Here is a 57,671-nt window from a genome sequence, read left to right as displayed (position 1 = left end):
AATCCGATCCTTCAGCTGTGTGACTGCATTTTCGTGCAATATTTCCTTCATAAAGAAAAATTAATTGCGGGATCGGCAAAATAACTGCTTAGACTTTAATCGTAGATCTTACTTTACAGTCCTTTGGCAATCTCAACTAAACAAGATAAAAAACTACACATTAAAAACCAAACAGTGTTTAACACTAAAAACCAATCATTTTCACTGAGACCAATATCACAAAATGACACAAAACCGAGTTACAGCTAACAGTTGCGTTATTCACCCCATTATGTTCTGATCCGCACGCATTAACACGGCAAGCTTAATTTAGCCTTGATAATGCCACTCAATAGCTCGCCTTTGGCTTGCCACGACATTAAAACAGCAGTTGGAATTGCAGTTATGTTATATACCTTTCTGATCATACTGGCGGTGCTTGCATTGCTCAGTATTATTTTCGAAGAAGTCACCCACCTTAATAAAGCAAAAACCACCTTATTCTTTGGCTGTATTTCCTGGGTAGCACTGTTTATGGCTGCCGGAGACGCCAACCATGAGAAATTGGTTGCCCATCAACTCAATGAAAACTTGCTCGAAATTGCCACATTGTGGCTGTTTTTGATGTCGACAATGACCTTTGTGGCCTATCTTAACGCCAAAGGTATGATCCAAATCATGGTGCAGAAGTTGTTCCCGCAGAAGGTATCTGTACGCTTGTTAATGATCCAAGTGGCCTTATTCGCGCTTATCCTGTCGGCTTTCTGTGATAACGTCACCGCGACCTTAGTGTCTTTAGGCTTGTTAACAACCTTTAAGCTCGAGAAGCAAATGCGCCGCAGAATGGCGGTGTTGATTATTTTCGCCGTGAACTCCGGCGGTGTGGCTCTGATCACCGGTGACGTTACCACCCTGATGATCTTCTTAGGCGGCCACGTACACATCTCCGAACTGTTGATGCTGTTTATCCCATCTGCCGTGAGTGTGATTTTACTGGCGACGCTGTTCTCATTGAAGGCTGAAGGCGTGGTGTCCACCACCCCGATTAAGCACAGCTATCAAACCGTGGATCTGCTAATTGCCTTAGTGTTCTTCTGCACGATCCTGATGACCATGCTGCTGAACATTCTCTTCGGTATTCCACCGGTACTGACCTTCTTAACCGGTCTGTCGATTATGTTCCTTATCGGCCACACCACCCGCAGTGATAAAGAAGAAATCAAGATCCTCGAATATATTCGCCAAGTCGAATACGACACTCTGTTGTTCTTCTTAGGAATTTTACTGCTGGTGGGTATGCTTAAAGAAATCGGCACCTTAGATATGCTGACCGAAGCTTACAGCCTGTTTAATCCAAACATCTCTAACTTCGTTACAGGTATGGGTTCAGCCCTTATCGATAACGTGCCATTGACGGCTGCGCTTCTTAAAGCAGAGCCTGTGCTCAACACCCCAGAATGGTTAGGCTTAACCTACAGTGTGGGCGTGGGTGGTTCACTATTAGTGATTGGTTCGGCTGCGGGTATCGTCGCCATGAGCAAAGTAAAAGAGCTGACTTTCGTAAGCTACCTGAAATATGTGCCAGCCCTGTTCCTATGCTACAGCGTGGGTTACGCCCTGACCTTATTCTTGGCTTACAACTTCTTCGCTTAAGTTTTGATTTTAAGCGATAAAAAAGGCGCCCATCGGCGCCTTTTTTGTTTGTAATATAACAAGTTAAATCGCAGGCACCCTAAACTGCGTGCCTTGGATTTCGAGCACTACATCCCGTGGGCGAATCGCAATAATCTTTAACTTGCCCCCAATCTGGTCGCCTTCCTGTAACTCGGCGCCATCGACATTCAACCAACGCTGACTCGCATCCGTCGAATAAACGTGGGCAACAATATTAAATTCAGGCACTTGAAGCTGTAACCCCGCGGGCAGTTGCCCATATTTAGGAATATCGTCGTTTTCGACCTTAGGAATAGGATCAAGCTTGGGCTCTGTTACCGGCGTTTTAGCCGCTTTCACATATTCCACATCCTTGAGCGCATCCTGAAAATTCGCGACTAACTCATCCTCTTTGCGGCTCTGCGCCGTTTCTAAGCCCACATCGGCCGCCGCCGCATTAACTTGCTCACGTAGTGCCTCGAGTGTCGCTAAGCCCTGACGATTCGCATTAGCGCCCAACATAATAGGCTCTGACTCGCTCGTATCCTGTGGCGCAACGTTTTCGATTGAGGGTTGCTGCGTTCGGGTCGTTTCATCTAAGGCGGCAGAAGTTGCCAGATAGTCGTCATAGCTCGGGTCCGCACTGGCTGAAGCGGATGCCGTGGTAGCCTGTGTCGAACTCATGTTGAGGTTCTGATAAGGCTGCACGTTTGCAGGCACCTCATTTAATACCTGCTCCCTTGGCAGTGCCACTTTGCCCGCTAATCGAAACCCTGATGATTCTGCTGAGGTTTGCCCTGCTCCACCAGTTTGCAACGCAGCGCGAGTAACTACACCTGCAGAGGCGCGAACACCTTCGGCAGATGGCTGCACAGTAGAGGCTGTCTGTGGCGTGTATTCAGCCTTTGTATCAGCCATGCTTGGATTGATAGTGCTAGGCGCCACATTCACTATCGACATCGCATTTTGCTGTTGCCAATTCGCCACGCCCCACGCCACACCCACACCAAGCGCCACCGCGACGGCGAGTAGGGATAATTTTGCCACGGGGAATGCAGATTTACGCGCCGTAGGATAACTTGCCCTCGGCGTTAATACCGCATCGGGTAAGGGTGAAGTTTGTTGCTGCTTATTACGGGTTACCGCATCGAGTAAAATGGACATTAACTCTGCGCTCCCTTATCCGTGAGGCGCGGTCCCTGATCACTTAAATACAAATTCAGTCTCACTAAGGTTTGATTACCTGCAATCCCGTCGGCCTTTAAACCATGTTGGCTTTGGAAAGCTTTCAGATCGTTCTCTAATTTCAGATCAAATTGAGACACCCGGCGCGAAGGTCGGTTAGCCACATGGGCAAGGGCGTTTTCAAGCCATTGTAATTGTCCAGGACTCGACTTCTGACTGATTTCCAGCATAGGCAAGTTAGGCGCCTGCCAGAGAATTTCAAAGGTGCCACTAAAATGTTGATTGAACCAGGCTCTATCGACCCAAAGCTGCTGCTCGCCCAACTGCATCAATAGCTGATCAGCATCGACGGCTATCACAGCGCCATAAAAATCTTGTTGGTTATCATCCACTAAATACACAACCGCGGGATAATTGAGCCGTGTGAGCGACATCCAATTGCCCTGCTGTTGATAGCAGGAAAGCCCCTGCTCCAGCGCCGACTGGCACGCGGTTAAGCCTTTAAAGGGGACTTTACCCCACACATTAAAGAGGCCTGCAAAGGCGGTATCGATACTGCGGCTTTGTTTGATGGCCTCCTGCAACACCCGCACACTCGGATCTGGCGCCGCAAGTGTTTGCGGCTCGCTAGCCACTGGTGCACTCTGGGTTGCTGCTTGTGTTTGCTCCGGCTGAATACTATTAGCTTGAGTTGATACTTGAGTTGCAGCAGGTGTCGTTTGGCTCACTTGTGTCACAGGCGAGTTAGCCACATTGGCAACTGCAGGGCTTTCGGTAAATAACCAATAAGACACGCCGAAAGCCACAACCAATGCCGCCGCAATAGCGCTCGGCCACAAGAGTTTATTTTGCTGTGGTTCTTCTTCGCCTAATACCTCAGCCGCAGCTTGTCTCACCATATGGTGATCGATAGGCACCTTAGATTGTGCATAACCCGCCATCAAGGCACGTTCGCACAGCAAGTTAATTAACCGCGGAATGCCGCCACTGTATTTGTGCAGCACTTTAATGGCTTTGCGAGTAAAAAGCGGTTCGAAACGACCTGCCACCTGTAAACGGTGCAACACATAGAGTGCGATTTCATCTTCATTCAGAGGCAATAGATGATAACGGGCAGTAATACGCTGGGCTAACTGTCTAAGCTCTTGCCGTTTAAGCAGCAATTGCAGCTCTGGCTGACCAATTAAGATCACCTGCAGCAGTTTTTTGGTGTCGGTCTCAAGATTGGTGAGCAGCCTTAATTGCTCTAATACTTCGGCACGCAGATGCTGCGCCTCATCGATGATGAGTACGGTATTGCGGCCTTTCTCATGATTAGCCAGTAAAAAACGACTCAAATGGTCAGTGAGTTGTTTCAGGGTTGGTTTTTCACCATAGCTAATCTTCAATTCATCACAGAGCGTGGCGAGTAACTCCAGCTCCGTCAGCGAAGGATTTAAAATAAATGCAGTGTCGGTATTATCAGGCAATTGCCCAAGTAAACAACGAGATACTGTCGTTTTCCCCGTGCCGACCTCCCCCGTCAACAACACAAAGCCCCCAGTTTCACCCAGTCCATAGGTCAAATGGGCTAAGGCCTCTCTGTGCCTGTCACTCAAAAATAAATAATGGGGATTGGGTGCAATCGAAAAAGGGTTATCACTGAGTCCATAAAAGGCCTTGTACATACCACCAATCATCCTAAGCTAAAAATAACGCCCCACGTTAAAACGTCCCAATGATATTGTCAAAACATCCGCAACATGGATGTGACATCCCAATAAATATCTGCACCCAAATTCGACTCGCCATCACCTCATCATGTTAAGCTAGCTTTATGACACACTAGCTAAAGTATTCCTGTGAAAATTTATTTAGTGGGCGGAGCTGTACGAGACAGCCTGCTCAATCTCCCTATAAAAGATAAAGATTTTATGGTTGTCGGCGCGACTCCGGAGCAAATGCAGCAGTTAGGTTATCGCCAGGTAGGTAAAGACTTCCCAGTCTTTTTGCACCCTAAAACCCAACAAGAATATGCATTAGCACGCACAGAGCGCAAAGTCGGCCTCGGCTATGGCGGTTTCAGCTGTTACGCCAGTCCGGATGTCACCCTAGAGCAAGACCTGCTGAGACGCGATTTAACCATTAATGCCATCGCCCAAGATGAGGCGGGTAACTTGTACGATCCTTACCATGGCATCGCCGATATCAACGCGCGTAAGCTGAGACATGTGTCGGACGCCTTTGCTGAAGATCCGCTGCGAGTATTAAGGGTTGCCCGTTTTGCCGCACGTTTTCATGACTTAGGCTTCGAGATTGCCGATGAAACCATGGCGTTAATGCAGCACATGAGCCAAACCGAGGAGTTAACCGCCCTTACCCCAGAGCGCGTCTGGCAAGAAGTCGATAAGAGTCTTAGCGGCCCTCACCCAGAAGTCTTTTTCGAGGTGCTACGCCAATGTGGCGCCTTGAATATTCTTTTCCCTGAGATTGAGGCGCTTTTTGGTGTGCCACAACCAGAAAAATGGCACCCAGAGATAGACACAGGTTTGCACACTATGTTGGTGTTAGCTCAAGCGTCCGCTCTGACAGAGGAAAGTGCCGTGCGTTTTGCCGCCCTAGTGCATGACTTGGGTAAAGCATTAAGCCCTAAAGAGCATTGGCCTAAACACCATGGTCATGGACAAAAGGGCTTACCCGTCATTAAAAGTCTGTGTGAACGCTTGCGGATCCCCAACGAGTATCGCGATCTAGCGCTCTTGGTGAGCGACCAACATCAGAATGTACACCAAGCTTTTGAGTTAAGAAGCGAAACCATCATCAAACTCTTCGATAAAGCCGATTTTTGGCGTAAACCGGAACGGCTGGAGCAACTTCTATTAGCCTGTCTCGCCGATATGCGTGGCCGAACCGGATTCGAGCATCACGCCTATCCACAAGGCGATTATCTTTCTGCTTGTTTTTTAGCCGCCAATACGGTCGATGTGAAGGCTATTATTGCGGCAGGTTTTCAAGGTGCACAGATAAAACAGGCGCTCAATTCGAAGCGGATAGAGGTTGTTGAGCAAGTGAAACTCAACTGGCAGCAATCCCAAGCCAAACAAACGCCATAAAATTGTAATATTTTTGTAAATGCGACCACACTTTCTGGTAAATACAGTGCCATTTTTCGATGAAAAAGGCCGATATAACCGCGAAAAAACGCTTTTAAAAAAAATTTATATGTCTATAGTGGTTAAACGCATTAATATTCGTAGCAAATTAAAATAGCTATGTCATAATTAGGCAGTTTCGATTCCAAAGTGACGAAACATTCAAATCCAACCTATTTTAAGGGATTTTTTACAATGAACAAAAAAGTACTGATGATTGCTGGTTTAGCAATGACTGCCCTACTAGGTGGTTGTGCAAACACTACTGCTCTGGAAGAAAGCGTTGCAACTCTGGGCAACAAAGTTGATCAATTGTCAGCTGATGTTAGCTCTCTGAAATCAGAGCAAAGCAAACTGTCTGCAGACGTTAAAGATGCTAAAGCAGCAGCTATGGACGCACAAGCAGAAGCTAAGCGCGCTAACGACCGTCTAGACAACGTTGCTTCTCGTTACAAGAAGTAATGGTAAGTAATTAACCTGTAATTCAGCAGGTTAGCATAAAAGGCTTGAGAGAGATGAAAGCGAATAGCACATCCATCCAAGCCTTTTTTTATGGCCTAAGTTAATCCAAGCACCCATCTTATCTCTAAAAATCATCTCCAATTTAAACCTACACTTTCTCAGCTCCCTAGCCCTTTACACTCACCATCTCTTTAAAACTCATTCGGCTTAACGGCAATACCAGTTCAAAACCGAAGTTCATCGCTCATTTGTTTTAAGTGGATTTGATTTTTAATCTCATCCATAAACTGAGATTTTAAGTTTTCTTAATCTCCACGAATCTTTTTGCTTAAAACTTTATTTTTGCCCCAGTGTTATCGTCGGCATTTTAAAGAAACTGCAACGCGACAAACTGAGGCTATTAGGGAAACAAAGGCAATAAACTGGTAATAATTGTGAGAGACAAAAGTGTAATAAAGATAAAGTTTAAGGGACGCCGTTTCGCATTTACATTAAAACAACATAAAAAGCTCGATTAGTATCATAGACTTGCATAATTCGCCCTATTCAAGCACCCAGAAACGCATTCTCTAAGCTAATGAATAGATTAAAAAACATCCTGTTTAATTAGGTATTTTGGCCTATTAGGACTCAATTAAAGACTTTTGCGCTAAGACCAAAACAAAATCAATTTCCAGCGTATCGAAGGCTTTCGTCCGAATAAGGTGTTTAACTTGTTCAGAAGCTCGCCACGCATAGGGTGTCATATCCAGCAAGACCAGCGCTTGTTCACCCGTAACGGACAAACTAAATTGCAATTGCTGCTGTTCTTTGACAATTAAACCCGAAGGTAAGTTAATTTGGGGCGTTTTTTCAGTCAGTTCCGGATAAATACACTCTCTGATTTGCCACAAATGCCGCGCCCCCGGGATCACCTGTAATATCAAGCCCTGATCTTTAAGGACTCGAACGCATTCCTTCCCCTTCAACGGCTTATCGACCACAGTGATAAGGTCAATGCAATTGTCGGCAAAAGGCAGCACTTTTGAGGTGCTTAAGCACAGTGTTGCAGGGGTTTGCGCTTTGGCCGCAGCAAAAATAGTATTTTCTGCGTCCGCTACGCCGCTGTACTGGACGTTTAGCTCGTTTGTGAGATTAGGTAGCGCAGAAGCTAAAGCACGCAAATAGAAGCCGTCAGCGCACTCGTAGTCCAATAGGCAATCATCGGCTTTCAGATGTGGGGCGATCATCGCCGCCATCTTTTCAACTAAAGGTGAAAAAATCCCCGACTCAAGCAAGAAACGCTTTGCCCGCACTTGCTGACGGGAGTCGCCAGTTGGCTTTTGCCGTGCCGGTTTAGTAAAAATCCAATAACCCGCTTCGTTTTTATCAAAATGGTGCTTATTCGCACAGTAAAAACCTTGGGATGCCTGATGCTGCATCAGTGCCGAACCACAGGTAGGACATTGAAATTGAAGGCCCATAACTTACTCCGTTAACGAAAATCCGCGCCTAAAAACACAAAAATCGGGTACTAGACCCGATTTTTTAGCCATGACGCCCCTGTATTATAGGAAGATAAATCCACATAACACAGCACCGAGGATGAGGCGATAAATCACAAATGGCGTCATACCCATACGGCTGATGATTTTTAAGAAATAGTGAATACACAGATAGGCGGCCACAAATGAAATCACAGTGCCGAGTGTCAGTGCTTGATAATCAATGGGAAGCGGGCTTTCAGCCAAATCTTTACCCACTAAAATCGCCGCGCCTAAGCTGACAGGCACAGACATCAAGAACGAGAAACGCGCAGCGGCATCACGGCTAAGACCTAACATCAGCGCGGCCGTCATCGTCGCGCCCGAGCGTGAAGTACCTGGGATTAACGCCAGCGCCTGAGCAAAACCAATTAATAACGCCTTGCGCCAACCCGTTTGATAAACCGTCAAGTCACGGCGCGACATCTTATCTGCCCACCAGAGCAGCAAACCAAAGACCACAGTCGTCACGGCGATCACACCAGCGCTGCGCAAATGGGTTTCGATAAAGTCTTTGGCCATAAAGCCAAAAAACACTGCGGGTAAAGTGGCAAGAATGATCCACCAGGCTAACTTACTGTCATCGGAATGCTGACCTTTTACCATACTGGCAATCCAAGCCTTGAACATGGCCCAGAGTTCATTGCGAAAATAAATCACCACGGCGAATAATGAGCCCGTGTTCACGGCAACGTCGAAGGATAAGCCTTGGTCTTCCCAGCCTAAAAGCTGTGCGGGTAGGATAAGGTGCGCCGAACTAGAAATGGGGAGGAACTCTGTTAATCCTTGAATTAACGCTAAAATAATTACCTGAAACGTATCCATGACAATCCTATCAATCAATTAAAAAGTGAGCCCATGAGGCCATTCAAAGGCTACTGGCCACAGCTTTTGCGACGCTTTATCATATTCATCCCACATTACGGCATAGGTTTTCTGCTGCAATGGGTGAACCAAATCGGGGGCGATTTCCGCTAAAGGCCAAAGCACAAAAGCATTAGTGACAATTTCGGCGCGGGGCAGAACCACTGGGGTCTGACAAACGACATCATCATATAGCAATAGGTCAATATCTAAGGTTCTTGGACTAAACTTTTTGGCCCCCACCAACCGGCCGTGATTCTGCTCGATTTGCTTAAACTGCGCAACTACCTCAGCAATATTCAGGCTCGTTTGTGCACAGGCCACCATGTTTAAAAAGTTAGTGCCATCGAACCCTACGGCTTCACTCTCATACATAGAGGAAAGCTGCAGTGGACCAAAGTGCTCTCGTAATGACTGTAAGCCCGCCTTCAGATAGCGAGAAGGTTCTATATTACTGCCTAAACTAATGTATATACGTGCCATACCCATGTCCGAACCGTCTGCCTAACTAAGCTAAAACCCGAATCTACAGTAACGATTAGCGTGAGCGTTCAATCTCAACCCCAACGGCAGCAGCCGAAGGTACTGCACCGGGTTTCATCACCACGACTTTCACCCAATTGACCTTAAACTCGTTGAGCACACATTCGGCCACTCGCTCGGCAACGGTTTCGATTAACTCGATGGGCTTTTCGGTGACGAGCTGAGTCAGGCGGTTCGACACCGTCTCGTAGCAGAGCGCGTATTGATAGTCGTCGCTTGCCGCGGCGGCCTTATTATCCCAAGCCATGTCGAGATCCAAAAACAGGCTCTGCTGGATTTTCTTTTCCCATTCATAGACGCCAATCACAGTATCAATACGTAATTGTCGAATAAGCACTTTATCCATACTAATTCCTACTAACTCATGCCAATGAGGTCTGATAAGCTAAACGCGATAGTGTCTGTATAATCCGCCGTTCGATGGAACGACTAATTTACTTTCTACTCGGACCAATCCGAAGTAGGATAACGCCCAAATGGATTTGTTCGTTCAGAAACTATCGCAACTTGATAAGTCGCGTTATCGCTATCGCTTATGACTGAATGCTTGCCAAGAGGCTGTTTAATTGTGGCGCGATAATACCTTAAGACGTGTAAGGAAACCAATGTGAGTCAATTAACACTGACACTTTTGATGATTGTGGCCGCCTATTTAGCCGGTTCTGTCTCAAGTGCTGTGCTAGTGTGTAGGATGAGAGGCCTACCCGACCCCAGATTGCAAGGCTCAGGCAACCCCGGAGCCACCAACGTGCTGCGCATTGGCGGCGCAAGCTCGGCTGCCATGGTGTTATTTTTCGATATGCTTAAGGGCGCCTTACCCACTTATCTTGCCTATTTGATGGGAATCGACGCCATTTCCCTTGGTTTGATCGCCATCGCCGCCTGTCTTGGTCATATCTATCCGATATTTTTTGGTTTTAAAGGTGGCAAAGGCGTGGCGACCGCTTTTGGTGCTATGGCGCCGATTGGCGATGACTTGGCCATCTGCTTGATGGCATCTTGGGTCGTCTTAGTCCTGATCAGCCGCTACTCTTCCCTCGCTGCTATTATCACCGCCCTACTGGCACCACTTTATACTTGGTGGCTGGATGACAGATTTACGATCCCCGTCGCTATGCTCTCAACCCTGATTATCATCCGCCATAAAGAAAATATTCAGCGGTTACTGAAAGGTGAAGAGTCTAAGGTGTCACGTAAAAAGCGTCCTAAAGCACCTTAGTTATGTAACACTCTAGTTACTCAACACCATAGCTACACTAAAAATACTCACGCCGAGAAATGGCTTGGTAGTTCATTCTAGAAACAATATGCAAGTGACTAATCCAAGAGAACAATCCAAGAGAACCATAAAAAACAGCGCATCATGCGCTGTTTTTTATTTTGCTGACTTAGCCTGCAATAACTTATGCAACAGGCGGTAAGGTATCGAGTGGCCATCTCGGCTGACCTTTAACCGCTAAGTCTTCCTGTTGGCCTGCCTTTAAACGCTGCAGGCCAGCGAAGGCGATCATGGCGCCATTGTCAGTACAAAACTCACCACGAGGATAATAAACTCGGCCACCGATAGAGGTCATCATCTCGGCCAAGGTTTCTCGTAAACGCGTATTGGCACTCACGCCACCTGCTATAACTAAACGGTTATAGCCTGTTTGTTTTAACGCGCGGCGACATTTTATCGCGAGCGTATCGACGACCGCTTCTTCAAAGGCGCGGGCGATGTTCGCGCGGGTTTGCTCATCATCGGGCTCGGCGGCAATGGTATTGGCGGTAAAGGTTTTAAGCCCTGAGAAGCTAAAATCGAGTCCGGGTTTGTCGGTCATTGGGCGCGGAAATTGATAACCTGCGGGCTCACCTTTGGCAGCCAGTTTCGCAAGCCGTGGACCGCCAGGATAATCCAACCCCATTAACTTAGCGGTTTTATCGAAGGCTTCACCGGCGGCGTCATCCACCGACTCACCTAAGACTTCATAAAGGCCGATACCATCAACCTTTACTAACATTGAGTGACCGCCAGACACTAACAGTGCCACAAAGGGAAACTCAGGCGCATCGTCTTCCAGCATTGGCGCCAGCAAATGCCCTTCCATATGGTGCACGCCGATGGCGGGTTTGTTCCAAGCAAAGGCAAGTGAGCGGCCAACACAGGCGCCCACTAATAAAGCACCGATAAGGCCTGGGCCTTTGGTGTAGGCAATACCATCTAAATCGGCAATCTCGGTATTGGCATTTTTCAACGCTTGGCGGATCAGCGGGACAATTTTGCGCACATGGTCGCGGGAAGCCAGTTCAGGCACAACCCCACCATAATCCGCATGCAACTTAACCTGACTATATAAAGCATGGGAAAGTAAACCCAGCTTATCGTCATAGACGGCAATACCTGTCTCGTCACAAGATGTCTCAATACCTAGAACCCGCATGGTGCCTCATATCCAAATTACCAAAGGGCGCTAATTCTACCTGTATGATGACAATTACTCCAGTCGCCGATCATCATATTCCCGTAGCCAAACCCGCCACACAGGATTAGGGCTTTACAAGCCTAGTTGTCTCGGTATAAAATTCCGCACCATTTTAAATACACTTGGTTCAAGCAATTGAACCACACAACCTACACCTAAGGGGTGATGGCGTATGCCAATTATTAAAGTACGTGAAAACGAACCATTCGACGTAGCTCTGCGTCGTTTCAAGCGCTCTTGTGAAAAAGCTGGTATTTTAGCTGACGTGCGTGCTCGTGAATTCTACGAGAAGCCAACTACTGCACGTAAGCGCGCTAAAGCAGCTGCAGTTAAACGTTTAGCTAAAAAGCTTTCTCGCGAAAACGCACGTCGCGTACGTTTATACTAATCTCTTATGAGCCTAATTGATCAGCTAAAAGACCATATGAAACAGGCCATGATCGCCAAAGAGAAGGCGAGATTGAGTACTATTCGTATGGCACTTGCAGCCATCAAACAGATTGAAGTGGATACCCGCGAAACCCTGAATGATGAGCAGGTTATAGCTGTCTTAACCAAAATGGTGAAACAACGTCGCGATTCGATTGCTCAATATGAAGCAGCGGGTCGTAGCGAGTTGGCCGCAGCAGAAGCAGAAGAGATTCAAGTTATTGAAACTTTCCTGCCGACTCCCCTCTCTGAGGCGGAAATTGCTGCGTTCATCGATGCCGCTATTGCTGAAATAGGCGCATCCTCCATGGCGGATATGGGCAAAGTAATGGGAGCATTAAAACCTAAAGTTCAAGGACGTGCAGACATGGGCGCTATCGGCGCTATGATCCGTGCAAAATTGCAATAATTAGCGTTTCAATGTATGAACAAGCCGTGCCTATGCGCGGCTTGTTTGTTTAAATTCGCGCAAGGCGAGATTTTAAGCACTCAATGGCAATACCTCGTGATTTTATCAATGAGCTAATCGCTCGCACCGACATTGTCGAACTTATCGACCGCAAGGTGCCCTTGAAAAAGGCGGGTAAAAACTACTCGGCCTGTTGTCCTTTTCATAGCGAAAAATCACCTTCGTTTACCGTTAGCCGCGATAAACAGTTTTATCATTGTTTTGGCTGCGGTGCCCACGGCAACGCCATCGATTTTGTGATGGAGTACGACAGACTCGACTTTGTCGATGCCATAGAAGATCTTGCCGGACAACTGGGCTTAGAAGTCCCAAGGGAACAAGGCACGGGTAAACGCCAAGACGATGGCCTAAGCCGTGATCTATACCAATTAATGGAAGAAGCGAGCCGCTTTTTTCAAACTCAGTTAAGACAACACCAAGACAAGCAAAAAGTCATCGACTACCTCGCCTATCGCGGATTATCCGATGATATTGTTGAGCATTTTGGGATTGGTTTTGCGCCCGACGGTTGGGATGGCTTATTAAGCCGCTACCGACATAGTCAAGATGCACAGGATAAACTCCTGACCGCAGGCATGCTGATCAGCAATGACAGCGGTAAAAGATACGACAGATTCCGTGACCGCCTGATGTTTCCTATTCGCGACCGCCGTGGTCGTGTGATTGGATTTGGTGGCAGAGTATTGGGAGATGGCACCCCCAAGTACTTGAATTCGCCAGAAACGCCCATATTTCATAAGGGCAATGAACTCTACGGACTATACGAGCTAAAACAACGTCATCGCGATCCCGATAAGGTACTGATTGTCGAAGGCTATATGGATGTGGTCGCCCTCGCCCAATATGGCGTGGATTACGCGGTCGCCTCCCTTGGCACATCGACGACGGCTGAACAATTCCAATTGTTGCTGCGTAGTGCTAAGGAAGTGATTTGTTGTTATGACGGCGATAGAGCCGGTAATGAGGCCGCCTGGCGCGCCTTAGAAACTGCTTTACCCCTACTCAAACCTGGGGACAAAGTGCGTTTTATGTTTTTACCTCAATCTGAAGATCCGGATTCAATGGTTCGTAAGATTGGTAAAGACGCCTTCGAGCAAATGATGGAAAGTGCCATCACGCTGCCCGAATTTTTGTTTGATACATTAGCGACAAAATTTGGTACCGATAAAGGTAACTTAGCCAAACAAGCCTTTGGCCTAATTGAAAAAATTCAAGATACTGTGCTGCAAAACCTACTGCTTGAGAACTTAGCTCACAAGTTAGGCATGAACAGCTCAGACGATATGAAGAAAAAACTGGGTTTTAGTGTCAAACAAACTAAGCCCACAGCATCAACGGGACTCAAAGGACGCGGTACACCATTGCGACTTGCCATCGCCTTGTTAGTACAGCATCCCGAGCTGGGCGTGGGATTATCCCCACAACCGGCATTAAACCATCTGCAAATGCCAGGCATCGACTTGCTGCCATTGCTGTTGGAATTAACACGAGAGCATAGGTTAAACAGCGCACAACTACTTGAGCAATTCAGAGACAGCCCCCACAGCGGGACGCTGCATAAATTAGCCCAATGGGACCATCAAGTGGCGGATGAAAACCTGCTCGAAAAGTTTAAACAGACCCTGGTTTGGTTGAACAATCAATATATTGAACAACGATATCAGGAATTGAGTCTAAAACAGACCCATACTAAGGAAGAGAAGATCCAGCTGCAGAAGCTGATCTCAGTCATGAAAGGACTAAACTGAGGCAAAAATGTCCTCAATCAGTATCCCAGTGACTAGCACAGGTAAGTGCACATGGCTATAATTGACGATTTGCGCGGCACTTAGCACAAGCTAACTGTCCGTCGTTGTAACAGTTTCCCAACTTGGATGATATCTATGGATCATACTCCGCAGTCGCAACTCAAGCTGTTGCTTGCCAAAGGTAAAGAGCAAGGTTACTTAACCTATGCAGAAGTGAACGATCACTTACCTGCAGACATGGTCGATTCTGACCAGATCGAAGATATTATCCAGATGATAAATGACATGGGTATTCGGGTGTTCGAAGAAGCACCAGATGCCGATGACATGATGATGTCGGAAGACAACACAGACGAAGATGCAGCGGAAGAAGCCGCAGCCGCCCTTGCCACAGTAGAAAGTGAGCTAGGCCGCACCACAGACCCAGTGCGTATGTACATGCGCGAAATGGGTACCGTTGAACTGCTGACCCGTGAAGGCGAAATCGTTATCGCCAAACGCATCGAAGAAGGCATTAACACAGTTCAAAGCTCTGTCGCCGAATACCCACAAGCGATCGCCATGATCCTTGAGCAGTACGACCAGTACGAAGCCGACGAACTGCGCCTGTCTGATATTATCTCTGGATTTGTTAACCCGGACGAAGAAGACCTAGGTCCAACAGCGACTCATATCGGTTCTGAATTATCGGAAGAAGATCTCGATGATGAAGATGACGATGAAGACGACGAAGACGAAGACGGTGATGGCGAAGGCGATGACGATGGCAACAAGGGTCCCGACCCTGAAGAAGCGCGTGAACGCTTTAGCCAATTAAGAACCGCCTACGAAAACGCGCTTAAAATCATCGATGCCAAAGGTCGTGAACACCCAGAATCGATTCAAGCACTGTTTGAAATCGGCGAGATTTTCAAAGAGTTCCGCCTCGTACCTAAGCAATTCGACCGCTTAGTGAAAAGCATGCGCTCTATGATGGACCGAGTGCGCGTTCAAGAGCGTTTACTGATGAAGCTCTGTGTCGAACAGGCCAAAATGCCTAAGAAGAACTTTGTAAAATTCTTCACCGGTAACGAAACCAATCTTGATTGGTTCGATGCAGAAAAGAACTCAAACAAGCCTTATGCCGAAGGCTTAAGAATGGTTGAAGAAGACGTACAGCGTTGCCGTAGCAAGCTGGCCGCCATCGAAGAAGAAACTGGCTTAGTGATTGCCGCCATTAAAGATATCAACCGTCGTATGTCAATCGGTGAAGCCAAGGCTCGCCGTGCGAAGAAAGAAATGGTTGAGGCAAACTTACGTTTGGTAATTTCTATCGCGAAGAAATACACCAACCGTGGTCTACAATTCTTGGATCTTATCCAAGAAGGTAACATCGGTCTGATGAAGGCCGTTGATAAGTTCGAATACCGTCGTGGTTACAAGTTCTCGACCTATGCAACTTGGTGGATCCGTCAGGCAATCACCCGCTCAATCGCGGACCAAGCCCGTACGATCCGTATTCCAGTACATATGATCGAAACCATCAACAAGCTGAACCGTATCTCTCGCCAAATGCTGCAGGAAATGGGCCGTGAGCCCTCACCTGAAGAACTGGCAGAGCGTATGATGATGCCGGAAGATAAGATCCGTAAGGTACTGAAAATCGCTAAAGAACCTATCTCCATGGAAACCCCAATCGGTGACGATGAAGATTCGCATTTAGGTGATTTTATCGAGGATACTACCCTCGAATTACCACTGGACAGCGCCACCAGCGAAAGCCTGAAGAGCGCTACTCATGAGGTATTAGCAGGCTTAACGGCCCGTGAAGCGAAAGTACTGCGTATGCGTTTTGGTATCGACATGAATACCGACCACACGCTGGAAGAAGTGGGTAAACAATTTGACGTAACCCGTGAGCGTATCCGTCAAATCGAGGCGAAAGCCCTGCGTAAACTGCGCCACCCTTCACGTTCGGAAATCTTAAAGTCGTTCTTAGACGAATAGTCAACCGAAGCATCGATTCTAAGCCCCGCCTAGCGGGGCTTTTTATTGCCCCTATTAACATCCCCGAAAATCCCCGCTGAATTTCAATCGTTAAGCTCTCTTTCAAAATCAAATGGTTAAAAATTTCTTTCCCATTCAGACGATATAAAATCCCTAAGCAAAAACCACAGTTGATTAACAGATAACCACTTGAATCAATTCGGTGAATTTCATCAAAAAACACGGGTGACAAGCGCAAACAAGCTTAGTATACTGCCACTCGCTTTAGGTAATGACGATTGCCTTTAGTCGGCCCCTTAGCTCAGTTGGTTAGAGCACACGACTCATAATCGTTAGGTCCACGGTTCAAGTCCGTGAGGGGCCACCACCCAATTCAACAAAAAAGCCCATTTGATAATGGGCTTTTTTGTGTCTGTCATCAGTCGATACTCACTCGTCCCCACGCGCGTCATTTCCGATAACCAACTCAAACGCGATTTCGATTTGTCTCTTTAGGCTATTGCTAGAATAAGATTAAAAATAAAGGCGCTGAGTGAAATCCACTTAAGCGCCTTGATACATTTCCCTTGCGCACATTGTGCAAGGCTCCTCGATTTAGGTCTTTAACTTACCTAATTGTTGATGCTGCTGTTTCACCAGTTCGGCGAGGACCACACTGCTTTGCTGCGCTTCACCCGCAAGGCGCGCCAGCTCCGAGGCCGAATCGGAAATGCCGGTGATATTACGGTTAACTTCTTCAGTGACCGCGCTTTGTTCTTCCGCTGCGGCGGCAATATGCGTCACCTGAGAAGAGATTTCTTCTATCTGACTGACCATAGAGTTAAGCAAGGTGAGTGCTTGCTCGGTTTGCGACACGGCCATTTGCGCACGCTCAGCACCTTTATCAATAATGCCAGAGGCACTATTCACTTCTTGCTGCAGGGCATCAATTAGCACACTGATATCATCGGTCGAACTTTGGGTTTTAGAGGCAAGCGCCCTCACCTCATCGGCCACCACGGCAAATCCCCGCCCTTGTTCGCCGGCCCGCGCCGCCTCAATCGCGGCGTTCAACGCCAGCAAGTTGGTTTGCGCGGCAATAGAGCTAATCACCTCGAGAATACGGCTGATATTGGTGCTGCTTTCAGCCACTTTGCTCACGGCTACTTTTGCCTGCATCGACTCCTGCGACATTGTGGTTACGTATTCCATGGCCTTAGTCAGGCTCTCTTCACTGAGACGTACATTGCGGGACATGGCTTCGGTTTCCGCAGCCGTTTGCTCAGAGGCTTTAGCCACTTCAAGCGCCGTAGCACTCATCTCATTGACCGCGGTTACCACGCTCTCGATTTCGCCATACTGACGATGGACACTATCGCGAGTCAACTCGGCAATTTGCGCCGAGGAGAGACTTTCCTCCTGGGTGCGTCCCGCGAGCGTTTTTAACTCGCTGATCAAGTCTTTTAACTTATGGATAAAGGAGTTAAAGCCTTTACCCAGTGCAATCAATTCTGCATGGGCATCGACCACAATGGATTGGGTTAAATCACCATCGGCACTGGCCAAGTGTTCCACACGGCCTTGGATCATCCTCAGCGGTGCAATAATGCTGCGGATCACTATGCTGATGGTAACCACGGCCAGAATAGACACGGCTAAACCGACCATCAACAAGATGCTGCCAAGGGATGTGGCCATTTCATCCATTTTGTCATTCAACTCAATGGAGCTCTTAAAGGCTTGAGCTTTAGGGACTTGGATGGCCAGTGACCATTCCGCTTTCGCCAATGGGATTTTTATCGGATAGGCCACGATAATCTCATCATCGCTCGCCATGTAACCGCCATTTTTATGTAACGCGACTATCTGTGACGCAAGCTTAGGATCGATAGATTCACTCAGAGGACGCGCTTTTTTGCTGTAATGGCTCGCGGCGACCACTAAACCACGGGTACTCAGTAGGGTCACTTTAGCTTGACCGCCATAGAGGCTCTTGGAGAGCTTATCAATCAGCGCTTGAAACACGGGCAAGTTCACATCAACGCCCACCACCCCGATGAACTGTTTATGTTTCACCACTGGGACGGTTAAGGATGTCATCAAAGCCGTATTACCAGGGCTGATTTCATAGAGATAAGGTTCCATTAAACAAGGTTTTAGAGTTTCCTTGGCACAGAGATACCATTCGGCTTCACGGATCCCAAACTCGTTTAAGGTCGAGACATATTTTTCAGCAGAGTCATCCACTTGATGATGTTCGACTGTACCATCATCGTTGCGAGTGTAATACACCTCCAATGCCCCCGATGATGCGACGCTGTGGCTAACCTCAACATTTAAAAATTCACTGTCGAGCCCGTCGTAACCATTGGGCTCAAACTGCGCATACATGGAGGATATCTGGTTGTTTTTCTTTAATACCGCCGCCACGGCCAGCTCTAAACGGTCACGCTTTAATGGCAGATCTTCCGCCGTGCTCTCCAACATGCCGGAAAAGGAAAACGGGATCCGATAGGCTTCATTGATAAAGCCCGCCACCATCTCGCCATATTCGCCCGCACGGGCTTCGAGTTTGTCACGGGTTTCCGTTTGTAGTGTCTCTTGTACCTGATTAGACAGCTCTGTGTTTTGGTCCGAAAGGGTCCACCAGAGGCTGATGGAGAGAATGGCGACAATTGAGAGGAATAAGGCGGAAGTGATCCACAACAACTTAGTACTGATGGACAAATGCTTCATCGAGTAAACTCCAAAAGATAGAAGGTCAAGAGCCTAATTATTTTGATCTAGTTCATTTTTATTTTTGCTTCTCAGTTTAAAAAATAGCACTCAGTCACGAGATTACCAGCCTTTAAGATAGTGAATTGTTAAGCGTAAGTAAAACTTTTAACTGACTCCTTTTCGGCAAATCGTGGAATTATTTCGGTTAGCTGAGAGTTTGATATTTATCGTGAAACGACATGCTCTGACATGACTCAACTCACAATAAGCGCCGCGAGTTGAGCACTATTTTTTTACAAAAATTAATTCCAGATTAAAAATGACCATTTCATTTGTAACAAAGTCTATTCTGTAGCGTTGTGGCATTGGTTTGCACAGACTATCGCCTTATACTCTTGGCCTCTAACACAAAACAACAATAACGGAAGCAAGCTTTATGACTCTTGGTACCAATCAGGTAAGCAAGACACATTCGTTTATGACTGTGTCACTTATCGAATTATGGGAACGTTTTGGTTATTACGGCATGCAGGCGCTGATCGTGTACTTTATGGTGCAGCGTCTTGGCTTTGATGACTCCCGTGCAAACTTAGTTTGGAGTGCCTGTGCGGCGCTAATTTACGTGTCACCTGCCATCGGTGGTTGGGTTGGGGATAAAATTCTCGGCACCAAACGCACTATGCTACTCGGTGCGGGGATTTTGTCTGTAGGTTATGCATTGATGACAGTGCCGACCGAAAACACTTGGTTTATGTTCTCCGCACTTGGGGTGATTGTGGTCGGTAACGGCCTATTTAAACCCAATGCGGGTAACTTAGTCCGTAAGATCTACGAAGGTGATGATTCTAAAATCGATAGCGCCTTTACCATCTACTATATGGCGGTAAACGTAGGTTCGACCTTCTCTATGCTGTTAACGCCTTGGATTAAGGATTATGTTAACGCGCAATACGGTAATGAATTTGGCTGGCATGCTGCCTTTGCCGTGTGCTGTGTGGGCTTAATCGTCGGCTTAGGTAACTATGCCCTGATGCACAAGAGCCTCGCCAACTATGGTTCAGAGCCTGATACTCGCCCAGTCAATAAGAAGAACTTGGCTATCGTTTTAGTATTAGCGGCGCTTTCCGTTGTGGCTTCTGCCATTATTCTTGAATATGAAGATGTTGCTCGAGTGTTCGTGTATGCCGCGGGTGTGGCGGTATTAGGGATTTTCTTCCACTTAATTCGTACCAGTGAGCCAAGCGAGCGGGCCGGCCTTATCGCGGCGCTAATCCTCACAGTGCAGACGGTATTCTTCTTTATCTTCTATCAACAAATGTCGACCTCACTGGCCCTATTTGCGCTGCGTAACGTCGATTGGGATTTCCAAGTCTTTGGTACCCATTTGTGGACTTGGTCTCCGGCACAGTTCCAAGCATTGAATCCAATCTGGATCATGGTGTTAAGCCCAGTGTTGGCTTGGAGTTATTCATGGGCAGGTCGCAACAATAAAGACTTTTCGATTGCCGCTAAGTTCGCCTTAGGGTTTGCGGTTGTCGCAATTGGCTTCTTTATCTACGGTTTTGCTGGCCAATTTGCCGTTGAGGGTAAAACCTCTTCTTGGGTGATGATTTGGGGTTACGCCTCTTACTCACTCGGTGAACTGCTGGTGAGTGGTCTTGGTTTAGCCATGATCGCCCGCTATGTACCGGCTCGCATGGGCGGCTTTATGATGGGCGCCTATTTCGTGGCATCGGGTATTTCCCAGTACTTGGGCGGCGTTGTGGCTAACTTTGCCAGCGTGCCACAGGACTTAGTCGACCCACTGCAAACTCTGCCAGTTTATACTAATCTATTCAATAAATTAGGTATTGCGGCCGTGGTATGTACTTTTATCGCCTTAGCCGTATTACCGCTGATGCGCCGCTTGACCGAAAGTCATCACGCTCATAACAGTATTGAAGATAACGCGGCGGCCTCACTACGTGATGTGAAAGCCGAGCAATAATCCTTCACTCACATAAGCCATATGTGAGCGATAAAAACTGCCGACAAGAATCGCTTGCGGCAGTTTTTTTATACCTTTAGGTTACTGCTCATCACCAAACAATCTGAACTTTCAGTGCCGACTTTTCATATATCGGCTTGGGATAAGGCTTTCACCCCTGTTTGCAAAACTAAGATGTTCGGTTCCAATTTTAACTCAGTGTTAAGCTCAAGCCTTGAGCTTGTTTATCATTGATACGTCACCATATCCTAGGGTAAGACTCCATCAGCACTGACAGAACAATCGCTTTAGCACCCACCACATTCATCCGTGGGAGGCCAAATAAAGCCGCTGCCAAAGAGCTGACTCACGCAAAGAGGCGCTTAATTTATGGCTACATCATCCACATCAACCTCATCCGCCGCCCCATCGCAGGCCGTTCCAGCGGCTAAATCTCCCCTGGCGGATATACCCTTTTCACTGTTAGAACTCGCCCCCGTACGTCAAGGCGCCAGCATCGGAGACACGCTACGCGCCAGCCTGCAATACGCTAAGGTTGCCGATGACTTAGGTTTTAATCGATTCTGGTTTGCCGAGCACCACAATATGCCCGGTATCGCCAGCGCCGCAACATCGGTATTAATTGGCTATATTGCCGAGAATACTAAACGCATTCGCGTCGGTGCGGGCGGGATTATGCTGCCCAACCATGCGCCCCTAGTGGTTGCCGAGCAGTTTGGTACGCTCGAAAGTCTTTATCCTGGACGTATCGATTTAGGGCTTGGCCGCGCCCCTGGGAGCGATCAAATCACCAGCCGCGCCCTTAACCGCGATATGAGCCGCGCGGAGCAATTTCCCGCCGAGGTGAGCGAGTTACAAACTTTGCTCGGCGACTACAGTGGCCATCATCCCGTAAGAGCGATTCCCGGCGAAGGCACCCATGTACCGATTTGGCTACTTGGTTCGAGCCTGTTTAGCGCCCAGCTTGCGGCACAGCGCGGCTTACCCTATGTCTTTGCAGGGCATTTTGCGCCAAGATTCCTCTACGATGCGATTGAGATTTACCGCCGCGACTTTAAGCCATCCAAGGTGTTGGATAAGCCCTATGTCATGCTTGGCCTGCCGCTTATCGCCGCCGAGACGGACGCCGAAGCCGAATACTTGAGTACCACCTCCAAGCAACGGGTACTTGCGCTGATCCGTGGTGAAGCGCTGTGGTTAAAACCGCCCGTGAACAGTATGAATGGCTTGTGGAGCGAGCAGGAAAAAACCTATGTCGATAACTTCTTAGGCTTATCCGTCACCGGTGGCCCCACCAGCATCAAGCACCGCTTAGAGATGATAGTGAAGGAGTTAGGTGTCGATGAGTTTATCTTTACTAACGATTTGTATGATCAGGACAAACGTGAGCGCGCGCTACAAATCCTGATGGAAATTAAAAGAACTTAAGCGTTAACCCACGCCATAAAAAATCCCGCCTAAGCGGGATTTTTTTATCTCTATTAACCTTTTAACACGGCATCGAAGCAGGCTTTAAGAATGCCCAGCCCCGCAGCGAGCTGCTCGTCTGGCACTGTCAATGGCACCAAAATACGCAGCACGTTTCCGTAAGTGCCACAGGAAAGGAGAATCAATCCTCGGTTTCTGGCCTCGGCTAAGATTTGGGCACAGTACTGAGGCGCGGGTTTACCATCCTCCATCAACTCAATGGCTATCATCGCCCCTAGACCACGTACATCGGCGATTTGAGGATGTTCAACCTGCATAGTGTTTAGCGCCGACTTAATCCGTTCGCCAATTGCATTGGCACGTTCAAGCAGCTTTTCCTCTTCAAACACCTCAAGTACGGCGAGCGCCGCCGCACAGGCCAGCGGATTACCGCCGTAGGTACCGCCAAGGCCACCGGGGCCGATGGCATCCATGACTTCAGCTTTACCCGTAATACCAGAAAGAGGGAAACCACCGGCAATGGATTTAGCAAAGGTGGTGATATCGGCGCTCACACCCATTTGCTCCATGGCGAAGAAGGTCCCGGTACGACCCGCACCCGTTTGCACTTCATCGGCGATCAACATAATACCTTCACGGTCGCAAAGCGCGCGTAAACGCTGCATAAAGGCTGGCGATGCCGCATAGAATCCACCTTCACCCTGCACAGGCTCGAGGATGATGGCCGCAATATCGCTCGGCTCGGCATCATTTTTAAAGATACGTTCGATAGAGGCCATCGCATCATCATCTGACACGCCGTGCAGCGCACAGGGGAACTCGGCGCGGAACACATTAGCCGACATTAATCCCATACCTTTACTGTAAGGCGCGACCTTTCCCGTTAATGCCAGCGCCGCCATAGTGCGACCATGGTAACCCGAGGTAAAGGCAATCACGCCCGCCCGCTTAGTGTATGCCCGAGCCACTTTAACCGCGTTTTCAACCGCCTCTGAGCCGCTGGTGAATAAGGCCGTCTTCTTGGCAAAATCCCCCGGCACTAACTGATTCAGTTTTTCACAGACTTGAATATAACTTTCGTAGCCAAGCACCATAAAACAGGTGTGGGAGAAGTCCTCAAGCTGCGCCGCAACGGCCGCCTTCACCTTAGGATGTAAATGCCCAGTGTTAAGCACCGCAATACCACCCGCAAAATCGATAAACTCTCGACCTTCAACATCCCACACGGTCGCGTTTTCGGCGCGAGCAGTAAAAACAGGATGAATTTGACCAACACCGCCTGCGACTGCGGCTTGGCGACGTGCCATCAATGAATCATTGGTTGTGCTCATTTAGTATTCCTTGCTCGCGTGCCTAACTTGGCTATACACAAATGTCGATAACAATGCCTATGCCCAAAGGGCTACCACTGGCGGTCTATCCCAAACTGATGCTTAAACAGACATACAGATATATTTGATTTCTAAATATTCTTCGATGCCGAACTTAGAACCTTCTCGACCGAGCCCTGAGGATTTCATTCCGCCAAACGGCGCGACTTCGGTGGAAATCAACCCTGTGTTGACGCCCACCATGCCGTATTCCAATGCCTCGGCCACTTTCCACACGAGTGAGATATCACGACCATAAAAATAAGCCGCTAACCCAAACTCGGTATCATTGGCTTGCTTAATCACATCGTCCACATCGGTAAACTTAAACAGCGGCGCCAGTGGGCCAAAGGTTTCTTCACGGGCGACACGCATACTGCTATCAACATGCGTCAGTACCGTTGGCTCGAAGAAGTTGCCACCTAAGCTATGGGGCTTACCGCCCGCAACCACAGTCGCCCCTTTGCTGAGGGCATCCTCAAGATGGCTCTGGACTTTTTCGACCGCCGCGCGATTGATAAGCGGTCCCGTAGTTACGCCCTCGCCAATGCCCTCACCCACCTTTAATTTACCCACGGCAATGCTGAGCTTACGGGCAAATTCGTCATACACGCCCGCCTGAACATAAATGCGGTTAGCGCAGACACAGGTTTGCCCCGCATTGCGATACTTAGCGATCATGGCGCCTTCAACCGCCGCATCGATATTGGCATCGTCGAATACGATAAATGGCGCGTTGCCACCTAATTCTAAAGATAATTTCTTCAGCGTCGGCGCGCATTGCTCCATTAACTTAATGCCCACCTGGGTCGAGCCGGTGAAAGACAACTTACGCACGACTGGGTTGCTGCACATCTCATTACCAATACCGATAGCATCGCCAGTGATCACGCTGAACACCCCAGCGGGGATCCCGGCGCGCTCGGCAAGCACGGCCAAGGCTAATGCGGTAAATGGCGTTTGCGGTGCTGGTTTCACCACCATAGTACAACCAGCAGCCAGTGCTGGCGCGGCTTTACGGGTGATCATCGCCGCAGGGAAGTTCCAGGGAGTAATGGCCGCAGTCACGCCCACGGGCTGCTTAATCACCATGATGCGTTTATCACCCTGATGCCCAGGAATCGTATCGCCATAGACGCGTTTCGCCTCTTCGGCGAACCATTCGATAAAGGAGGCGGCGTAGGTGACTTCACCCTTAGCTTCGGCGAGGGGCTTGCCCTGCTCAGTGGTCATCATTAGCGCTAAGTCATCGCTGTTTTCATTGAGTAATTCAAACCAACGACGCAGCTTGGCACCACGCTCTTTTGCGGTAAGTGCTCGCCATGCAGGCAAGGCCGCCTCGGCTGCCGCAATCGCCGCTTGAGTTTCGGCTTGCCCCATCACAGGGACACTTGCGATAACCGCGCCCGTTGCGGGATTGGCGATAGCGACTGTTTCTTTTGACTGCGCATCGCACCACTGACCATTGATATAACATTGCTGACGCAGCAGACTCGGGTCTTTTAACAACACAGGAAATTCCTCTCGCTGCGAGGTAATGCCTTACCTCGTATAAAAAATTAAATAAATTAGATACCTAATTTATCTCTTAGACTGTAATACCATGCCCCCAGCGCACTAAAAGGCACACGTAAGGCGTGACCGCCTGGGAAGGGATAATGGGGCAGCGCCGCAAAAGCATCGAAACGCGTGGCTTGACCATTGAGCATTTCGGCAATTAACTTACCTGCCAAGTGGGTATACGTGACGCCATGGCCACTACAACCCTGTGAATAATAGATATTTTTACCAATACGGCCGACCTGTGGTAAACGCGATAAGGTCAATAAAAAGTTACCCGTCCACGCATAATCAACCTTAACTCCTTTTAACTGTGGGAAGGTTTTGAGCATATTCGGAATAATCAGAGATTCGATATCCGCGGGATCGCGGGCACCATACACAACACCACCGCCGTAGATCAGGCGCTTGTCGCCAGACAGCCTAAAATAATCGAGCAGATAGTTACAATCTTCGACGCAGTAGTCTTGAGGTAACAGACTTGCGGCCAACTCTTCGTCCAAGGGCTCTGTGGTGATCACTTGGGTGCCGCAGGGCATGGATTTAGCTTGCAATTCAGGCATAAGTTTACCGAGGTAAGCGTTACCCGCCACCACCACAAACTTGGCTTTTACGCTGCCCTTTGCGGTGTGCACTACAGGACTTTCGCCTTCGTCGACCCGCAGCACTGCTGAGTCTTCAAAAATTTTTCCGCCGAGGGATTCTACCGCACGGGCTTCACCCAAGGCTAAATTCAGCGGATGAATATGGCCGCCGCTCTTATCTAACATACCGCCGACATAGCGCTCAGTATTTACCACAGAACGAATGCTGTTTGCATCGAGCAGCTCTAGCTTGCCCACGTGGCCATGGCTTTCCCATAACTGCTTTTGATGGCGTAAATGGCCCATTTGCTTTTCGTTCATCGCCGCAAATACGCCGCCATCCTTTAGATCGCAGTCTATGTTGTACTTAGCGATACGTTCACGGATGATGCGTCCGCCCTCGAAGGCCATTTGTCCAAAGAGCTTGGCTTGTTCTTTGCCGACGGTTTTTTCAATGGTATCAATGTCACGGCTATAGCTGTTGACGATTTGTCCGCCATTACGCCCCGAGGCGCCCCAGCCAATTCGCGCCGCTTCGAGCACCACCACACTAAAACCCGATTCGAGTAAATGCAGTGCGGCAGACAGGCCTGTGTACCCCGCGCCAATCACACAAACATCGGCTTCAATCGATTCCTGTAAACGCGCGCGCTCAACCTTATCGTTGGACGAAGCCGCATAATATGATCCAGTGTGAGGTATGGCTGACATGATGTTCCCTTGATTTTTATGTTCATTATTTTAAACAACTATCACATCCTACACCTTCAAATCGGGAAACACTAGCCATAAAAGCACAATAATTTACACAATGTTTGATATTTCAAACAAAGTATCCTTGATGCCTTAAACGGATTTGAAAATTACTGTGGAGGCACAGATAAGAAGACTTGGAGGGCTGAGATAAGGATGGCCTTAGCAATCAAGGCCATCCTTTTAGCGAGAAAAGACAACTCAGTGTGTGTTCGCTCTGTGTTTGTTCACTCTGTGTTATAGCACCACTTATTAGTTCAGTGGCATACGCTCACGTTTTTCGGCGCGTCTTGCCATATACCATGACAAGAAGGCGATTAACGACACACATAGAATAATAAGTGTCGCCAAGGCGTTGATCTTAGGCGATACCCCCAAGCGCACCGAGGAGAACACCACCATAGGTAAGGTGGTCGCGCCAGGGCCTGAGGCAAAGCTTGCGATCACTAAGTCATCGAGTGACAGACTAAAGGATAACAACCAACCCGCCACTAATGCCGGTGAAATCATGGGCACAGTGATCAGGAAGAAGGTCTTAAGCGGCGTTGCGCCTAAATCCATTGCCGCCTCTTCGATTGACATGTCTAACTCACGCAATCTTGACGACACCACCACAGCCACATAGGCCGCGCAAAAGGTCGAGTGGGCAATCCAAACGGTCACCATGCCGCGCTCTTTCGGCCAACCTAAGAGATCCGCCATATGCACAAATAACAGTAGCAATGACAGACCCGTGATCACCTCAGGCATAACCAAAGGCGCAGTGATCATGTTCGACAGGGTGAGCTTGGCCCAAGAGCGCTTAAACCGCGTCATCACAAAGGCGGCCATAGTGCCGATAATCACCGCCATGGTTGAGCTGTAAAACGCAATCCGAAGGCTGGTCCACACCGCATCGAGAATTTGCTGATCGGCAAATAACTCACCGTACCATTTAGGTGAAAACCCGCCCCACACTGTCACTAACTTAGATTCGTTAAAAGAATAAATCACTAGGATCAACATAGGTGCGTACAAGAAGAACAAGCCGAACCACAGCATCACCGAAGAAAAACTCAGCTTTTTCATAGGTCTTTCTCCAAACTACGCGCCTGATAGCGATGGAATAAGGTAATAGGAATAATCAAGAGTGCCAGCATCACAATCGCCAGTGATGAGGCCACAGGCCAGTCACGGTTATTGAAGAATTCCTGCCACAGCACTTTACCTATCATCAGAGAATCTGGGCCGCCGAGCAGCTCAGGGATCACAAACTCCCCTACCGCAGGAATAAACACCAGCATAGAACCTGCAATCACCCCGCTCTTAGATAATGGGAAAGTGATTTTCCAGAAGGTATTTAAACGGCTCGACCCTAAGTCAGATGCAGCCTCAATCAGGCTCATATCTAACTTCACTAAGGTCGCGTACAGCGGCAAAATCATAAAGGGCAAATAGGCGTAGATAATCCCGATATAGACGGCGATGTTAGTGTTTAAGATTTGCAATGGCTCAGAAATGACTCCTAACCACATCAATGTGTTATTGATAATCCCCGTGTTACTTAAGATCCCCATCCAGGCATAAACGCGGATTAAGAACGAGGTCCAAGAAGGTAACATCACCAATAACAACAACACGGTTTGCAACCTTGCTGGCGCCCGGGCAATGGCATAGGCCATGGGATAACCAATGATCAAACAGCCAATGGTCGAAATGAGCGCCATTTTTAATGAACTGAGATACGCGGTGTAATACAGCGAATCATCGAGTAACATCAAATAGTTACCTAAATGCAGAAAGATGTTTAATACATCATCCGCATATTGGAAGGTCGCCTCGTAGGGCGGAATCGAAATCGCCGCCGTCGAAAAACTGATCTTAAGAACAATGGCAAAGGGCAAGGCGAAGAACAACAACAGCCAAGCATAGGGGAAGCTAATCGTCCAGAAACGTCCCTTAAGCCATTTTAGTTTTGACTTCATCTTCATGATCTTAACACCACGCCACTGGTGTCCTCCCAGCTGATGAACACTTCATCGTCCCATGTCGCATGGTCGGCACGGCGTTCACGGTTGGTCATACTGCATTGCACTATTTGGCCATTCTCGAGGCGAATGTAGTACACCGAAATGCCACCTAAGTAGGCGATGTCGTGCACTATACCCTTGGCCCAGTTGTACTCGCCCTCGGGTTGCTCACGGCTGATAATGGTTTTTTCGGGGCGTACCGCTAACCACACATGCTTTTCTTCGGCGCTGGTCGTTACCCCGTAACCCACATAGAAAGATTGAGCTAAGTCATTGGGTTTAATGATGAGATGGTCGACTTCGTCCACTTCAATCTCGCCGCCAAAGAGATTCACTGAACCGATAAATTCAGCAATCATGCGGCTGTTTGGACTCTCGTAAATGTCCATAGGTGAGCCAGTTTGAGCAATCCAACCGTCGCTCATAATCGAAATGCGGCCCGCCATGGTCATGGCTTCTTCCTGATCATGGGTCACCATTACACAGGTCACGCCAACACGCTCAAGAATTTCAACCACTTCTAACTGCATCTGAGTACGCAGCTTTTTATCCAGTGCACCCATAGGCTCATCGAGTAGCAATAATTTAGGACGTTTCGCGAGGGAGCGGGCTAACGCCACCCGCTGACGCTGACCACCGGAAAGCTGATGCGGCTTACGTTTGCCATATTGCTCCATATGCACCAACTTGAGCATTTCTTGCACCCTTTGCTCAATTTCCGCTTTGGGTAACTTATCTTGCTTTAAACCGAAGGCGATATTTTGCGCGACAGTCATATGGGGAAAGAGCGCATAAGACTGGAACATCATGTTGATGGGACGTTCGTAAGGTGGCAAATCGGTAATGTCTTCACCGTCGAGAAAAATCCGCCCAGAGGTCGGTCTCTCAAACCCCGCGAGCATACGCAATAAGGTCGACTTACCCGAGCCAGAGCCCCCAAGTAAAGCAAAAATCTCACCTTTATTAATCGTCAATGATACGTCGTCAACCGCGCGTACATCGTCGAACAATTTACTGACCCGCTCAATCTTAAGCAGGACTTTTTCTTGCGTCTTTGTAGTGGGTTTGTTGGTGACGCCCGAGGTGCTTGCCATAGTACTTCTCCACCCGAGTATTGATGCGATAATGCGTTCAATACTTGAGATTTACACAATGAATTAATGAATAGAGATAAAATCTGTAGGCCGAATGCTCAAGGAGCAAGGCAATGTCTGTGCGATTAAAAGGGGCAAGCAATGCTTGCCCCATCTCGATTATTGGCCAGACTTCACTTTGGTCCAGACGCGGGTTAATACGCGTTGGATTTTCAATGGACGGATTTCGCCAATATACAATTTATCCAACACTTCTTTTGGCGGATAAATCGCAGGGTCATTGCGAATAGCTTCATCTACTAAAGGCTGTGCTGGGTCGTTAGGGTTCGCATAAGCCACATAGTTAGAGATAGGCGCAATCACTTCAGGGCGAAGTAAGTAGTTGATAAGTTTGTGAGCATTTTCAACGTTAGCCGCATCCGCAGGGATAGCTAACATATCGAACCACAGGTTCGCGCCTTCTTTTGGAATCGAGTAACCAATCTTGTTACCGTTACCCGCTTCATCGGCACGGGCCGCAGCCTGGAATACGTCACCAGAGAAGCCGAATGCCACACAGATATCGCCGTTTGCGAGATCAGAGATATAGCGTGATGAGTGGAAATAAGTCACGTAAGGGCGAATTTTTTCGAGTAATTCACCTGCTTTTTCATAGTCTTCGGCTTTCGTGCTGTTAGGGTCAAGACCTAAGTAGATCATCGCCTGTGGCACCATATCATCAGCCGAATCCAGCATAGCAAAGCCACACTTAGAGATTTTTTCAGCATATTTTGGGTTAAAGATCAGCTCCATTGAATCAAATGGCGCATCTTCACCCACTGCGGCTTTCACTTTATCGATGTTGTAACCGATACCATTGGTACCCCAGAGGTAAGGTACGGCATATTGGTTACCAGGATCAGCCTTCTCTAACTGTTTCATCAGATCGGCATTGAGGTTTTTAAAGTTGCTGAGTTTAGAGCGGTCTAGCGGCTTGAATGCGCCAGCCTTAATTTGTTTAGCGAGGAAATGGTTTGATGGAACCACGATGTCGTAACCACTGCGGCCAGACAGTAACTTGGCTTCCAGCACTTCGTTACTATCAAACACATCGTAAATCACCCGAATGCCCGTTTCTTTCTTGAAGTTTTCTAAGGTATCTTCCGCGATATAATCAGACCAGTTATATACGCGCACTACTTCTTCAGCTTGGGCAGCAACGCTTGCGAGGGCGCCCGCGGTTACTAAAGCCAAAGTCGTCATCTTATTAAATAGCTTCATGCTTTCTCCTTTCTCGGGTAGCAGAATTGCCTTTAACAATTCTGAAATTGTGTCACCGACCATCTGCTCGGTTATTGTTGTTATTCTCGACCAATGCTACACCTTAAAAACCGCATCGGCAGTCTCTACAGCACCATAATGCCTTCATCTCTAGGTGGCTGCAATTGATGGGAGTATCAGATTTCATGCCAAATTTGTCGATTTACACACTTGCATTAACAAGCAATAAAACAGACTAGATATTTGTACGCCCTACATCTTGCAACATTAAGACAAATGCCTCAAGCCCCTAGAAAAACCGCTGAAACCATCTCAGGAAAAACTCTTTTTAAGCTTAACTAACAGTAAGTTATAAAACGCTTATTTCAATCAAATTTATGCACACGCTACCAAGGTACAAAATCATCATCACTTTGAGTTCATTGAATGGGATTTCACACCGCAACTCAGTAACCGTAAAGCATACGTAAGCATTTCAATTTAAAAGCGCTCTGCACCAAAGTTAAGCAAACTCACCAAATTAGTGCAGAGCATTTTTGCTGATTGTTCAAATATTCCCGCTATCTTGACCCTAAATCCGTTAAGGCCGTGACAGTTTTGAACAAAAACAGTGCAAATTACACACTGAGTAACAGGAACTCACGCTCCCACGAACTCACAACACGGCGGAAGTTTTCAAGCTCGGCCTGTTTAACCGCCACAAAGCCGGTGGTAAAGGCTTCACCTAAATATTCCTTACAGGCATCACTCTCTTCCATCGCCGCTAACGCTTCCTCTAAGGTTAACGGCAGACAATGTGGATTGTTGCTACGGCTTTCGTTCGATTTACCCTGCACTGGTGTTGAAGGTTTTAACCCTTCCACCATACCGATGTAACCGCAGAGTAAGCTCGCAGCTATGGCTAAATAGCAGTTTGCATCAGCCCCTGGAATACGGTTTTCAATGCGGCGGTTTTGCGGTGAAGATTCAGGAATACGCAGACCGCAGGTTCTGTTCTCAACGCCCCATTCCAAGTTAACTGGCGCAGAGGTGCCCGGTAAGAAACGGCGGAACGAGTTGGCATTGGGCGCCATTAATGGCAAGAGTTCAGGAATAAATTTTTGTAAACCAGCGATATAGCTTAGGAATAATGGGCTTTGAGTTCCGTCTTCATTGGTGAAGATGTTTTTGCCCGTCTCCTTATTAATCACGCTTTGATGAATGTGCATCGCACTGCCTGGCTCATCGGTGACAGGTTTGGCCATAAAGGTGGCGCACACATTATGCTTTAATGCCGCCTCACGCAGGGTACGCTTAAATACAAACACCTGATCCGCAAGAGATAATGGATTACCGTGGCTGAAATTAATCTCCATTTGCGCAGGGCCGTCTTCGTGGATCAGCGTATCGATATCTAACCCTTGCAGCTCGCACCAGTCATACATATCTTCGAAAAGCGGATCGTATTCGTTAGCCGCATCAATCGAGAAAGACTGACGCCCTGCTTCTGGCCTGCCTGAGCGACCAATAGGTGGCTTAAGGGGTAAATCGTGGTCATCGCTACGGCTGGTGAGATAAAACTCCATCTCAGGTGCAATGACTGGCTCCCAGCCTTTTTGCTCGTAGAGCGAAAGCACTTTCTTCAATACGTTACGTGGCGATAATTCGATGGGATTGCCCATTCTGTCGTAGCAATCGTGGATCACTTGCGCCGTCGCTTCAATGGTCCAAGGCAACATAAACACCGCATTTTCATCGGGAACACAGACAAAATCGATATCCGCATCGTCGAGTAAGCTGTAATAAATATCATCGTCGACAAAGTCACCTGTTACGGTTTGCAGCAACACGCTTTCGGGTAAGCGCATGCCTTTTTCGTCGAGGAACTTATCCACTGGGGCAATTTTTCCGCGGGCGATACCTGTCATATCGCTGATAACACATTCGACTTCTGTGATTTTTCGTTCTTTTAAAAAAGCGATTAGCTTATTCATTTTATTTCACTCGAGTTGTAGCCCTACGACGGCACGCATCACCAAAAGCATTGAATATAGAGAGGAAAAATGGGTTTTCACTCACCTTCCATTCAGGATGCCATTGCACACCTAGGGCAAATTCATTTGCGTCTATAACGGAGAAGGCCTCCACTAGACCATCTGGAGCATAAGCTTCTGGCCGCAACCCAATCCCAAGACGCTCCACGCCCTGAGTATGTACAGAGTTTACCTCTGCCGAGTTACGGCCCCAGGCCTCGTAAATGACCCCCCCAGGCTCCACAGTGATACTGTGGGATGGCCCATATTGCACCTCTAACGAGGCCTCTTTATCTTCTCTGTGTTCAATAAAACCGCCCACTTCGTGCAACTTCTGATGCAAACTGCCACCAAACGCCACGTTCATCTCTTGAAAGCCACGACAAATCCCAAGCACAGGCACACCCGCCGCAATGGCCGCACGGATGAGCGGTAAAGTGGTGGCATCGCGTTTGGGATCGTGGTGAGTACCGACTTCACTCGGTTCACCCGCATAGAGATGGGGTTCAACATTCGAAGGCGAACCGGTAAAGAGAATGCCATCGAGACTTGCCAGAATCGCCTCTATAGGTTGTTCAGCACCTAATGAGGGGATCACTAAGGGCCAGCCCTTAGCACCATTCACTACACCTAAGAGGTATTTTTCACCAACAATATTAAAGGGATGTGATCCCAATTGTTGATTACACGCAATAACACCAATAAGGGGCAACTCGACAGACATAACTCACCTTCACCTTGAATGACTGCATAATGAACATGTTAAGTTTTAATGTTCATTTTTTCACACAGTACACCGAAATTTAACCTCAGGCAAGAGGTTAAACACTTGTTAATGATCGTTTAGTTGCAAGACAGCATTTTGGGATGTAATACAGGAAATTAGGGGGTATTGTGTTGCCTAAGGGTAACAGAATCGGCTTATAGCGGTTGTTTTGGATGAAAATCAGGCAAAGATAAACAGCGCTGATTTAGGTTCATTTGAATAATATTATTTACACTTTGAATAATATTTTGTAATCCAAAGCCAATTTGAGATGAGGTTGATAAGGGGAAATGTCAGGATTGCGCCATCCTAGACAACCTAGGACAGCGCTATAGGATTAGCTATGTGACTGGCTATGCAATTAGAAATTCGCTGGCGTTGTTGCACTGACCAGTCGACAGGGTTCATCGAAAGGGTTACGAAATCTATGGGGTAACTCACTGTTAAAGTAGTAACTATCACCCGCTTCTAAGATATATACCTCGTCGCCAACGGTCAGTTCGAATTTACCTTCGATCACCATGGCCGCCTCTTCACCTTCGTGTTTCAGCATTTCCTCGCCCGTATCCGAACCCGGTGGATAGGTTTCACTCATCACCGACATGGCACGATTGGGAAAGTCACGGCCAATCAACTTAAATTCTAACGGCCCAGTACCTATATCGAGGAGTTCATCGGAGCGATAAACCACTTTTTGCTCACTCTCAATCGAGGCTTCAATCGAGAAAAAATCCACTAAAGACAGAGGGATACCCGACAGTACCTTTTTCAAAGAACTGACGGATGGGCTAACACTGTTTTTTTCGATCATTGAAATCGTACTGTTAGTCACACCAGCACGCTTAGCCAGCTCACGCTGGGATAAGCCCTTCATTTTTCGAACAGTTCTGAGACTGGCTCCAATATCCAAATTTCGCATCTCCCCAAAGGATCGGTTGTCCCGATAGATGAAGAACAGGTTGTTCAGGATAAACATCATCCCAAACACATTTTAGCCCTAAAAGCGTGAGTTTAATCGCTTCCATTGTATTCTATCTAAAAAGTGTGTTAAATAAAATGCACACTTTTTAGCAGTATCACAAAAGTGTGATGAGTATACTGGGACAAGCCCAATTTACAATAAAAACAATTTTTTGGAGCTCAAATGACCACCAAACCTCCTGTCCATAGTGAACAATATCCCCAGTCTTATTATGTTGATACTGCAAAAGAAATTTACGACCATCCCCAACTTGAGGGCCAGGTAAGCACCGACGTTTGCATTATCGGCGGTGGTTTCAGCGGTATTAACACGGCTATCGAACTGCGGCAAAAGGGCCTAAACGTTGTGCTACTCGAGGCCAAGCGCATTGGCTGGGGCGCCTCAGGGCGTAATGGTGGCGAGCTGATCCGCGGTATTGGCCATGATCCTGCGCAATTTATCAATGAGATAGGCCAAGAAGGCGTGAGCGCCATTGAACAGATGGGGTTTGAAGCGGTAGAGATTGTACGAAATCGGATACAGACCCATCACATCGATTGCGACTTACAAATGGGCTATTGCGATTTGGCGGTTAAACCTCGGCATATGCTCGAACTAGAACAAGAGTTCGACCACCTTAAACGCCTTGGATATCAGCATGAAATCAAACTATTAACTCAGTCTCAGCTCGGAGACGTTATCGGCTCAGACTTTTACCAAGGCGCCCTAGTCGACATGGGCAGCGGCCATTTACATCCGCTGAATTTGGCCTTGGGCGAGGCTCGTGTTGCCCGAGAATTGGGCGCTCAATTATTTGAATACAGCGCCGCAGAAAAGATTATTCCTGGGGATAAACCGCGAGTATTAACGGCAAAAGGCGAAGTGACTTGCCAATATGTCGTGCTGGCGGGCAACGCTTATATAGGCCATAAACTGAATAGCTACATCGGCGGTAAAGTGCTGCCCGCGGGGAGCTACTTGCTTGCAACAGAGCCACTGACAGAAGCGCAATGCCAAAGCATTATCCCGCAAAATATGGCCTTTGCAGATATGCGAATCGCCTTAGATTACTTCCACTTATCGGCGGATAGACGCTTACTCTTCGGCGGACTTTGTACTTATTCAGGCAAAGATCCTAAGGATATTGAAGCAGCGCTCAGGCCGAACCTTGAGACGGTATTCCCACAGTTAAAAGGCGTACGCATAGATTACGAATGGGGCGGCATGATAGGCATTGGTGCCAACCGTATGCCGCAAATCGGTCGCCTACCCGATGCGAGCAATATTTTTTACGCCCAAGCCTACGCAGGCCACGGCGTAAATGCCACCCATATGGCGGCCAAACTGCTCGCCGAAGCCATATGTCAGCAGGCGGGATACTTTGATGTGTTTGCCAAAATCAAGCATATGACCTTCCCCGGCGGCCCCACATTCCGCTCGCCTATGCTGGCGGCGGGTATGTTGTACCACAGGTTTAAGGACTTATTCTGAGATTTGCCCTGCCGTTGGATAAGCGAGCAAGCTATCCAACGACACTAAATGGCGCGGGCTAATTTAATCCGCCTACGGCGCCTTGCCCACAGAATAAAGGGCAGTGAGCCAAAATAATGGACTATTAGCGCCACCAGCACGCCAAAGCCAATCCCACTGGTGGTTAACGGGATGCCAGGCTTAAAGTTAACTATGGTTTGCTGTAAATATTCAAAACGAGCAGGATTGAACATATAGGCGGTTTTCTCGAAGAGATTCCCCTGCGCAAAGGTCTGCATTCCCTGCTGCAGAGCTTGATACAAGTCTAGCGTCTGGCGCTTTTGCTCGGCATCCGCCCTGACGCTAGGCTCCTCGTTTTGCAAATGGCGGGCAATCATGGTTTCTACATCGCCGTAGTGATATTCCTTCGCTGTGGCCTCGTAGCCCTCAACTTGCCATTGAGTCGAGGTATAGAGCCCCGCCAAAAATTGCTGATAATGATCGGCTAATTGGGGAAGTTGCAGCGCCATCACTAAGATAAAGCCGAAGATCAGCTTATCAAACAATCGAGTTAACATGGCAAACTCCTTGATAAGTCAAAGGATATATCACTGCCAATGGAGTGCTGCTGGTTATCCTGCTTAGCACTCCTGCTATCAGCGCTTATTGCGCTATGGGTAAATCGCTGCGACTGCCCCAGTCTGCCCACGAGCCATCGTAAAGCACAGCATCGGCATGACCAGAAGCAATCGACGCTAAGATTAAGATACAGGCGGTAATGCCCGAGCCACAGCTGAAAATCCTTAACGGTTTATCGCCAGCAAGCTCTTGAAACAGGGTTTGTAATTCGGCCGAACTTTTGATTTTGAAGCCATCGAGCACCTCTGTAAAAGGTAAATTAACCGAATGGGGAATATGTCCACTACGCACACCTGGGCGTGGCTCACTCACTTGACCTAAAAAGCGCGCGGCGCCGCGGGCATCGATAATCGCGCTGCCGCTATCATCAAGCTTGGCGAACACGGCCTCGGCATCCATCACCTTGGCAGGCTGATATTCCAAAACGGCAGTGAGTTCCTCACTATCGCTTGCACCATAATCTATTCCTTCTTCCTGATAGCGTGATGAGGTGACCCTGTCTTCAGCCATCCATTGGGGTAAACCACCGTCGAGCACATACACACGGTGAAATCCCATCACCTTGAATATCCACCAAGCGCGCGGAGAAGAATAAATCCCTTGATTATCATAGATAACCACCACGCTTTGCGGGTCTATTCCGAGCTTAGCAATGCCTTCTACAAACTGTTCAAACCTTGGTAAGGCGTGGATTTGAGAAGAGGTTTTATCGCAAAAATCCGTTTCGACATCAAAGCGCCTCGAGCGCGGAATGCACACAGGTTCGGAATAGAGGATAGGCTCTTTGCCCAACACCACGGCCATGCTGGCATCGAGTAACACGAGATCTGGCGAGGTGAGCTGCTCTTCGAGCCATTGAGTACTCACGAGAGGATATTCCATTGGCTGTCCTTATTCTGATTTCTAACTGGGATAATGACTTATCAGCCTAGGTTTTGCTGCACATGCTAAAACCCAAGCACTATTCAAACCATTCAAACCGATACTGTTTTGGTAAAGCACACATGGCAAGCTCATAGAGAGTCGATTACTGACTCGTGGCTTGAATCACTTCAATTTTGACATCCAGTAAACCCGCCGAAGTATTGCCTATGCTGCTAAATGCGGATTTGGACAAATCTATAATTCGGCCCCGCACGAAAGGCCCCCTGTCGTTGACCTTAACCACAACCGTTTTACCATTCTTAAGATTGGTGACTTTAACCACTGAACCAAAAGGAATTTCCTTATGGGCGGCCGTTTTTAATTTATGGTTATAACGCTCACCGCTGGCGGTTTTCTTATTTTGATGTTTATCGCCGTAGAAAGAGGCTTGGCCAGACTCAGTAAACCCCTGCCAGCTTCCCGAATGGGTAGAAGAACACCCCGACAAGGCCAAGGTGGCTAGCAGCATTAAGGTCAAAGATAAGTATTTGAGACTCACAGAACATCCCTTAGCAAATGAGTTCATCATCCGAGCAATGTACAGCAAAAATCCCCAAGAGGCACCCTTGCGCCACTTTATCCATTTAATTAGAGGGTTAACCAGAAAAAAGAAAGCCTCTTTCGCATCGGCGTAAAGAGGCTTGAGAGGGAGTCAGAACGACTTAGAGGGCTATCCAAGTCGCCTTGATTTCAGTGTACTTGTCGAAGGAGTGCATGGATTTATCACGGCCATTGCCCGACTGTTTATAACCACCGAAAGGCGCCGTCATATCGCCGCCATCATAATGATTAATCCACACCATTCCCGAGCGCAGCGCCTTGGCGGTTTTGTGTGCCTTGCTGATATCCGCCGTCCACACCCCTGCCGCTAAGCCGTAAATGGTGTCATTGGCGATCGCAATCGCCTCTTCCATGCCATTGAATTCAATGACAGATAACACAGGGCCAAAGATTTCCTCGCTGGCGATTTTCATCTTGTTGTGTACTTGGCTAAAGATAGTGGGCTGTACATATACGCCGCCCGTTTCGGCCAGTACTTGCTGTCCACCATGGACTAAACTCGCGCCTTCGTCTTGGCCCACCTTGATATAGCTTAAGATGGTATCTAATTGCTGCTTATCGACCACAGCGCCGCTGACGGTAGCGGGATCCAGCGGATGCCCAGGCTGCCATGAGGCCAGTTCTTCGGCGATCAGTGAAATCAATTGGTCTTTAACCCCAGACTCCACCAGCAAACGCGAGCCCGCGGTACAGACTTCACCTTGGTTAAAAGCAATGGCTTCGGCCGCCGCCACCGCCGCAGCTTTAAGATCGGGCGCATCGTTAAATACAATGTTCGGGCTCTTACCGCCAGCCTCAAGCCACACCCGCTTCATATTCGATTCGCCCGCATAAATCATTAATTGCTTAGCGATTTTTGTTGAGCCAGTAAAGACTAAAGTATCCACATCCATATGCAACGCCAGCGCCTTACCGACCGTATGCCCATAACCCGGCAATACGTTTAGCACGCCCTTAGGGATCCCTGCCTGCACCGCAAGCTCGGCGATACGAATGGCCGTTAAGGGGGATTTCTCTGAGGGTTTTAGAATAACACTGTTACCCGTCGCCAGTGCTGGCCCCAGCTTCCAACAGGCCATCAATAACGGGAAGTTCCAAGGCACAATCGCCGCCACCACACCTACGGGTTCGCGGGTGATCATACCGATTTCATTATGTGCCGTCGGCGCCAGCTCGTCGTAGAGTTTATCAACGGCTTCACCCGACCAACGGATAGCACGGGCGGCACCGGCAATATCTACCGCCTTTGAAAAACGGATAGGCTTACCCATGTCCAAGGTTTCTAACAGGGCGAGTTCATTGGCATTTTCCTCCAATAACTCGGCAAAACGGATCATCACTTGCTTACGTTTAACGGGGGCAGTCTTTGACCACACGCCTGATTCAAACACCTCACGGGCATTAGCGACGGCAATATTGGCGTCCATTTGATCGCAACTGGCGACCTTGGCTAATACGCGTCCGTCGATCGGGCTGACACAGTCAAAGGTACTGCCCGCTGCCGCATCGCGGTATTCGCCATTGATATAAGCCTTGCCATTGATTGCTAGGCTAGCAGCGAGGCTTTCCCAATCACTCCGTTTTTTAGGTGTACTCATGATGACCTCTTAATCGTTTGTATTTGTTTATTTTAGCTTTATTGGGATGAGGGCTATCTCGACGGCCAAATGCCAAAGATGACCTAAGTCGTTAACTGCTGCTTAGATTACGCTGTTCAATCATTAATATTCAATATTTTTTACAAAAATAGCATTTTTGCCACAAATAACTGCACACACCTCTTCCATGTTCATTATTTCTAACATAGCATAGCAAATATTAGCCACTCTTAACGAAGACCTGACCTCATTTAACAAGGAAAAGGACAAGGTAAACACTATGGCCGATTCACCCTACAACACAACGCATGAGCATCCTTCCCTCGAACATTATTGGATGCCCTTTACCGCCAACCGCCAGTTTAAAGCCAGCCCTCGCCTGCTCGCCCAAGCAGAAGGCATGTACTACACGGATATCAATGGCAACAAGGTATTAGACTCAACGGCTGGCTTGTGGTGTTGTAACGCCGGCCATGGACGCCGTGAGATCAGCGAAGCCGTCAGCAAGCAAATTCGCGAGATGGATTACGCACCGTCCTTCCAAATGGGTCATCCCCTCGCCTTCGAACTCGCCGAACGGTTAACTGAACTCAGTCCTGAAGGACTCAATAAAGTCTTCTTTACCAACTCGGGATCAGAGTCCGTCGATACCGCGCTTAAAATGGCACTCTGTTACCACAGAGCTAATGGCCAAGCGTCACGCACTCGCTTTATTGGCCGTGAGCTGGGCTACCATGGCGTAGGATTTGGCGGCATTTCAGTGGGGGGCTTGAGCAATAACCGTAAAGCCTTTAGTGGCCAACTGCTACAAGGCGTGGATCACCTGCCCCACACCTTAGATATTCAAAATTCAGCCTTTAGCCGTGGCTTGCCTAGCCTTGGTGCGGAAAAAGCCGAAGTATTAGAACAACTCGTCACACTCCACGGCGCCGAGAATATTGCCGCCGTCATCGTTGAACCTATGTCGGGTTCGGCGGGGGTGATTTTACCACCACAAGGTTACTTAAAGCGTCTACGGGAAATCACCAAAAAATACGGCATCCTGTTGATTTTTGATGAAGTAATTACCGCTTTTGGCCGCGTAGGTGCCGCCTTTGCCAGCCAGCGCTGGGGCGTTATCCCCGACATAATCACTACGGCCAAGGCCATCAATAATGGCGCAATTCCAATGGGCGCCGTGTTTGTGCAGGATTTTATTCACGATACCTGTATGCAAGGCCCTACCGAACTCATCGAGTTTTTCCACGGCTATACCTATTCAGGCCATCCAGTAGCAGCAGCTGCTGCGCTCGCCACGCTGTCCATCTATGAAAACGAACAGCTATTTGAACGCAGCTTCGAACTTGAGCGTTATTTCGAGGATGCCGTTCATAGTCTCAAAGGTTTGCCGAATGTGATTGATATCCGCAACACTGGATTGGTCGCAGGGTTCCAACTCGCGCCGAATAGCCAAGGCGCGGGCAAACGCGGTTACAGCGTGTTCGAGCATTGTTTCCATCAAGGCACGCTCGTGCGGGCGACGGGCGATATTATCGCCATATCCCCACCGTTAATCGTAGAGAAACATCAAATAGACCAAATAGTTAACAGCCTAAGCGATGCAATTCACGCCGTAGGATGATGCACAATTTTTTATCTAATGCCCAAATTGGGGCAATTGAAAGGTTACCTATGCTGACAATGACTCATTATGTGAATGGCGAACACACCGCCGCCAGTACAAGAAGCCAAGAGATTTTCGAACCTGCGACGGGAGAATGCCGAGGTCAGGTCTCCCTCGCGAGTCGCGACGAAGTCTCTGCCGCCATTGCTATCGCCAAATCGGCCTTCGACACTTGGTCACAGGTAACGCCCCTCAATCGTGCTCGTGTGCTATTTAAGTTTAAGGCGCTGGTCGAGCAACATATGGATGAGCTGGCGCAGCTGATTACCTTAGAGCACGGCAAAGTGCTCGATGACGCCCGAGGAGAACTCATCCGTGGTCTCGAAGTCGTCGAATTTGCCTGTGGTATCCCACACTTGCTCAAAGGGGAACATACGGAGCAGGTCGGCGGTGGCGTCGACGCTTGGTCGGTCAATCAAGCTTTAGGTGTTGTCGCAGGCATAGCGCCCTTTAACTTCCCCGTGATGGTTCCCATGTGGATGTTCCCAATCGCGATTGCCTGCGGTAACACCTTTATTATGAAGCCGTCGGAGAAAGACCCAAGCGCAGTCATGCGCATTGCGGAATTACTCACGCAGGCAGGGCTTCCCGCTGGGGTATTTAACGTAGTCAACGGTGATAAAGAGGCCGTCGATACCCTGCTCAGCCATGAAGATATTCAAGCCGTCAGCTTTGTCGGTTCAACGCCAATCGCCGAGTATATCTACAGCACCGCATCTAAACACGGTAAACGGGTGCAAGCCCTCGGCGGCGCGAAAAACCATATGCTACTGATGCCGGATGCAGATTTAGATCAAGCAGTAAGTGCCCTCATGGGCGCCGCCTATGGCAGCGCGGGCGAGCGTTGTATGGCCATTTCAGTGGTATTGGCCGTAGGGGATGTGGGCGACAAGCTAGTCGATAAATTATTACCGCAAATTCAACAGTTAAAAGTGGGCAATGGCCTCACCCCAGAGATGGAAATGGGGCCGTTGATCTCCCGCCAACACCTCGCCAAAGTCACGGAATTTGTCGACGCTGGCGTTAAAGAAGGTGCGACCTTAGTGGTGGACGGTCGCCAGTTAACCGTTGCCGACCATCAGCAGGGGTACTTCTTAGGTGCCTGTTTATTCGATAACGTCACCCCCGAGATGCGTATTTATCGCGAAGAAATCTTCGGCCCAGTGCTGTCGATTGTGCGGGTTAAAGACTATGCCAGCGCACTGGCGCTTATCAACCAACATGAATTTGGCAATGGCACCGCCATCTTTACCCAAAGCGGTGAGGCCGCCAGACATTTTTGCCACCATGTGCAGGTGGGTATGGTGGGCGTTAACGTGCCCATCCCTGTGCCTATGGCCTTCCACTCCTTCGGTGGCTGGAAACGTTCGCTCTTTGGTCCCCTGCATATGCATGGCCCTGACGGGGTACGTTTTTATACCAAACGTAAAGCCATCACGGCACGCTGGCCCGTAGGCAAACAGACTCAAGCTGAGTTTGTTATGCCCACCATGAAATAACTTCGACTGGAGCCAATATAACAATGAGCATCACGTCGATCATTCGCTTTGCTAGCGCACAGTCGCCGATGGAAAGTTACCAAGTTGCCCCAGAAAAGCGCATCTCTGGTAATCCCACCCAGCAATTACAGAATCATTACTCTAGTCCCTGTAATCAATTCCACAGTGGAATTTGGCAAAGCGAATCAGGTGCTTGGAAAATCAACTACACTGAATACGAGTATTGCGAGATCCTCGAAGGGACCAGCGTCATCACAGATCTTGAGGGGCAGTCACAAACCTTCACTGTCGGCGACCGATTTATTATTCCTGCGGGGTTCCAAGGGCAGTGGCAAGTTGTAGAGCCCTGCCGCAAGGTTTATGTCATCTTCGAACAAAAGTGAGTTTCATAGGGGGTGCTTTTTGCCTCGATTAACCAAGCTAAAGCAATTTAGCTTAACTCGCCATGAGGTCACAGCTACGGGGTTTCCTGGGTTGTTGTTTGGCAAAGCAACGAATGTACTAGCCTGTTTTAAAAGCTAAAAGAACTTAGTACATCCGTGTCAATCAAGAAAATGGGAGAAATACCGTGAATAACAACCTAAATAAAAAACGGCTGGCACAAGTTGTTGGGCTCGCGCTGACGACCAGCTTATTCTCCGGCATTGCCGCCGCAGAAGTGTCGGGGGAAATTAGCGTAACCAATGATTATCGCTTCCGTGGCATCTCGCAAACCGCGGGCGACCCTGCGGTTCAAGGCGGTGTCGATTGGAGTTTTGAGTCGGGCTTCTCGGTCGGTGCCTGGGCCAGTAATGTCGACTTTGATGAGCCTGGTTATAACGGTCCAGATATCGAGTACGACTTCTATGTTGCCTACGGCGGTGACATCAATGATAACGTTAGCTACGACGTGACACTCAACCGCTATAACTATTCGGGTGAGAGTGACCTCGGCTATTTCGAAGTCACAGCTGGCGTCGAGTTTAGCGGCTTTCGCGTAGCCTATTGGTACACCAATGATTACGGTGGCAGCGATTTAGATTATCACTACGGCGAAATCAATTACTCCTATGAGTTTGTTGAAAACTGGAACCTCGAACTGCATTACGGCTACAACGTAGGCGATGCCTTAGACGATGGTGAAGGCTTTGATAGCTATTCGGATTATTCCGTTGGCGTATCCACCGAATTTATGGGATTTGGCCTATCCCTCGCTTGGCTTGGAACCGACTTGAGCGGCGATCAGAAAGTCTCTGACGGCGTGTGGAAAAACGACGATACCGTATTAGCAACAGTCAGCTACGCCTTCTAATTAATCCCCAGCAAATAGCAAAAAGCCCTCTGTTGAGGGCTTTTTTACATCGCGTGATAGCCGATTACCAGTGACGCATCTTATGGCCTTTTACGGCATAGAAGAGAATAAACAGGTAGCAAGGTAACATCACCATATAACCGCCCTGCTGCCCCATATCGGTAGCCGAACTCGTGAGTCCCCAAAACAGTGGCCCGAAAGCACCACCCGCAATCCCCATGATGAGTAATGCCGAACCTGTGCTGGTGAGCTTACCTAAACCCGACAGCGCCAGAGGCCACACCGCAGGCCAAACAATCGCATTGGCTAATCCTAAGAAGGCAATGAAGAGTAAGGTATCAGGCAAGGCCACACCGCCAAAAGGCACTAACAGCGCATTGGCAATCGCGTAGGAATTATTATCCCCAAACAGTATGGCTAAGGTCAGTAATAGGCCAAGAATCGCCGAAATCATCAGTGCCGTGGGCTGAGAGATAAAGCGAGGGATCAAGATAATGCCTAAGGTATAACCCAGAACCATACACACCATAGTGTAGGAGGTCATCACGCCGTAATGCTCAACCCCTAGCGATAAGGCGAAGGTACCGATAGTATCGCCAGCAATCACCTCAACCGCCACGTAGACAAATAGCGCGATAACGCCAAATGCGAGGTTAGGATGGGACAAGGCAGCCTTGATTTGTCCTTTATCTGTGTGCTCGGCCACTTCATCTTCATTGGATAATTCTGGCAGAGGTGATTTTTTAACAGCAAGCGCCAACACCCCAATAAAGATTGCCATACCGAGGTAAGGGAAAACCAAGCTGTTTGCCATTTCATCAATTTGCACTTGGGTTAACGTAGTGCCAATGCGGTCTTTAAAGCTATCTAGAATCAAAGCAGAGAAAACTAACGGCGCTATCACTCCCGCACCTTTATTCAAAATGCCCATCACGCTGACGCGGGCCGCGGCAGACTCTTCAGGCCCAAGGCGAACCACGTAGGGGTTTACTGCCGTTTGTAGCAGGGTTTGGCCTGTGCCCATCACTAATTGTGCACATAAAAACAGGCCGAATATTTGGGTCTTAGCCGCAGGAATAAATAATAGGCCGGCGAGCATCATGATGCCCATCCCCAGTGCCATACCATTTTTATAACCGACTTTACGAATAACCCACGCCGAGGGCAACGCGGTAAAAGTCACCGCAATGTAGAAAGAGAACAGGATTAATGAGGCCTGGAAGGGATTGAGTTGCAAAATTTGTTTTAAATAGGGCATCAAAGATCCATTCAACCAAGTTGCGAATCCGAGGATGAAAAAGAGTGCTGCCACTATCGCCATGGGGAGAAAACTGCTTTTCTGCTGGCTTTTATCGAGTGTCATTTCCATAAACCTGCTTCTTATAGTAATTAATTTTTAAGGTGATGGCGGGACTAAAAACCGCTGAGTATTCCGCACATCCGTATCGCAACTCGTCTGCAATGGCTAATGTTATCATCCAAACGCACCATTGTTTCAGTGATGTTAAAACAAACAACGCAAAAAGACAACGCTGTCATTTTGCGATTTAGTCCGCAAAATGGCCCTATTTGCCCCAGAATGAGCCATAAACACTGAGTTAACCGCTGATTTACAACCAAAGATGCTCTGCGCCCTTTGGTTGCTAGAAATAAAAAAGCCACAGAGGTGGTGAGTCTGTGGCTTGAGGGAAAATCAGATATCGACGTTAGATCCGCACAAAAATGTTGCGACGATACATCCAGTACAGCACTAACCATTGAACGGTGAGCAAACCAATCACGGCTCCTAAGGGCTGAGCATTTTCTGGCAATGCCGCGATAACGCCACCGAACACACTCTGGGCGATATACTTCCAATCCACTATGCTGGAGGCCAGATAAATAATGATGGCGTTAGTGCCTATCACCACAAAAATAAAGGCGAGCTTTTGCCATTTCAACACATCCACAAGTGCATAAAATAGTGCTAACAGCAGCATGCTCCAACCGCTAGTGACCAACACAAAAGAGCTGGTCCAAAGTTCTTTATTGACGGGAATAACCCCATCCAGCAACCAGCCTAGGGCCAAACAAACACCACCGGCAACGCTCGATAGGCCAACCTTAGCCCACTCCCCTTTTGGATGAGATTTCACAATAAAGTGACCGACAAACACCCCCGCTAAAGCGTTGACTACGGCGGGCAGTGTCGATAACACGCCTTCAGGATCGGGCGTTCGTCCTTGATAGCTCACACCCGGCAGTAACAGGCTGTCTACATAAGCATTGATTGACTCAGTCGGTGATAACACACCAGCCTGTCCACCAGGAAACGGCAACCAGAGTTGCACCGCGCCATAGGCCACTAAGATGCCCAAGGCCACCAGCACTTGGGTCCGTAAACTGGTATGCCATACCAGCAAGGCGGCAAAAAACCACGCAAAGGCAATTCTACCTAATACGCTGGCATAACGGACTTTGTCAGGATCGGCAGGCGCCCCCGTTCCCCAACCATGGTTATAAAGAATGCCAAGCAACAACAAAAGAAACAGCCGCTTAATCCCGTGGCGATACACAGGCATACGCTCCTGCATCGGCAGTTTATCTAAGCGTTTTGGCGATAATCCAAGGGCAACACCTGAGAGGAATATAAACAGCGGAAAAATCAAATCATAGAAGCGAAACCCATTCCACTCACTATGGTGCATTTGGGTATCACCCCATTGCCAGCCCCCCCAGCCCGTCAACATAAGCAAGGCACCAAATAGGGCTTCGCCACCTAGAATCCAAAACATATCGAAGCCACGCAGGGCATCGAGGGACATCAACCGCGGTTTTGACTGACTCTTTTTCGCGGCAGCCTCCTGAGCATTCACGCCCGTATTGGTGATAGATTCCGGCGCAGTCGTACTCATACCATTATCCTTTATTATTGTTATTTAAATTATTTTATAACTTTTGAGCAAAATGCAGACTGTACAATAAAAAAACTTAGCCCCTGTCATCAAAATACGACAAGGGCCAAGGTTAACGCTTTACTGACTCAACCCACACTAAGGGCGAACATAAACCGCATTTCCAGCAATATAGTTGGCCAGCACTTTTTGTTGATTATCTAGCAGCACTAGATCGGCACGCTGCCCTACGGCTAATCGACCAACGCTCTCGGCAATGCCAAGGAACTCGGCAGGATACAAAGACGCCATTCTCAAGGCCTCACCGAGCGGTAAACCGAGCATCTTCACACTGTTCTCAACTGCGGTCGCCATGTCTAACACACAGCCCGCCAGTTCACCCGTCACCGCATTTAATCTATCGCCAACACGCAGTACCTGAGTACCAAACAGCTCAAAACTGGTTTCATCATCCATGCCTACTGGCGGCATGGCATCGGTCACCAACATCACTTTGCCACGGGGTTTAGCGCGGAGGGCGACTCTTGCGGCCGCTGGATGCACATGGTGGCCATCGACAATCAAACCACACCAAGCGGTTTCGCTCTCAATCGCCGCGCCCACCACGCCAGGCTCACGGGAACCTAAGGGTGACATGGCATTGTAGAGGTGAGTGAAGCCTGTCGCCCCCGCCGCTAATGCTGCGACAACGGTATCGTAGTCCGCATTGGAGTGGCCTAAACACACTTTAACGCCCGACTCCACCAACAGGCGGATCACCTCAGGCGAGACATTTTCAGGCGCTAAAGTCACTACTCGAATACCTAAATCTTGACGACAAAAAATCGCCAATTCAGCCTCGGTGATCTCACGGATAAAACCTTGTGGATGCACGCCTTTTTTAGGTACCGAAAGATGCGGGCCTTCAAAATGTACGCCTAATACGCCAGCGCTCTTTTGCGCAACCGCACTGGCAACCGCATCGGCAGCCTTGGCCATCACCAGCACATCATCTGTGATAAGCGTGGGTAAAAAACCTGTGGTACCAAAGCGAGCATGCGCCTTGCCTATGGTTTCAATGCAAGCAACCGTTGGGCTGCTATTGAATAACGCGCCGCCACCGCCGTTAACTTGCACATCGATAAAACCTGGCACTAGGGTGCCTGGGTAGCGAATTTCCTTAGCACCCGATGCGGTGTCTAAGCTGGCTATCAGACCATCTTCAATGGTGACAGGCACATCCCGATGGAAGGCTTCACCATCAAACAGTTGCTCGGCAATTAAGGTGAATTTCATCCCAAACCTCTTTTCAAATTAACGTGGCACAACGGCCATCCATTACAGCGTTTGAGTGACTTTTTTCAGCCCAGCGGGTTGGTCTGGGTCAATACCACGGGCAATCGCGACTGCGGCCACGTCGATATAAAAACGTTGTAACAAGGCTAACGGCGCAACACGTGGGTGAATATCCGTCGACGTTTGATTTAAATGCACTAAATCTGCGCCACGTTGGCTCACATTTTCAATCTGTTCGATATGGCTAGCGTAGGACTCATCGCCAATGCAGACATCCACAATCGTGAGTTTTTTCTCCACTAAGGTCACTGGACCATGGAGGAATTCAGCACTACTAAAGGCTTCGGCATGGATAGAACACACTTCTTTTAACTTAAGTGCGATTTCCTTAGACACGGCATAACCTAAACCACGGCCTAATACGACTAAGTTTTTCACGTTTTCAACCGATGCAGGGGTCAATTGTGGCTCAGCATCAACCGCAGTTTGCAATGCTTGAGGTAACGAGTTAACTGCGGCGGCGAGGGATTCGCTCTGCGTCCATGCCGAGGCTAATTGTAAAATCGCCGACAGAGTTGCAAGGTAGCTCTTTGTTGCGGCAACGGCTTTCTCTTCGCCTGCACGTAATGGCACTACCACATCGACGATATCCTTGATTGGCGCGGTTTCATCGTTTACTAACGCCACACAAAACGCGCCTGCGTTTTTCGCCATACGCGCTTGGGCTAAAATATCAGGGCTGCGGCCAGATTGCGAAATCACAATCACTAATCCGCCTTCTAACTTCAAGGTTTTACCGTAAACACTGGCCACAGATGGCGCGGCAGCAAAGGTCGGTACACCCGCTTCGATTTCAAAAAGATATTTAGCAAATACACCCGCATGGTCGGATGAACCACGGCCCACAATCATCACAAAACGGGGATCGAAAGCACGCAGTTTTTCACCTAACTGCTGCATTAAATCGGCGTTAGCGGCTAACTGACCCGCAATCTTCTGCGGCGCGGTGCGAGCTTCTTGCTCCATAATAGTGTTTGTCATGTTATTTACCTTACAAATCAATACGGGTATTGCTTTAGCACTACTGCGCTAAAACGGCTTATTCATTAATGTTGATTGAGTTAAATTGCTGCTGAGCGAAGTACATGGCCCCCAATTCTGGCGGTGCTAAGGTTTCAGAAATCTTGGCCACAACATCGCTGCCAAGCCATGCCTGTAGCGGTTCAGCAAGGCCGCCGATCATCGAGAAACGCACCGGATTGAGGCTAAACAGCTTGCGTGCCATTTCACTGATGTAATCGGCCCCTTCCTGCACAATCCCGCGAGCGACTTCATCTCCCGCGTTGGCGCAATCGAGCACACTTCTGGCTAATTCGGCATAGCAACTCGAAGACTTACCAGCGAGATGCTCAACGATGCCCAAGGCATCACTTACCCCAAAATGCTTTAACAACATCTCGGTTAAGGCGGTCGGTGTGGCAAAACCATCGAGGGCAAGTAACACATGCTCGGCGGCTTTTAAGCCAAGCCAAGCACCACTGCCCTTATCGCCCAGTGCAAAACCGTGACCACCGATGCTTAAGCTGTCATCGCCTACATGGGCGTAACCGCAAGAACCTGTGCCCGTAATGATCACCGCACCATCCGCGCCACGGTGTGCCCCGATACAAGCGGTATGAAGATCCGTAGTGACATACATGGCGGCAAACGGATGCTGCCAGCTAATCACATCCTGATACAGGCGCGGCACATTGACTCCCGCCAGCCCTAAGCCCGCGACGAGTAAATGGCTATCGGTTTCCTTCATGCCCGCATCCAGCAGAGCTTGGCGAGTCGATGCTTCAATAGATGCAAATGTTTGTGCAAGACCATGCAGCGGATTAGCGCGCCCAGCAACACCTGTCCCTAAAACGGTACCGTCCGCAGTATAGATAGTGGCTCGGCACTTACTGCCGCCTCCATCAACACCGATAAACAGTTGTTGATCTTTTGTCTGGACTAACCCCATGACACCCCTCTTCATCTCTTAATGCAGCGCTACCGTTGCTTATACTTATGCCGTTAATACGACACTCAACTTTAGTTAACTCAATGTTACAGCAAAAATGACAGCGCTGTCATTTACTTTTTGAAGCAATTTCTAATCAAATGTCAGACGGAAGAAATGGCTGAAAGTGAAAAAGAAAAAGGCTGTATTTTTATTTTAAAATACAGCCAGATATAACCTTTATTAATTAACGACTAAGCTGCGGCCTTTACGTTTCCCATCGGCCGCGATCGCGCGGATCTCAACGGGCGCAGTTACTGCCTGCCCAGCTTGATAGGATTGCCACTGCCCACTCGCTTGTCGCCATTCAATCTTAAGTCCCGGATAGGCCACGTTGGCAAACAGTTTACCGTCACGGATCTCGGCGCCGACGGTCGGCACTCGGTAATCGATACCCGCTTTATCGAGCTTGATAAACTCCTTATGCCCTAAGGTGTTAGCCATTTGCTGCCAAGATTGCGCCTGAGCCTCACGCATCGAGGCGGTGAAATGCCCCGTCGTTTGATTATACAAAGCGCCTTGATATTGATATGGCACTTCCCACGCGGCCTGATACCAAGCACGCTCCGCCAGCATCAGTAAACGCGGGAAAATCATATATTCCACAGTGTTATCGCTGCGGATGGTTTCACTCCAGAGCTGGCCCTGCAATCCGGCAAAGGCTTTACCTTGTTCCCTTGGGCCAGATTGTTTGCCCTTCTCATCGGTTCTGGCCCTATCGTCGGCCTCAAAAGGCAGATTTTGAATGTCGGTCCATTGCTCTGCGTTTGCCACTAAGTTATCCGGCATAAAGCTAAACACTTTGTGTGCGTTGGTTGCACGGCTTGCCCAGTAATAGCCATGCTCCTTAGGATCCGCTTCGTAAGGGAAGTCGAAGTACAGCACCTCAGGGTTTGACAGCACCACATCCCAACCGTTGTTGACTTGCTGATTGGCATGCTCATAGCCTTTGTAGGCAATCACATCCCAAATATTGGATTGAACTTTTGCAGGCATATTGCTTGGGCGAACATGGCTCATACCATCGCTCCAACCAGCCGCTTCAATGCCTTTTGCCGCTAACATAGTCGAAATTCGTTCGATAAAATAAGCACCTAAATCATCTATCGACTTAACGCCTTTATCGTTATTGGCCACAAACTCCAAACAGGCGGGTGATTGTTTCCACGCCCCTGCCGTTTCATCAGCACCGATATGGTAGCGAGTTAATGGCTGACCCGCTGCTTGGTGTAACTTGGCAATTTCATCAATGACTTTATTGACAAATTGATAGGTCGACTCCATACAGACATTCAGGGTGTTATCGTTGTAATACTGCACCGAAGAATAAACCGTTTTGTCGTTTGCATCGGATAACAAATATTGCTCAGCTGCAGTGGTTTTCCCTTCAGCTTGCAAATGACGAGCGCCCGCATCTAAAGCTTTTACCGCTGTGTTAGCTTGATTTGTCGTTTCCTGCACAGGGACAACCTGTACTTTGCCCGTGTTTTGAAGCTCTGCGTCTTCCGCCTGTAATCGACGGTAACGCGCCTCCATCGCTTTAATCGCCGCACGGCTATGGCCAGGCATATCCATCGAAGGGATTACTTGAATCTGGCGCGCATCGGCATATTTGACTATGTCGATATAGTCTTGTTTGCTATAAAAACCGTTAACGGGAACATCCGCAAAAGGCCCACTGCCAAGCTGCGGTAACAAACAGGTATTTTCCTCAAGATCGTGGCAACGCTTACTGCCGATGTCAGTCAATTCAGGCAGGCCATCAATCTCTAGGCGCCAACCTTCATCGTCGGCCATATGTAGATGCAATTTGTTGAGCTTGTATGCAGCCATTTGATCCAGCAGGTCAAAGATCAACGCCTTGCTATGGAAGTTACGGGACACATCGATATGCATACCACGGAATGGATACCTTGGGCTATCCTCAATCGTCATGGTATTTACGCGCAGATCCTGCACATCAATCAAACTGGCAAGTGACGATAACGCATAGGAAAACCCTGCAGCATCGGCAGCAGCAATCTCAATCGCATCCGCTTTAATATCCAGCAGATAACTGCCCTCAGCGCCTTGGCGCCAGTTCAGCTTTACCGCCAAGCCTTGTTCAGACTCGTTAACACCTAAGCGTGCTAAACGGGAAAGTGCCGCCGCCAATTGTTCAGGCTCCAAAGCTTGTTGTGCGGCAGATGCGTTGGTGACCGAGCCAAAATCCAGTTTAATACCAGAGGTCAGTGACACGGCTTTATCTTGGCTGTGGATAGCGACTTTTTGCGGCGTAGGAATAATGGTATTGACCGCTAAGCTGGCATCTTCACTGACCTGTTGATTATTGCTAAATAACTGTGCAGGTGTCGCAGGCGCTAATTTATCCGCATCGGTACGGCGATACTGCTTCACCATATCGGTGTACGCCTCAACATAGGGGCGCACTTCCATCCCAGTTTCAGGATCTTGCTGCACTTGCGTGCTGGCGATCACCACTGGCGATAAATCGCCAGCAACTATGTAATAGTTGGGCATGGCATCGGTTTCTGACAGCTGCCACAACTCACCACGGAACCTTAGGGTCTTTTTCTCGCCCTTACTAAAACCGCTAAATGCCTCGGTGGGCGCGATGCGATACAGATCGCCCTTGATATGCGTAATACTAAACTCTTTGCTTTCAACGGCTTGAACTGGGCGCATTTGGCTAAAATAAATCGCCCAATCACGGCTCTTAAGCTCAACCTCTGGGACAAAATTGATTTCAGCAACAAAACAACGTCCTTCGGCGGCGGCTTTGTCGCAGTTATCATCAGGCCTGTTAGTGAGCACGCGATAACTCACGCCCAAGGTATCCCCAAACTGCTGCAATTGCGCTTGGGTTAATTGGCTGGACTTAGCTTGCTCAACAGAACTTGAGCTAGGCACTGCCTCGGTTTTAGGCGCATCACTACAGGCCGTTAAGCCCAGAGCCAATAAAATCGCGGTGGTGGCAATCGTTTTATTCATGATATTCCTTTTCTAGCTTCAGAAATGGCTACAATCTGAAGGAAGTTACTAACGTCCGCAGTCTTTCCCCTTGGTGAAACAGTCGCTCACTCGATTGTGCTAAGTGCTCACTATCGAGGGAGGCTGAACCTGAGACATTGGCAAGATCATTTAATGTACGAGAAATCGCTTCGGTGACGCAGGTCTGCTCCTGCGCCGCATGGGAAACTTCGATATTCATATTACTGATATTGGAAACTAAATCAGTCACTTTAGACAACACTAGCTTAATTTCTTCCGAACGGTTGACCCCTTGATTGGAGAGGGTCTGGCTCGATTGCATCACATTCACGGTTTCGACAACTCGGCTCTGCACCTGTTGGATCATTTTTTGGATTTCTCCCGTCGCCTGTTGGGTACGGCTCGCTAAAGAGCGCACTTCATCGGCAACAACGGCAAAACCACGCCCCTGCTCACCCGCTCTGGCGGCTTCAATGGCGGCATTAAGGGCGAGTAGATTAGTCTGCTCGGCAATGCTGCTGATCACCACCACGACTTCATCGATGCGTTGGGTTTCCTGTTGTAACTGCGATACCGATTGGGCAGAACGCGCTAATTCCCCCGCCAATTGACGGGTAATGGCTAAGCCAGAGTCAAACTGACGCTGACCATCGTCGACCGCTCTATCGGCTTGGGTTGCCGCATCGGCGGTACGTTTAGCATTGATGGCCACTTCGTTGGCACTGGCACTCAATTGAGTCACGGCCGTGACCGCGGCTTCAGTTTCTTTAAGCTGAGCTTGCACCCTTTGATTGTTGCTTTGCGACAGCGTGCCCAGCGCCTTAGCATCGCCCAATAGCAGGCCCGAGGTTTCATGCACTCTGGTAATAGTGCCATGAATTTGCTCGACAAAACCGTTGAAAGCATTAGCGAGTTTACCGATTTCATCTTCGCTCTCGACTGGTAATCTGTGGCTTAAATCACCATCACCATTGGCGATTTCTTCTAATGCGGCGACAACCTTATCTAAGGGACTAATCACTAAGCGTTTGAGAATGATGAAAATCACTAACAGACTGCCCGCTAAAATCAGCAGTGCCTGTAAAAAGTACCCCAGTAGTAAGTCGGATAGTTGCGCCTTAACCGGCAAAGTAGAGAAGGCAATGGTTAAACGCCCAGTGGGATTCCCTTGGTCGCTGAACTGTAACTCTCTTGTTTGTAGGTCGCTTGCGGCAACGGCCTCGGCTTGTTTGTCTTCGGCGAGCAATTTACCCCGATGATCCACAACGGTGATTTGATAGATTTGCTCGGACTTTAACATGACAGACAACACGGCACGGATCTGCTCGTAGTCATAGGTAAAAATCGGCTGCGCCATGGTGACTTGAAGATTAGCAACGGTATTGTCTTCAAAGGCCATTTCGTTGCTGGCCAAGGTATCGCTCGCCAACCAATAGGACACCCCAAATAGCACACTGACTATCATAAATATCGCAGCTGCTAACCCAATTTGTACTTTTAAGGCTAATGTTTTCATTATTTTGCACCTTGCATACTAAATAGATCTAACCACAACTCTTGGCGTTCAATGGGGGTTAAGGGACTTAAATCAGGTGTATCGAGACGAATAATGACGCGCTGCTCAAACAGGGCATCACGGTAGAGCTTGTCTATTTTAAGCTCACGATTAAACATCTCATCAAAGCTGCCGTCGCTTATCATATTTTCGAGCCCCGCTAAGATCGCCGCCGCTAACTCGGGACGTTTTGGGGACACAAAAAAATATGCTGGCGAGCGATATTGCAGCAGGATGTGAGTATCGATTTTCAGCGCGGGATCGGAGTGACTTGCGAGCTCATCGCCAATTTCCTGTGCGCCGAGGGCAAGGTAATCGAATCGGCCGCCCTCTAACATCGGATAGAGATTGGTGTATTGATAGCTAGTCACGACAGGCAAACCATTGGCTTCGAGGATGCTGGCATCGGGCCAATAGCGGTTTTGCCCCGCTTTTAGTTGCTTAAAATCCGCCAGCGTTTTTACCTTGGCGAATCTGGCCTCATCCGTTTTGCGGATAATTAACAGGCGGTTACCGAGTAATCCCTTAAACAAGGGGATACGAACCGGGAGCACGGTTTCCTCAAGCTCCTTGGAAGTCATGCTCCAAAAAACATCGACTGTGCCGGCCAGCGCCTCTTCGACCTTACGTTTTTGGTTCATCTGCGTCGACATTTGCTCGACCTGATAGGGCTGACCAGAGCGGCGCAGTGCCTCTTTAAGGAGATTAAACTGCCATTGCTGTTGAATGGTAGTCACTATCTTGATGGGAGCTGCATTGTTTGCCGAAGAAGTGCCAGCCGCATAGGCGGCATTTGCAAGCGTCAACGATGTGGACGCTACTGCGGCTATCGCGGTGAAACTGAAAGTGCAAACCATAGCGCTCGCCCAGAGTCCAAGGATGGGCATCAACAAACGTTTAGCAAAAGTAGTTACTACGCTGCCAAGCAGTGTAGCAATATGAATAACCATGAATCGCAGCCTCTTTTTTATGACTGGAATATCCAGCGAGTTTTATTTTTTAATGCCGCTAACTTGTCTGCTTATCCTAAGCAAGGTCGCTCTACCTAAAAAAATGGCTGGGCACTGCTTACAGTACCCAGCCAACGCTAGTTTCTGGGGAGAGACTATCAAAATATTAAAGACAAACGTATCGCCGCCCGACCAGCAATACTTCTGCCAAGTACATGAATAAGGAGACCTCATCCTCTTCATGCAGACCTTACAAAACAACGAATCACACAAGCAGATGACAGCGTTGTCATTGATTAAATTACACAAGAAAGAACAGGTTTTCTACATTTTTTTGACATTTATTGTTATTTTTTTAGCCTAAACACTTTTAACCATTAAATATCAATAGATTATGTTTTAACTTTTTATTTCCACATCAGTGTGACAACGCTGTCTTCGACTGATAACATGCATGCAACAACTCACTCATCCCGCGTAATCACTCAAAATGCTGTCATATGGCCTTATCTTCAAACGCAGAAAGATTAACCTCAGCCAATATTATCGACCGATGGCAAGCGTCCTTGTGCTATTGAGTGCATGGCTATGTTGGTTAGTTCAATTTCATCAACCCGTTGAGTTAATAAAACAATACGGTCAGTTTCTGTTTTTGGGGATAACGGGAGCCATCTTTGCAAACGCTACGGGAGCGGGAGGTGGCGTGATCTTTATTCCGGTGTTTTCCAGCTTAAATTTCAGTGAAGCTCAGAGTGTCTCCACCTCATTTATGATCCAATGTTTTGGTATGACGGCAGGGGCGATTTCATGGTCAGGCTACTATCGACGACACCATCCTCAAGACAAAACTTGGTCTGGTTTTATTCCAAGCATTTTATTAGCGGCGACCTGCTCAATACTTGGCCTTTGGAGCAGTCAGTTATGGCAATTGAACTCCCCTTCCTCACTACATACTAGCTTTAGCCTTTTCTCTATCATATTAGGGATAGCGATCATTATCAGCAGCCAGCGCCGTACCCTTCAAAGCCATCGCCTCAACGCCCTAGACTGTTGCTGGCTAGCAATAATTGGCTATTTGAGCGGGATTATCACCGCTTGGTTATCAGTTGGCGTGGGCGAACTCTTAGTGATCTATCTGATGTTACGGGGAGTGTGTGCCAAGATGGCCGTTGCCATCGGAGTGGTGGTATCGGCGATTACCGTCTGGTCGGCAAGTCCAATACATGTGTTTTCAAGTGACAGTCATGCCCTATTCGAGCTGGTGCTGTTTGCAGGCCCAGGTGCAATTATCGGCGGTTTGTTAGCGCGCAAACTGGCGCTATTTCTCCCAGTCAAAACCTTAAAACTGCTTTTCTCAAGTTGGATTATCTTGACTGGGAGCGTCATGCTCGCAAACTAA

Annotated in this window: 46 protein-coding genes and 1 tRNA gene; 17 read left to right on the top strand and 30 right to left on the bottom strand. The window is 48.4% G+C overall.

The window, feature by feature from the left end:
- Positions 1 to 384: 384 nt before the first annotated feature.
- Positions 385 to 1,632, top strand: a complete 1,248-nt coding sequence (gene nhaD, locus M0415_RS00480) for a sodium:proton antiporter NhaD (RefSeq protein ID WP_041412728.1) — start codon at positions 385 to 387, stop codon at positions 1,630 to 1,632.
- A 63-nt stretch (positions 1,633 to 1,695) separates the two neighbouring features.
- On the opposite strand, the gene M0415_RS00475 is transcribed toward nhaD, so the two are convergent.
- Both M0415_RS00475 and M0415_RS00470 read right to left on the bottom strand, forming a co-directional pair.
- Positions 1,696 to 2,796: a general secretion pathway protein GspB gene (locus tag M0415_RS00475; RefSeq protein WP_249556007.1), complete on the bottom strand. Its 1,101-nt coding sequence runs from the start codon at positions 2,794 to 2,796 to the stop codon at positions 1,696 to 1,698.
- Positions 2,796 to 4,484, bottom strand: coding sequence for an ExeA family protein (locus M0415_RS00470; RefSeq protein WP_249556008.1), 1,689 nt, complete (start codon positions 4,482 to 4,484; stop codon positions 2,796 to 2,798). The genes M0415_RS00475 and M0415_RS00470 overlap by 1 nt, the downstream gene beginning before the upstream one ends.
- 174 nt (positions 4,485 to 4,658) lie before the next feature.
- On the opposite strand from M0415_RS00470, the gene M0415_RS00465 reads away from it, so the two are divergent.
- Together M0415_RS00465 and M0415_RS00460 are read left to right on the top strand one after the other, a co-directional pair.
- Positions 4,659 to 5,909: a multifunctional CCA addition/repair protein gene (locus M0415_RS00465; protein ID WP_249556009.1), complete on the top strand. Its 1,251-nt coding sequence runs from the start codon at positions 4,659 to 4,661 to the stop codon at positions 5,907 to 5,909.
- Between the two features lie 234 nt (positions 5,910 to 6,143).
- Positions 6,144 to 6,410, top strand: a complete 267-nt coding sequence (locus tag M0415_RS00460; protein ID WP_011623648.1) for an Lpp/OprI family alanine-zipper lipoprotein — start codon at positions 6,144 to 6,146, stop codon at positions 6,408 to 6,410.
- 623 nt (positions 6,411 to 7,033) lie between these two features.
- Here the strand turns inward: M0415_RS00460 and M0415_RS00455 are convergent.
- The 4 genes from M0415_RS00455 to folB form a co-directional block, all read right to left on the bottom strand.
- Positions 7,034 to 7,873 (bottom strand): putative RNA methyltransferase, encoded by an 840-nt coding sequence (locus M0415_RS00455; RefSeq protein WP_249556010.1) that lies wholly within the window; start codon positions 7,871 to 7,873, stop codon positions 7,034 to 7,036.
- A gap of 84 nt (positions 7,874 to 7,957) precedes the next feature.
- A complete protein-coding gene (locus M0415_RS00450; protein ID WP_011717919.1) occupies positions 7,958 to 8,758 on the bottom strand; it encodes an undecaprenyl-diphosphate phosphatase in 801 nt (266 codons plus the stop codon).
- 18 nt (positions 8,759 to 8,776) lie between these two features.
- Positions 8,777 to 9,280: a 2-amino-4-hydroxy-6-hydroxymethyldihydropteridine diphosphokinase gene (gene folK, locus M0415_RS00445; RefSeq protein ID WP_249556011.1), complete on the bottom strand. Its 504-nt coding sequence runs from the start codon at positions 9,278 to 9,280 to the stop codon at positions 8,777 to 8,779.
- Between the two features lie 55 nt (positions 9,281 to 9,335).
- Positions 9,336 to 9,686 carry a dihydroneopterin aldolase gene (folB, locus tag M0415_RS00440; protein WP_023266748.1) on the bottom strand — a complete coding sequence of 117 codons (351 nt, stop codon included), beginning with the start codon at positions 9,684 to 9,686 and terminating at the stop codon, positions 9,336 to 9,338.
- 261 nt (positions 9,687 to 9,947) lie between these two features.
- On the opposite strand from folB, the gene plsY reads away from it, so the two are divergent.
- Positions 9,948 to 10,559 carry a glycerol-3-phosphate 1-O-acyltransferase PlsY gene (gene plsY, locus M0415_RS00435; protein WP_011717922.1) on the top strand — a complete coding sequence of 204 codons (612 nt, stop codon included), beginning with the start codon at positions 9,948 to 9,950 and terminating at the stop codon, positions 10,557 to 10,559.
- A gap of 184 nt (positions 10,560 to 10,743) precedes the next feature.
- On the opposite strand, the gene tsaD is transcribed toward plsY, so the two are convergent.
- Complete coding sequence (gene tsaD, locus M0415_RS00430; RefSeq protein ID WP_249556012.1) at positions 10,744 to 11,760, bottom strand: tRNA (adenosine(37)-N6)-threonylcarbamoyltransferase complex transferase subunit TsaD; 1,017 nt, start codon at positions 11,758 to 11,760, stop codon at positions 10,744 to 10,746.
- Positions 11,761 to 11,974: 214 nt separating this feature from the next.
- Between tsaD and rpsU the strand changes: the two genes are divergently transcribed.
- The 5 genes from rpsU to M0415_RS00405 all read left to right on the top strand — a co-directional run bounded on the left by rpsU (position 11,975) and on the right by M0415_RS00405 (position 16,801).
- Positions 11,975 to 12,190, top strand: a complete 216-nt coding sequence (rpsU, locus tag M0415_RS00425; RefSeq protein ID WP_006080725.1) for a 30S ribosomal protein S21 — start codon at positions 11,975 to 11,977, stop codon at positions 12,188 to 12,190.
- 6 nt (positions 12,191 to 12,196) lie between these two features.
- Positions 12,197 to 12,640 carry a GatB/YqeY domain-containing protein gene (locus M0415_RS00420; protein WP_011717923.1) on the top strand — a complete coding sequence of 148 codons (444 nt, stop codon included), beginning with the start codon at positions 12,197 to 12,199 and terminating at the stop codon, positions 12,638 to 12,640.
- Positions 12,641 to 12,723: 83 nt separating this feature from the next.
- Complete coding sequence (dnaG, locus tag M0415_RS00415; protein WP_011626923.1) at positions 12,724 to 14,448, top strand: DNA primase; 1,725 nt, start codon at positions 12,724 to 12,726, stop codon at positions 14,446 to 14,448.
- Between the two features lie 135 nt (positions 14,449 to 14,583).
- Complete coding sequence (gene rpoD / locus M0415_RS00410; protein WP_086903108.1) at positions 14,584 to 16,434, top strand: RNA polymerase sigma factor RpoD; 1,851 nt, start codon at positions 14,584 to 14,586, stop codon at positions 16,432 to 16,434.
- A gap of 290 nt (positions 16,435 to 16,724) precedes the next feature.
- A tRNA-Ile gene (locus M0415_RS00405) sits at positions 16,725 to 16,801 on the top strand.
- Between the two features lie 227 nt (positions 16,802 to 17,028).
- Here the strand turns inward: M0415_RS00405 and M0415_RS00400 are convergent.
- Positions 17,029 to 19,149 carry a methyl-accepting chemotaxis protein gene (locus M0415_RS00400; RefSeq protein ID WP_249556013.1) on the bottom strand — a complete coding sequence of 707 codons (2,121 nt, stop codon included), beginning with the start codon at positions 19,147 to 19,149 and terminating at the stop codon, positions 17,029 to 17,031.
- A 418-nt stretch (positions 19,150 to 19,567) separates the two neighbouring features.
- On the opposite strand from M0415_RS00400, the gene M0415_RS00395 reads away from it, so the two are divergent.
- Entirely contained in the window at positions 19,568 to 21,118 is a 1,551-nt protein-coding gene (locus M0415_RS00395; RefSeq protein WP_011717927.1) for a peptide MFS transporter, read from the top strand.
- Positions 21,119 to 21,487: 369 nt separating this feature from the next.
- Entirely contained in the window at positions 21,488 to 22,546 is a 1,059-nt protein-coding gene (locus M0415_RS00390) for an LLM class flavin-dependent oxidoreductase (RefSeq protein ID WP_249556014.1), read from the top strand.
- A 53-nt stretch (positions 22,547 to 22,599) separates the two neighbouring features.
- Here M0415_RS00390 and gabT read toward each other — a convergent pair whose 3' ends face one another.
- The 10 genes from gabT to M0415_RS00340 form a co-directional block, all read right to left on the bottom strand.
- On the bottom strand, positions 22,600 to 23,877 hold the full coding sequence (gene gabT / locus M0415_RS00385; RefSeq protein ID WP_249556015.1) for a 4-aminobutyrate--2-oxoglutarate transaminase: 1,278 nt from the start codon (positions 23,875 to 23,877) through the stop codon (positions 22,600 to 22,602).
- 102 nt (positions 23,878 to 23,979) lie between these two features.
- On the bottom strand, positions 23,980 to 25,428 hold the full coding sequence (gabD, locus tag M0415_RS00380; protein WP_208659696.1) for an NADP-dependent succinate-semialdehyde dehydrogenase: 1,449 nt from the start codon (positions 25,426 to 25,428) through the stop codon (positions 23,980 to 23,982).
- Between the two features lie 56 nt (positions 25,429 to 25,484).
- Positions 25,485 to 26,771, bottom strand: coding sequence for an NAD(P)/FAD-dependent oxidoreductase (locus M0415_RS00375; RefSeq protein WP_249556016.1), 1,287 nt, complete (start codon positions 26,769 to 26,771; stop codon positions 25,485 to 25,487).
- A gap of 294 nt (positions 26,772 to 27,065) precedes the next feature.
- Complete coding sequence (locus tag M0415_RS00370; RefSeq protein ID WP_011623664.1) at positions 27,066 to 27,881, bottom strand: ABC transporter permease subunit; 816 nt, start codon at positions 27,879 to 27,881, stop codon at positions 27,066 to 27,068.
- Complete coding sequence (locus M0415_RS00365; RefSeq protein ID WP_011623665.1) at positions 27,878 to 28,783, bottom strand: ABC transporter permease subunit; 906 nt, start codon at positions 28,781 to 28,783, stop codon at positions 27,878 to 27,880. The genes M0415_RS00370 and M0415_RS00365 overlap by 4 nt, the downstream gene beginning before the upstream one ends.
- Positions 28,780 to 29,916: a polyamine ABC transporter ATP-binding protein gene (gene potA, locus M0415_RS00360; protein ID WP_249556017.1), complete on the bottom strand. Its 1,137-nt coding sequence runs from the start codon at positions 29,914 to 29,916 to the stop codon at positions 28,780 to 28,782. The genes M0415_RS00365 and potA overlap by 4 nt, the downstream gene beginning before the upstream one ends.
- 159 nt (positions 29,917 to 30,075) lie before the next feature.
- Complete coding sequence (locus tag M0415_RS00355) at positions 30,076 to 31,176, bottom strand: polyamine ABC transporter substrate-binding protein (protein ID WP_041408839.1); 1,101 nt, start codon at positions 31,174 to 31,176, stop codon at positions 30,076 to 30,078.
- Positions 31,177 to 31,793: 617 nt separating this feature from the next.
- Entirely contained in the window at positions 31,794 to 33,149 is a 1,356-nt protein-coding gene (locus tag M0415_RS00350) for a glutamine synthetase family protein (RefSeq protein ID WP_011623668.1), read from the bottom strand.
- A 1-nt stretch (position 33,150) separates the two neighbouring features.
- Positions 33,151 to 33,912, bottom strand: a complete 762-nt coding sequence (locus M0415_RS00345) for a gamma-glutamyl-gamma-aminobutyrate hydrolase family protein (protein WP_011623669.1) — start codon at positions 33,910 to 33,912, stop codon at positions 33,151 to 33,153.
- Between the two features lie 403 nt (positions 33,913 to 34,315).
- The gene (locus M0415_RS00340; protein WP_249556018.1) at positions 34,316 to 34,864 is read right to left on the bottom strand and encodes a cupin domain-containing protein; all 549 of its coding nucleotides are present in this window, start codon (positions 34,862 to 34,864) and stop codon (positions 34,316 to 34,318) included.
- Between the two features lie 234 nt (positions 34,865 to 35,098).
- Here M0415_RS00340 and M0415_RS00335 point away from each other — a divergent pair, with 234 nt between their 5' ends.
- Complete coding sequence (locus tag M0415_RS00335; RefSeq protein WP_249556019.1) at positions 35,099 to 36,406, top strand: NAD(P)/FAD-dependent oxidoreductase; 1,308 nt, start codon at positions 35,099 to 35,101, stop codon at positions 36,404 to 36,406.
- 44 nt (positions 36,407 to 36,450) lie between these two features.
- On the opposite strand, the gene M0415_RS00330 is transcribed toward M0415_RS00335, so the two are convergent.
- The 4 genes from M0415_RS00330 to M0415_RS00315 all read right to left on the bottom strand — a co-directional run bounded on the left by M0415_RS00330 (position 36,451) and on the right by M0415_RS00315 (position 40,107).
- The gene (locus tag M0415_RS00330; protein WP_249556020.1) at positions 36,451 to 36,963 is read right to left on the bottom strand and encodes a DUF2937 family protein; all 513 of its coding nucleotides are present in this window, start codon (positions 36,961 to 36,963) and stop codon (positions 36,451 to 36,453) included.
- 85 nt (positions 36,964 to 37,048) lie between these two features.
- Positions 37,049 to 37,906 (bottom strand): sulfurtransferase, encoded by an 858-nt coding sequence (locus tag M0415_RS00325; protein WP_249556021.1) that lies wholly within the window; start codon positions 37,904 to 37,906, stop codon positions 37,049 to 37,051.
- Between the two features lie 145 nt (positions 37,907 to 38,051).
- Positions 38,052 to 38,474 carry a septal ring lytic transglycosylase RlpA family protein gene (locus M0415_RS00320; protein ID WP_425383153.1) on the bottom strand — a complete coding sequence of 141 codons (423 nt, stop codon included), beginning with the start codon at positions 38,472 to 38,474 and terminating at the stop codon, positions 38,052 to 38,054.
- A 136-nt stretch (positions 38,475 to 38,610) separates the two neighbouring features.
- Positions 38,611 to 40,107 (bottom strand): aldehyde dehydrogenase, encoded by a 1,497-nt coding sequence (locus M0415_RS00315; RefSeq protein WP_249556022.1) that lies wholly within the window; start codon positions 40,105 to 40,107, stop codon positions 38,611 to 38,613.
- A gap of 280 nt (positions 40,108 to 40,387) precedes the next feature.
- Between M0415_RS00315 and aptA the strand changes: the two genes are divergently transcribed.
- The 4 genes from aptA to M0415_RS00295 all read left to right on the top strand — a co-directional run bounded on the left by aptA (position 40,388) and on the right by M0415_RS00295 (position 44,560).
- A complete protein-coding gene (aptA, locus tag M0415_RS00310) occupies positions 40,388 to 41,728 on the top strand; it encodes an omega-aminotransferase AptA (RefSeq protein WP_249556023.1) in 1,341 nt (446 codons plus the stop codon).
- A 50-nt stretch (positions 41,729 to 41,778) separates the two neighbouring features.
- On the top strand, positions 41,779 to 43,269 hold the full coding sequence (locus M0415_RS00305) for a CoA-acylating methylmalonate-semialdehyde dehydrogenase (RefSeq protein WP_011717940.1): 1,491 nt from the start codon (positions 41,779 to 41,781) through the stop codon (positions 43,267 to 43,269).
- 17 nt (positions 43,270 to 43,286) lie between these two features.
- Positions 43,287 to 43,652, top strand: coding sequence for a cupin domain-containing protein (locus M0415_RS00300; RefSeq protein ID WP_041412730.1), 366 nt, complete (start codon positions 43,287 to 43,289; stop codon positions 43,650 to 43,652).
- Between the two features lie 185 nt (positions 43,653 to 43,837).
- Positions 43,838 to 44,560, top strand: a complete 723-nt coding sequence (locus M0415_RS00295) for a TorF family putative porin (protein ID WP_249556024.1) — start codon at positions 43,838 to 43,840, stop codon at positions 44,558 to 44,560.
- A gap of 64 nt (positions 44,561 to 44,624) precedes the next feature.
- Here the strand turns inward: M0415_RS00295 and nagP are convergent, their stop codons facing one another.
- The 8 genes from nagP to M0415_RS00255 form a co-directional block, all read right to left on the bottom strand.
- Positions 44,625 to 45,923 carry an N-acetylglucosamine MFS transporter NagP gene (gene nagP / locus M0415_RS00290; RefSeq protein WP_011717943.1) on the bottom strand — a complete coding sequence of 433 codons (1,299 nt, stop codon included), beginning with the start codon at positions 45,921 to 45,923 and terminating at the stop codon, positions 44,625 to 44,627.
- A gap of 343 nt (positions 45,924 to 46,266) precedes the next feature.
- A complete protein-coding gene (nagX, locus tag M0415_RS00285; protein ID WP_249556025.1) occupies positions 46,267 to 47,454 on the bottom strand; it encodes a transmembrane glucosamine N-acetyltransferase NagX in 1,188 nt (395 codons plus the stop codon).
- Positions 47,455 to 47,592: 138 nt separating this feature from the next.
- The gene (gene nagA / locus M0415_RS00280) at positions 47,593 to 48,729 is read right to left on the bottom strand and encodes an N-acetylglucosamine-6-phosphate deacetylase (RefSeq protein WP_249556026.1); all 1,137 of its coding nucleotides are present in this window, start codon (positions 48,727 to 48,729) and stop codon (positions 47,593 to 47,595) included.
- Between the two features lie 42 nt (positions 48,730 to 48,771).
- Positions 48,772 to 49,770 carry a glucosamine-6-phosphate deaminase NagB-II gene (gene nagB-II / locus M0415_RS00275; RefSeq protein ID WP_011623683.1) on the bottom strand — a complete coding sequence of 333 codons (999 nt, stop codon included), beginning with the start codon at positions 49,768 to 49,770 and terminating at the stop codon, positions 48,772 to 48,774.
- A 58-nt stretch (positions 49,771 to 49,828) separates the two neighbouring features.
- Entirely contained in the window at positions 49,829 to 50,737 is a 909-nt protein-coding gene (gene nagK, locus M0415_RS00270; protein ID WP_249556027.1) for an N-acetylglucosamine kinase, read from the bottom strand.
- Positions 50,738 to 50,959: 222 nt separating this feature from the next.
- Complete coding sequence (locus M0415_RS00265; RefSeq protein ID WP_249556028.1) at positions 50,960 to 53,767, bottom strand: beta-N-acetylhexosaminidase; 2,808 nt, start codon at positions 53,765 to 53,767, stop codon at positions 50,960 to 50,962.
- A 28-nt stretch (positions 53,768 to 53,795) separates the two neighbouring features.
- Entirely contained in the window at positions 53,796 to 55,283 is a 1,488-nt protein-coding gene (locus M0415_RS00260; protein WP_249556029.1) for a methyl-accepting chemotaxis protein, read from the bottom strand.
- Positions 55,283 to 56,272 (bottom strand): substrate-binding periplasmic protein, encoded by a 990-nt coding sequence (locus M0415_RS00255; protein WP_249556030.1) that lies wholly within the window; start codon positions 56,270 to 56,272, stop codon positions 55,283 to 55,285. The genes M0415_RS00260 and M0415_RS00255 overlap by 1 nt, the downstream gene beginning before the upstream one ends.
- Before the next feature lie 490 nt (positions 56,273 to 56,762).
- On the opposite strand from M0415_RS00255, the gene M0415_RS00250 reads away from it, so the two are divergent.
- Positions 56,763 to 57,671: a sulfite exporter TauE/SafE family protein gene (locus M0415_RS00250; protein ID WP_349627958.1), complete on the top strand. Its 909-nt coding sequence runs from the start codon at positions 56,763 to 56,765 to the stop codon at positions 57,669 to 57,671.

The sequence above is a fragment of the Shewanella sp. 10B genome (assembly GCF_023475885.1).
GTDB lineage: Bacteria > Pseudomonadota > Gammaproteobacteria > Enterobacterales > Shewanellaceae > Shewanella > Shewanella mangrovisoli.
This window is presented reverse-complemented; position numbering and strand designations above follow the sequence as displayed.

Bases quoted from the DNA above. Each gene is read 5' to 3' on its own strand.
- nhaD (WP_041412728.1), top strand. From the start codon at position 385: ATGTTATATACCTTTCTGATCATACTGGCGGTGCTTGCATTGCTCAGT.
- M0415_RS00475 (WP_249556007.1), bottom strand. From the start codon at position 2,796: ATGTCCATTTTACTCGATGCGGTAACCCGTAATAAGCAGCAACAAACT.
- M0415_RS00470 (WP_249556008.1), bottom strand. From the start codon at position 4,484: ATGTACAAGGCCTTTTATGGACTCAGTGATAACCCTTTTTCGATTGCA.
- M0415_RS00460 (WP_011623648.1), top strand. From the start codon at position 6,144: ATGAACAAAAAAGTACTGATGATTGCTGGTTTAGCAATGACTGCCCTA.
- M0415_RS00455 (WP_249556010.1), bottom strand. From the start codon at position 7,873: ATGGGCCTTCAATTTCAATGTCCTACCTGTGGTTCGGCACTGATGCAG.
- M0415_RS00450 (WP_011717919.1), bottom strand. From the start codon at position 8,758: ATGGATACGTTTCAGGTAATTATTTTAGCGTTAATTCAAGGATTAACA.
- folK (WP_249556011.1), bottom strand. From the start codon at position 9,280: ATGGCACGTATATACATTAGTTTAGGCAGTAATATAGAACCTTCTCGC.
- folB (WP_023266748.1), bottom strand. From the start codon at position 9,686: ATGGATAAAGTGCTTATTCGACAATTACGTATTGATACTGTGATTGGC.
- tsaD (WP_249556012.1), bottom strand. From the start codon at position 11,760: ATGCGGGTTCTAGGTATTGAGACATCTTGTGACGAGACAGGTATTGCC.
- rpsU (WP_006080725.1), top strand. From the start codon at position 11,975: ATGCCAATTATTAAAGTACGTGAAAACGAACCATTCGACGTAGCTCTG.
- M0415_RS00420 (WP_011717923.1), top strand. From the start codon at position 12,197: ATGAGCCTAATTGATCAGCTAAAAGACCATATGAAACAGGCCATGATC.
- dnaG (WP_011626923.1), top strand. From the start codon at position 12,724: ATGGCAATACCTCGTGATTTTATCAATGAGCTAATCGCTCGCACCGAC.
- rpoD (WP_086903108.1), top strand. From the start codon at position 14,584: ATGGATCATACTCCGCAGTCGCAACTCAAGCTGTTGCTTGCCAAAGGT.
- M0415_RS00400 (WP_249556013.1), bottom strand. From the start codon at position 19,149: ATGAAGCATTTGTCCATCAGTACTAAGTTGTTGTGGATCACTTCCGCC.
- M0415_RS00395 (WP_011717927.1), top strand. From the start codon at position 19,568: ATGACTCTTGGTACCAATCAGGTAAGCAAGACACATTCGTTTATGACT.
- M0415_RS00390 (WP_249556014.1), top strand. From the start codon at position 21,488: ATGGCTACATCATCCACATCAACCTCATCCGCCGCCCCATCGCAGGCC.
- gabT (WP_249556015.1), bottom strand. From the start codon at position 23,877: ATGAGCACAACCAATGATTCATTGATGGCACGTCGCCAAGCCGCAGTC.
- M0415_RS00375 (WP_249556016.1), bottom strand. From the start codon at position 26,771: ATGTCAGCCATACCTCACACTGGATCATATTATGCGGCTTCGTCCAAC.
- M0415_RS00370 (WP_011623664.1), bottom strand. From the start codon at position 27,881: ATGAAAAAGCTGAGTTTTTCTTCGGTGATGCTGTGGTTCGGCTTGTTC.
- M0415_RS00365 (WP_011623665.1), bottom strand. From the start codon at position 28,783: ATGAAGATGAAGTCAAAACTAAAATGGCTTAAGGGACGTTTCTGGACG.
- potA (WP_249556017.1), bottom strand. From the start codon at position 29,916: ATGGCAAGCACCTCGGGCGTCACCAACAAACCCACTACAAAGACGCAA.
- M0415_RS00355 (WP_041408839.1), bottom strand. From the start codon at position 31,176: ATGAAGCTATTTAATAAGATGACGACTTTGGCTTTAGTAACCGCGGGC.
- M0415_RS00350 (WP_011623668.1), bottom strand. From the start codon at position 33,149: ATGAATAAGCTAATCGCTTTTTTAAAAGAACGAAAAATCACAGAAGTC.
- M0415_RS00345 (WP_011623669.1), bottom strand. From the start codon at position 33,912: ATGTCTGTCGAGTTGCCCCTTATTGGTGTTATTGCGTGTAATCAACAA.
- M0415_RS00335 (WP_249556019.1), top strand. From the start codon at position 35,099: ATGACCACCAAACCTCCTGTCCATAGTGAACAATATCCCCAGTCTTAT.
- M0415_RS00330 (WP_249556020.1), bottom strand. From the start codon at position 36,963: ATGTTAACTCGATTGTTTGATAAGCTGATCTTCGGCTTTATCTTAGTG.
- M0415_RS00325 (WP_249556021.1), bottom strand. From the start codon at position 37,906: ATGGAATATCCTCTCGTGAGTACTCAATGGCTCGAAGAGCAGCTCACC.
- M0415_RS00320 (WP_425383153.1), bottom strand. From the start codon at position 38,474: ATGAACTCATTTGCTAAGGGATGTTCTGTGAGTCTCAAATACTTATCT.
- M0415_RS00315 (WP_249556022.1), bottom strand. From the start codon at position 40,107: ATGAGTACACCTAAAAAACGGAGTGATTGGGAAAGCCTCGCTGCTAGC.
- aptA (WP_249556023.1), top strand. From the start codon at position 40,388: ATGGCCGATTCACCCTACAACACAACGCATGAGCATCCTTCCCTCGAA.
- M0415_RS00305 (WP_011717940.1), top strand. From the start codon at position 41,779: ATGCTGACAATGACTCATTATGTGAATGGCGAACACACCGCCGCCAGT.
- nagP (WP_011717943.1), bottom strand. From the start codon at position 45,923: ATGACACTCGATAAAAGCCAGCAGAAAAGCAGTTTTCTCCCCATGGCG.
- nagX (WP_249556025.1), bottom strand. From the start codon at position 47,454: ATGAGTACGACTGCGCCGGAATCTATCACCAATACGGGCGTGAATGCT.
- nagA (WP_249556026.1), bottom strand. From the start codon at position 48,729: ATGAAATTCACCTTAATTGCCGAGCAACTGTTTGATGGTGAAGCCTTC.
- nagB-II (WP_011623683.1), bottom strand. From the start codon at position 49,770: ATGACAAACACTATTATGGAGCAAGAAGCTCGCACCGCGCCGCAGAAG.
- nagK (WP_249556027.1), bottom strand. From the start codon at position 50,737: ATGGGGTTAGTCCAGACAAAAGATCAACAACTGTTTATCGGTGTTGAT.
- M0415_RS00265 (WP_249556028.1), bottom strand. From the start codon at position 53,767: ATGAATAAAACGATTGCCACCACCGCGATTTTATTGGCTCTGGGCTTA.
- M0415_RS00260 (WP_249556029.1), bottom strand. From the start codon at position 55,283: ATGAAAACATTAGCCTTAAAAGTACAAATTGGGTTAGCAGCTGCGATA.
- M0415_RS00255 (WP_249556030.1), bottom strand. From the start codon at position 56,272: ATGGTTATTCATATTGCTACACTGCTTGGCAGCGTAGTAACTACTTTT.
- M0415_RS00250 (WP_349627958.1), top strand. From the start codon at position 56,763: ATGCTGTCATATGGCCTTATCTTCAAACGCAGAAAGATTAACCTCAGC.